A 55,265-nucleotide genomic window follows, 5' to 3' on the forward strand; every position below is an offset into this window, starting at 1 on the left:
ACCAACGACTGCTGCATGCTGATCGCCACCGGCAAGGCCGCTGTCGCCGAAGTCACCGAAGCCCGTGGCCCGCTATTCGAGACACTGAAGAAGGCGGTGTTCGAGGTGTGCATGGAAGTGGCCCAGGCCATCGTCCGTGACGGCGAGGGGGCGACCAAGTTCGTGACTGTCGAAGTCAATGGCGGTGGCAACCACCAGGAATGCCTGGATGTCGGCTACGCCGTGGCGCACTCGCCGCTGATCAAGACCGCGCTGTTTGCCTCCGATCCCAACTGGGGCCGGATCCTGGCTGCAGTCGGTCGTGCCGGTGTGCCGGACCTGGATGTCAGCCTGATCGACGTGTACCTGGGTGATGTCTGCATCGCCAGCAAGGGCGGACGCAGTGCCACCTACACCGAAGCCCAGGGCTCGGCAGTGATGGCTGAAGAGGAGATCACCATCCGCATCGAGCTTGGCCGTGGCCAATGCAGCGAAACCATCTGGACCACCGACCTGTCCCACGAGTACGTGAAAATCAACGCTGAGTACCGTACCTGACATCAACGCGGGGCAAGCCCGCTCCTACCTGTAGGAGCGGGCTTGCCCCGCGAAAAGGAGCCGAACCATGAGCTACAACCTGATCATAGGCGACAAGCTGTACTCCTCCTGGTCGCTGCGCGGCGCCCTGGCCCTGGAACTGGCCGGTGCCACCTACGAAGAAACCCTGATCAAACTCAATCAGCCCGATACCCGCGAGCGTCTGCTCAAGTATTCGCCCACTGCCAAAGTGCCACTGCTCAAGTGCGAGCACGGCATCATTGCCGACTCCCTGGCCATCGCCGAGTACCTTGCAGAGCGCCACCCCGAGGCCAATCTATGGCCGACCGATGTTGGCGCCCGAGCGCAGGCACGCTCTGCCTGTGCGCAGATGCACAGCGGCTTTTTCGCCCTGCGCGGCAATATGCCGTTCGACCTGTCGCGCGATGAAGCGCTGGAGAACATGCCGCTGGATGTACAGGTCGACATCGACCGTATCGTCGCCCTGTGGTCCGAATGCCGCCTGGCTTCCAAGCAAGCCGGCCCATTCCTGTTCGGCGCGCCAAGCCTGGCCGACGCCTTCTTCGCCCCGGTCGCCGTGCGCCTGCGCACATACCGGGTAGAGGTGCCAGCGGAAGCTGCCGCTTATATCGAGACCCTCTACAACTGGCCAGCCTTCCAGGCCTGGCAGAAAGCTGGCCTGGCGGAGCGCGAAGGGTGAAACGTGTACATGTAGCAGCTGCGGTCATTCGGGGTGTCGACGGTCGTATCCTGATTGCCCGACGCGCCGACTCCCAGCATCAAGGTGGCCTGTGGGAGTTCCCCGGGGGCAAGGTTGAAGAGGGTGAGGCAGTCGACGTCGCCTTGGCCCGGGAGCTGAATGAAGAGCTGGGTATCGTCGTGACCGCCGCCCGGCCGCTGATCAAGATCAAGCACGACTACCCGGACAAGCAGGTGTTGCTGGATGTCTGGGAAGTCAGCGGCTTTACCGGCGAGCCACACGGCGCCGAAGGGCAGCCGCTGGCCTGGGTGACCGCTCGTGATCTGCCTCATTACGACTTCCCCGAGGCCAATCAGCCGATCGTCGCGGCAGCACGACTGCCTGGTGAGTACCTGATTACCCCGGATGGCCTGGAGGTCCCGCAGATGTTGCGTGGCATCCAGAAGGCCATTGCCGGCGGGATCAAACTGGTGCAATTGCGTGCTCCGAACATGTACGACCCTAAATACCGCGACGTCGCAGTGGATGCAGTGGGCCTGTGTGCCGGCAAGGCGCAACTGATGCTCAAGGGGCCGTTGGAGTGGTTGGGCGATTTCCCGGCTGCCGGCTGGCACCTGACCTCCGAGCAGCTGCGCAAGTACGCGAGCAAGGGCCGGCCGTTTCCGAAGGAACGCTGGCTGGCAGCGTCCTGCCATAACGCCGAAGAGCTGGCACTGGCCGAACAGATGGGTGTGGACTTCGTCACCTTGTCACCGGTGCAAGCGACCCAGTCCCATCCTGATGCCCAACCGCTGGGTTGGCAGCAGGCGCAGCAGATGATCGCGGGTTTCAGCAAGCCGGTGTATTTGCTGGGTGGCGTGGGTGCTGCCGAGCGGGAAAAGGCCTGGCAGCATGGTGCCCAGGGTGTTGCGGGGATTCGGGCGTTCTGGCCTGAAACCTGATCAACCGGCTGCTTCACCGCCTCATCGCTGGAAAGCAGGTTCCCCCGGGTAGGATGCAGACCGATCCTGTGGGAACTGGCTTGCCAGCGAACGGGTCCTCAAGGCTTGGGCGCAGCAGCCCAAAGCACCTCGGCTACCCCTTGCCGGCGCCCAATCAACCGCGCCGCCACAAACAGCAGATCCGACAACCGATTGATATAGGCCAACCCTACCCCGGCCAGCGGCTCGACGCTGTTCAACTGCTGGCAACGCCGCTCGGCACTGCGCGCCAGGCTGCGGCAAACATGCGCTTGGGCAATCAACGCCGATCCACTGGGCAGAATAAAGTTTTCCAGTGGTCCCAGTTCTTCATTCCAGCGGTCGATGGCCGCCTCCAGGCGCTCCACTTCGGCCGCATTCAGCGCCTGATAGCTGGGCATCGCCAACTCGCCACCCAGGTCGAACAAGCGGTGCTGGCAAGGTGCCAATACCTCGATGACTTCCTCCAGACCCTGTCCATTCAGCCCTGCCAGTAGCAGGCCGAGCTGGCTGTTGAGGCTGTCGACCTCGCCAATGGCTTCGATCCTTGGATGATCCTTGGGCACCCGCCGGCCATCGCCCAGGCCGGTTTCGCCTTTGTCGCCGGTGCGGGTGTAGATCTTCGACAATCGAAAACCCATGTTCATGACTCCGTCTTGTGAGGCTCGGCCGCTGGGGACGGGCTGTTGGCCAACGGCAAGCGCAAGGTGAAGCAGGTGCCTTGGCCCGGTGCCGACTGCACTTCCATCTGGCCCTTGTGGTTGTTGGTAATGATGAAATACGAGACCGACAGACCGAGGCCTGTGCCCTGGCCGATTTCCTTGGTGGTAAAGAATGGCTCGAACGTGCGCTTGCGTACCGCTTCAGGCATGCCGATACCGTTGTCCTCCACCTGGATCTCCGCCCACGGCGGGTTGAGGCGAGTGCGCAGGGTGATACGCCCCGGTTCGCTGTCGTCCTCGCGCAGGTGAATAGCCTGGGCTGCGTTTTTGAGCAGGTTGAGCAGCACCTGTTCCAACTCGTTGGCGGTGCAGGGGACGGGCCCCAGGTTGGGGTCGAACTGGCGGATGATGGCCTGGCCCTTGAAGTCGAAGCCGATGGTCAGGTCGAAATCATTGCCGGCAATCTCCACGGCCTGGTCGATCAAGGCCGGCAGGTCGCAAGGCGCCAGTTGGCGGTTGCTGCGCCGGCTGAAACTGAGCATGTGGGTAACGATCTTGGCCGCGCGTGCGCCGGCCTGCTGGATACCGTCGAGTAATTGCGGAACTTCGCGGCTGTCCAGATAGCGGTTGACGGTGGGCAGGTCGATGCCGATCTCGTCGGCTTGCTCCAGGTTTTTCGGCAACTCTGGCGACAAGCGCCGGCGGATGTTCTGCACGTTGTGCAGGATAGCCCCCAGCGGGTTGTTGATTTCATGCGCCATGCCGGCAGCCAGGCCGCCGACCGAGAGCATCTTCTCCGACTGCACCATCATTTCTTCCAGGGACAGGCGCTGGGTGATGTCGTCGATACGAATCACCACGCCGCGGCCGCCGCCACCCATCAGGGGGTAGAAGGTCAGGGCGTAATGCCGGGCGTCGTCGCCTTTGGTCCAAGTGACCCGTTCGATTTTTTCCACCCGGTGCTTTTCGACACTGTCCTTGAGTTGCGGCAGATACGGCTTGAGCGGCTCGAAAGCGAGGAAGATCGGCTGGTTCAACGCTTCGTCCAGAGGGGTGCCGGACAGGGCGCTGGCTTCCTGGTTCCACTGGGTGACATAGAGCTGCTCATCCAGGGCGATCAATGCCGATGGCATGGAGTCGATGATGCTGTTGAGGTAGTTCTGAAAACCGGTGAGCTTCTTCTCGATCTTGCTGCGGACCTGGACTTCGAGCTCCAGCTTGCGGTTGGTATGGCGAGTTTCCTCGGCCAGGCCCTGGGCCTGGTCATAGGCCTGCTGGAATTCGTCGCGGGTGCGCTTGAGCTGTTGCTCACGGGCTTCGATGCGCGAAAGCATGGTGTTGAAGGCTTCGGCCAGGCTGCCGATCTCGTCGTCATTGCCACGCTTGGCACGCAGGGCGTAGTTCTCTTCGCGAGTGACCTGGCGCGACACTTCTTCAAGCTGGTAGATCGGTTGGGTGATCAGCCGCTTGATCTGCCGGGCGATAATCATCCACAGCAAGATACTGAACACCAGGATGCCCAGGCTCGCGGTGAGGGTGCCGGTATAGAAGGCCACGGGCAATTCGCTGCTGGCCACCAGCAGCAGGTAGCCCGGAGGGCCGCCGGAGCGGGGCAGCATGGTCAGCTGGGTACTGCGAAACTCGGTCAGGCGCCAGTTCTCGATGTTGCGGTAGCGCTTGGGCAAGGGCAGGACTTCACCGTGCTGCAACTGAGCGAGCAATTTGCCGTCACTGCCATAGACCGCGGCAGCGCGCAGCGGGGTATAGCTGTCGAGCTCCTTTAGCAGAGCCCTGGCCGACTCGGGTGAATCGGCCGCCTGGGTGGCCAGTTGCGGATTGGCCACCAGCCGCCCGATGGTCTGCAGGGCCTGGGGCGCCATGCTTTCCTGGGAGATCCAGTAGGCGGCGCTGATGAACGTCAGGTTGGCCACCAACAGGATGGTAATCAGCAATACCAGCAGGGCGGCCAGCAGTTTCTGGCCGACCGGCAGGTTTTCCAGGCGTTCGCGCAGCGTCATGTGTAAGCGAGGTCCCGGTGTGTAGGTGAAAGGGCAGGGTAGCGCTGCGCTCAGTCGCTGGGCAATCCGCGCGCGTTCAGGTGTTCGACCAGGCGTCGGTAGAGCCGTTCCAGATGAGGGAGCCGGCATCCGTGGCGGCTGGCGACTCGGCAGGCATGTCCCAGCAAATAGTGAATCTCGGTACGTCGACCCTGACGAACATCCTGATACATGGAAGAGTAGTTGGCTGCGGTGGCCTTGATCACCCGCTCCACTTCCTCACTCAAGCCCTCGGCAGCTTGCGGCTGTCCGCAGCACTGCAGTAATTCGGCAAGCTCCGCACACAAGGTGGCCACCTCGCAGGCGTGATCCTGCAGGCCGCCGTTGCGGCAGTCATGCAACACGGTCAGCGGATTGATCGCGCAATTGAGTGCCAGCTTGCGCCACAGGCGGGTGAGGATGTCGGGCGTCCACTGGTGGGGGATACCGGCATCGGCCAGGTCGTCGAGCCACTCGGGCGGCAGCGGATTGGCGGGGTCGCCCAGCCAGTTGAAGCCATGGCCGGCAAAGTTCACCTGCCAGTCGGCCTCGCGAAACGCCCCTTCGGTGCTGGAGGCGAGGACACAGCGGGCATGGGGAACCTGGTTGGCCACTGCGTCCTGGCTACCCAAGCCGTTTTGCAGCAGGATCAGTTCGGCCCCGTGGACCAGGCGAGGGGCCAGTTGCGCGACCGCCTGCTCGGCGTCGTAGGCCTTGCAGGCCACCAGCAGGCGATGAATGGGCGTGGCGTCGTGGGCGGTTTGCGCAGGAATCGCGCGCAGATGTGCCTGGCCCTGTTCGATCAGGGTCAGGCCGCCGGCGGCTTCATACGCCTGCACACGTGCCGCATCGCGCAGGATCAGTCGGACCGCTTTGCCGGCTCGGGCCAGTCGGCAGGCCCAGAGGCTGCCCAGGCTTCCTGCGCCGAGAATATGCCAGGTGCTGCTCATCAGCGTTTCGCAACCGTTATAATGAGCCGGCATTTTAACCGTCAAACCCGACGCGCTCCATCACGCTCTTCAATCAGGGCCGCGAGCGCGCGTTTATTTTTGGAGAATCTCTATGCCGTCGTTCGACGTGGTATCGGAACTGGACAAGCACGAAGTCACCAACGCCGTTGAGAACGCCGTGAAGGAACTGGACCGCCGCTATGACCTCAAGGGCAAGGGCAGCTTCGAGTTCAAGGAAAAGGAACTGACCGTCAACCTGACCGCTGAAGCCGAATTCCAGCTCGAAGCGATGATCGACATCCTCAAGCTGGCCCTGGTCAAGCGCAAGATCGACGTCCAGTGCCTGGACGTGAAAGACGCCTTCGCCTCGGGCAAGGTGATGAAGCAGGAAGCGGTCCTCAAGGAAGGCATCGACAAGGAGCTGGCGAAAAAGATCGTCGCGCACATCAAGGACGCCAAGCTCAAGGTCCAGGCCGCCATCCAGGGCGAGCAGGTGCGTGTCACCGGCAAGAAGCGTGATGACCTGCAGGAAGCCATCGCTGCCCTGCGTGCCAAGGAATTCGGCATGCCGCTGCAGTTCAACAACTTCCGCGACTGATCGAAGCACTTCGGAACCTTGGCGCCGTTTTGGCGTCCGAGGTTTCTGTGGCCGCTGAAACGATTGCGGCGCGATTTTTACAGCTTTTGCCCCCTCGGCATCAGGAGAACATTATGGATTTGAGTGCTGAAGTCGATCAGTTGGTTAAAACCTCGCAAAGCTGGCTCCCCTTGATCATGGAATACGGCAGCCGCCTGTTGCTGGCGCTGCTGACCCTGGCCATTGGCTGGTGGGTGATCAACAAGGTGACGTACCGGTTGGGCAAATTGCTGGCGCTGCGCAACGCGGACCTCGCGCTGCAAGGTTTTATCAGCAGCCTGGCCAACATCATTCTGAAGATTCTGCTGGTAGTCAGCGTGGCCTCGATGATCGGCATCGAGACCACCTCGTTTGTCGCGGCCATCGGTGCGGCCGGCTTGGCTATCGGCCTGGCCCTGCAAGGCAGCCTGGCGAACTTCGCCGGCGGCGTGCTGATCCTGCTGTTCCGTCCGTTCCGCCTGGGTGACTGGATCGAAGCCCAGGGTGTCGCGGGTACCGTGGACAGCATCCAGATCTTCCACACCGTGCTGCGCACTGGCGACAACAAGACCGTTATCCTGCCCAACGGCAGCTTGTCCAACGGCATCATTACCAACACCAACCGTCAGCCGACCCGCAAGGTCGTGTTCGATGTCGGTGTCGATTACGAAGCCGACCTGCAGAAGGCTCGCCAAGTACTGCTGGAACTGGCCAACGACCCACGCATTCACCAGGACCCGGCGCCACAAGCCGTGGTCTCGATGCTGGGCGACAGCTCCATCACCCTGTCGTTGCGGGTGTGGGTGAACACGGCCGATTACTGGGACGTGATGTTCATGCTCAACGAGCATGCGCGCGATCGCTTGAAGGATGAGGGCATCGACATTCCCTTTCCGCAGCGTGTGATCCGCGTGGTGCAGGAAGCAGCGGTGCAGTAATGCCGAACTGATCGCGGGGCAAGCCCGCTCCTACCGCCTGTAGGAGCGGGCTTGCCCCGCGATGCTTTCCAGGTCATTACACTTGTTCACGTCTTGACCCTACCTGATCCCTCCACTTTCTGGCATACAGGCTGGCTTACTTTCGTACGCCCGGTCTCATCATGCTTACCCCCCTGATCAACATCACGCCACTGCGTGCGTTTTGCTTCGCCATGACTCTGGCACTGTTCGAGCTCTTGACTTACCTCGCCAGCGACGTGGTGATGCCGGCCATGCCGGTGGTGGTCGGAGACCTGAATGCCAGCCCTGAATTCATCCCCCATGCCCTGAACCTCTACCTGCTTGGGGGTGTGCTGCTGCAATGGCTGATCGGGCCACTGGCCGACCGTTACGGTCGGCGGCCGCTGCTGCTGGGTGGCTGTGCGTTTTTCTGCGTGGCGTGCCTGGCCTCGTTCTGGGTACAAAGCATCGAGCTTTTCAACCTGCTGCGCCTGTTGCAAGGCATCGGCCTGGGGTTTGTGGTGACGGTCAGTTACCCGGCACTCAACGAGGCGTTCAGCGAGGCTGATGCGGTCCGCATGATGGCCTTGCTGGCCAATATCGCCCTGTTGTCGCCACTGCTCGGACCGCTGGTTGGCACCCTGTTGCTGGAGTGGGTGTCGTGGCGTTGGTTGTTCGTGCTGTTTGGTGCTGCGGCCGTGCTTGCCTGGTTCGCGTTGTACCGGTTCATGCCTGAGACCCTGGGTGTGGAGCGGCGTGATGGCTCGCGCCTGGCATTCCAGCCGATTCATCTGCTGCCGCTTTTGGCCGGTTATGGTCAATTGCTGAGCAACCGTCGTTTTGTCGCCGGCAGCGCTGCACTGGGGCTGGTCGGTTTACCGTTGATCGGCTGGATTGGCCTGTCCCCGGTGCTGTTGATTCATGATGAAGGCTTGAGCACCCTGGACTACGCCCTGTGGCAGTTGCCGGTGTTTGGCGGGCTGATCCTGGGCAACCTGGTCATCAACCGCATCGCTGATCGTTATGCGCTGACCGCTCTGGTGCGGGGTGCGCTGTGGCCTTATCTGGCGGGGCTCGTGAGCATGATGCTGGCCACCTGGCTGGTGCCCAGTGTGCCGAGCCTGGTGGCCGGGTTGTCGATCTATGCCCTGGGCCTGGGCATTGCCAACGCGGTGCTGTACCGCATGACGCTGTTTTCCAGCGAGCAGAGCAAAGGCCTGGTGTCGGCCATGTTGGGGATGATCACCATTGCGTTGCTGGGCCTGGGCGGCGCCTTGTTGGCGATGATCGGGGCGGGCGCCAGTCTGTTGAGTTTTGCCGTGGCTGCCGGGGCTGCCGGTATTGTGGCGCTGTGGCCGCTGAAAGTCGTTCTGAGCGCCTCGGGTGGTCAGCCTGAGGCGTTGCCGGAGTAACCCGGCAAACGCCTCAGCGGGCGTCAGGGACGCTGCTCGGCAACCGGATTGTCGACCGGCTCCTGCTTGCCCCGGCCCAGCTCCTGGCGCCAGTGCAGCACGATCAGGATCAGGGTCGGTACGCCAAGCAGGGCGGTGATCAGGAAGAAGTCGTGGTAGCCGAACTTTTCCACCATGACACCTGAGTAGCCGCCGATCAGGCGCGGCAACAGCAGCATGATCGAGCTGAGCAGCGCGTACTGGGTGGCGGAGAACTTGAGGTTGGTCAGGCTCGACAGGTAGGCGACGAAGGCCGAGGTGGCCAGGCCCGAACTGAAGTTGTCGAGGGAAATGGTCACCACCAGCATCTGCAGGTTGGGGCCCATGTCGGCCAGCATCAGGAACAGGATGTTGGTGCCCGCCGAGGCCGCGCCGCCGATGAACAGAATCGGCAGGATGCCGAAGCGCACGATCAGCAGGCCGCCCATGCCGGCGCCGACCAGGGTCATGATCAGGCCGAAGATCTTGCTGACACTGGCGATCTGGTCCTTGGTGAAACCCTGGTCGATGTAGAACACGTTGGCCATGACGCCCATCACCGTATCGGACATCCGGTAGGTAGCGATCAGCCCGAGCAGCAGCAAGGCCTGCCAGCGGTAGCGCAGGATGAAGTCGTTGACCGGCGTGAGCACCGGTGCCAGCCCGCGGCGGCCCAGGGACGACAGGCACATTGCGGTCAGGGTGATGTAGAGGATGGCGCGCAGGAAGGCGCGATCCTCGAGCAACAGGTCGAGCAGGCTGACGCCCTCGAACAGCACGCTGGCGAAATCGGTGTTGTACAGCTGGGTGAAAGTTGCTGGTACCGACACCAGCAGGATGATCAGCACAAACACCGAGACCAGTTGGTGGGTCAGGCCGTAGCGGGCTGCTGACAGCTGGGTGCGCAATGGCACGGGTGGTTCGCGCATCAACAGGGTAGTGATGACCGCCGGCAGCATCAGCACGCCGAACAGCACGTAGGTGCCGGTCCAGGCCTTGTGCAGGTAGCTGAAGCCCGTGGAACCGAAGCCCTCGGCGAAGAACAGCGCACCTGCCGTGGCGAGCAGGGCGGCGACCCGGTAGCCGGCCATGTAGCTGGCGGCCAACGCAGCCTGGCGCTGGTCATCGGCGATTTCCAGGCGGTAGGCGTCGACGGCGATGTCCTGGGTGGCGGAGGCAAACGCCACCAGCACCGCCAGGGCAATCAGCCAGGACAGGTGTTTTTGCGGGTCGCAAAAGCCCATGCCCACCAACCCGATCACCACCAGCACCTGTGACAACACCAGCCAGGAGCGGCGTCGGCCAAGCTTCCCGAGCAATGGCAGGCGCCATTGGTCGAGCAGCGGCGACCAGACCCACTTGAAGGCATAGGCCAGGCCGATCAGGCTGGCATAGCCGATGGTTTCGCGGGCCACCCCGGCCTCACGCAACCACACCGACAAGGTCGAGAACACCAACATATAGGGCAGGCCGGCGGCAAAGCCGAGCAGCAACAGCACCAGGGTCGACGGGCTGGCATAGGCAGCGAGCGCAGCGCGCCAGGTTTTACGGGGCATGGGCCAACATCTGCCTCAAGTTTACGAAAACAAAGCGCGCACTCTAACCGCTGTGCTCCATTGGGCGCCAGCCATGGCGCGACATATCCACACGATTATTGTGCAGAGTGATGCCTTCTGCCCGCAGCCTGGCACGCTGCTCGTCGCCTGAAGGCGTGCCCAGGGCCAGGCTCAGCCGACCGTCGGCAGCCAGGACTCGGTGCCAGGGCAACTGGGTGTCAGGCGGCAGTTGGCTCAAGGTGCGCCCGACCCAGCGCGCCGCGCGCCCCAGTCCGGCCAGTTCGGCAAGCTGCCCATAGCTGACCACCTTGCCTGCTGGCACCTGGCCGAGCACCAGGTAGAGCGCCATTCGTCGGGCCTCGGCATTTTCCGTCGGATCGCCGGGCGCTGCGCTCATCGCGGCCTCCCGGGCATCTGCGGGGAATTTGCCGCATTGGTCGGGCAAATAGGAATTGAACTCATCGGCATGAGGTGGGTCAGTCCTTGCTCTACGGTCGTGTATCTGGATAATGCCCGACTTTTTTCGCGAACCAGAGTCCGTTGCTTGCTTATGTATTCTAGAGCCCTGTTGTGCCTTGTTGCCCTTGCCGTCTGCTCCTCGGCTGTCGCTGATACCGTCTGGATGAAGAACGGCGACCGGCTCAGTGGCAAGATCACAGTCTTCGATGGCGGCAAACTGCTGCTCAAGACTGAGTACGGCGGTTCGATCGCCCTGGACTGGAAACAGGTCAAGACCCTGGAAAGCGACCAGGAACTGCTGGTCAAGCAGGATGCCTACACCGGCGAGAAAGCCAAGTCACTGCACCCGGCCGACGACGGCAAGGTGACCCTGGCCAACGGTGAGACGCCCAAGACCGTGGAGCTTGCCAGCATCCAGCAGATCATGAAGCCCAAGCCCGTGATCGAGGACCTGTCGTGGAAGGGCAATGTCGACTTGGCCATGGACTACAAACGCGCCGAATCCGACAGCGACGACTACGACGTCGACTTCAAGACCACCGCCCGCCATGGTCGCTGGCGGCACCAGGCTGAAGGCGAATACAACCGCGAGAGCAAGGACGACGTTACCACCACCAACAACTGGAGTGCCGAATACGCGCTCGACCGCTTCATGACCGAGAAGTGGTTCTGGCAGGGGCGTCTCGAGTACAAGCGTGACCACATTGAAGACCTGGCGCGCCAGCGCACTGTGGGTACCGGCCCTGGCTACCAGTTCTGGGATGACGAGCTGGGCGCCTTCTCCCTGGGCTCGCTGGTCAACCGGACCGACTATGAATACGCCGATGGTGGCAAGGACAACTTCTATGCCCTGGCCATGAAGTGGGACTACAACCGCTACCTGATCGGCAAGCGGGTCGAGTTCTTCACCAACGGCGAAGTCGGCAAACCGTTGGACGGCGTTGCCAACTACGCACTGGATGCTGAAGTCGGCCTGCGCTACAAGGTCACTGAATGGGCTTCGCTCAACCTCAAGGCCGAGAAGGATGTCATCAGCGGCACCCGCGACAGCGACCTGGACAAGACTCGCTACACCGCAGGCTTTGGTGTTACCTGGTAAGTCTTCTGGCAACCGCCGACGATAATGATTATTTTGTCCGCTGAGCATTCGGCCGCAGGGCACCTGCGGCCAGCCTTCAGCTAATCGTCGAGTCGGGAGTCACACAGTGAGCGCTAAAGTCGCACAACAGGCACGGGAGCTGCTGCTCAAGGAATACCGTGGGGTTCTGTCGACCCATTCCAAATCGATGCCGGGCTATCCCTTCGGCTCGGTGGTGCCGTATTGCCTGGATGCCGAAGGCAACCCGCTGATCCTTATCAGCCGCATCGCCCAGCATACCCACAACCTGCAAAAAGACCCCAAGTGCTCGCTGCTGGTCGGCGAGCGCGATGCCGAGGATGTGCAGGCCGTCGGTCGTCTGACCGTACTGGCCCAGGCGCACAAGCTTGAAGCGCCTGCGGCGGTCGAGGCTGCAGCGGAGCGGTACTACCGTTACTTCCCCGAATCGAGCAATTACCACAAGGCCCACGATTTCGACTTCTGGGTGCTGGCGCCTGTGCGCCACCGTTACATTGGCGGGTTTGGTGCAATTCACTGGGTCGATAATCTCTCCCTGGCCAACCCCTTTGCCGGCAAGGCTGAGCTGAGCATGATCGAGCACATGAACAGCGACCATGCCAATGCCATCCAGCACTACGTCCAGCTCAGCGGCTTGCCGCAGACGGCCGAGGCGCAGATGGTCGGTATCGACAGCGAGGGTATGCACCTGCGTATTGGCCAGGCCCTGCACTGGCTGCCATTCGCGGCACCTTGTAATACGCCGATACAAGTGCGAGAAGCCCTGGTTTTTCTGGCGCGCGCCGATCAATGGCCGGCACGTGAAGTGGCCGAGGCTTGAAATAGCGGTTGCTCGCAACCATTAAAGGTGTACTGCAAGGTTATCTTGCGCAGAGGAACCCGTTGATGCGTGCTTTTCTATTGCTGTTTCTGATTTTTCCGGTGCTGGAACTGTATGTGTTTTTCAAGGTCAGCACCGCGATCGGCTTCTTTCCGGCGCTGCTGTTGATCATCGCAGGTTCCGCCCTGGGTGTTCTGGTGGTGCGGGTAGCCGGTCTGGCGACGGCTTTGCGGGCCCGTGAAAGCCTGCAGCGTGGCGAGTTGCCCGCCGAAGACATGTTCCATGGCCTGATGCTGGCATTGGGTGGCGGCCTGTTGCTGTTGCCAGGCTTTATCAGCGACGTGATCGGCCTGGTCTGCCTGCTGCCGTTCACCCGCCGCCTGCTCGCGCGCAAGATGCGCGAGCGCGCCGAGGCGCAGGCCATGCGCCAGCGTGCGTTTGGCGACGATCCGTTCATGGGGCACCCTGGCAACCCCGGTGGCCAGTCGCGTCAGCCGAATGTGATCGAGGGTGAGTATGAACACCGCGATCCGCAAGACCCTCGCGACACCCGTAACCTGCGTGATCCACGGGATTTGTGAGCCAGGCAAGCGCCTGACCGGACGGCCCCGCAAGGGGCCGTTCTGCTTTATGGCGACGGGCCGCTAAAAATTTTCATCACCAAGCCTTGTAATTGCCCTTGGCGACCTCATGTATGGGTCACCGCAAGGTTTCTGGTGGCTTGCCCCAGACATTACATGTGTGGTTCGCCCCGCGAGCTACGAGCGGCTACGCCGCAAGCATCAACCCGCCGGTGTCGACACCGGCCGATGAAAACCACAATTAGGAGAGATCGACAATGAAGCTTCGTCCTCTGCATGACCGCGTCGTTATCCGTCGCAGCGAAGAAGAATCGAAAACCGCTGGCGGTATCGTTCTGCCAGGTTCGGCCGCTGAAAAACCTAACCGTGGCGAAATTGTCGCTGTAGGTACCGGTCGCATCCTGGACAACGGTGAAGTGCGTGCGCTGGCCGTGAAAGTGGGTGACAAGGTGGTTTTCGGCCCTTACTCGGGCAGCAACACTGTGAAAGTTGACGGCGAAGACCTGTTGGTAATGGCTGAGAACGAAATTCTCGCTGTTATCGAAGGCTGATTCCGCTGGTTTCCCGTTACTCCAAAGTATTCAAGGATTAAACGATCATGGCTGCTAAAGACGTAAAATTCGGCGATTCCGCCCGCAAGAAAATGCTCGTTGGTGTCAACGTTCTGGCTGACGCTGTAAAAGCGACCCTGGGCCCAAAAGGCCGTAACGTTGTTCTGGCCAAGAGCTTCGGCGCTCCGACCATCACCAAAGACGGTGTTTCGGTTGCCAAGGAAATCGAACTCAAAGACGCCTTCGAAAACATGGGCGCCCAGCTGCTCAAGGACGTTGCCTCCAAGGCCAACGACGAAGCAGGTGACGGCACCACCACCGCCACCGTTCTGGCTCAGGCCATTGTCAGCGAAGGCCTGAAAGCCGTTGCTGCCGGCATGAACCCGATGGACCTCAAGCGTGGTATCGACAAGGCCACCATCGCCATCGTCAAAGAGCTGAAGTCCCTGTCCAAGCCATGCGCCGATTCCAAGGCCATCGCTCAGGTCGGTACCATCTCGGCCAACTCCGACAACTCCATCGGTGACATCATTGCCGAAGCCATGGAAAAAGTCGGTAAAGAAGGCGTGATCACCGTTGAAGAAGGCTCGGGCCTGGAAAACGAACTGTCGGTTGTAGAAGGCATGCAGTTCGACCGTGGCTACCTGTCCCCTTACTTCGTCAACAAGCCAGACACCATGGTTGCCGAGCTGGATGGCCCTCTGCTGCTGCTGGTTGACAAGAAGATCTCCAACATCCGCGAACTGCTGCCAGTTCTGGAAGCCGTTGCCAAGGCCGGCCGTCCTCTGCTGATCGTGGCTGAAGACGTTGAAGGCGAAGCGCTGGCGACTCTGGTTGTCAACAACATGCGCGGCATCGTCAAGGTTGCTGCGGTCAAGGCACCAGGCTTCGGCGACCGCCGCAAGGCCATGCTGCAGGACATCGCCGTCCTGACTGGCGGTACCGTGATCTCCGAAGAAATCGGCCTGAGCCTGGAGTCCGCTACCCTGGAGCACCTGGGTAACGCCAAGCGCGTCACCCTGTCCAAGGAAAACACCATCATCGTCGACGGTGCTGGCGTGGAAGGCGACATCCAGGCGCGCATCACCCAGATCCGTGCCCAGGTTGCCGAGACTTCGTCGGACTACGACCGTGAAAAACTGCAAGAGCGCCTGGCCAAGCTGGCTGGCGGTGTTGCCGTGATCAAGGTCGGTGCAGGCACCGAAGTTGAAATGAAAGAGAAGAAAGCCCGCGTTGAAGACGCCCTGCACGCTACCCGTGCAGCCGTTGAAGAAGGCGTGGTCCCTGGCGGTGGTGTTGCCCTGGTTCGTTCGCTGCAAGCGATCTCCGAACTCAAAGGCGACAACGAAGACCAGAACGTCGGTATCCAGCTGCTGCGTCGCGCTGTTGAAGCGCCACTGCGCCAGATCGTTGCCAACGCCGGCGACGAGCCAAGCGTTGTTGTCGACAAGGTCAAGCAAGGTTCGGGTAACTTCGGTTACAACGCTGCGACCGGCGAGTACGGCGACATGATCGAAATGGGTATCCTGGACCCTGCCAAGGTAACCCGTTCGGCCCTGCAAGCCGCTGCTTCGATCGGTGGTCTGATGATCACTACCGAAGCCATGGTGGCTGATGCGCCTCAGGAAGCTGCTGCTGGCGGCATGCCTGACATGGGCGGCATGGGTGGCATGGGCGGTATGGGCGGCATGATGTAAGCCAGCCTTACCCGCTTGAGAAAAAGCCCCGCCTCGTGCGGGGCTTTTTTTTGCCTGTTTGTAGGTACGGACTTGCCCCGTGATGCGGTGTTTCAGCCAGTGGATGATGCTGTGACGGTAACGGGTTCTTCGTGGGGCAAGCCCGCGCCAACCGGTTTGCGGTACAGCAACCAGTGGTAGCAGCCCAGGCTGATCAACCAGCAGAACACCGCTGTCCACACGTTGTGGGAGAAGAAATGCGCGCCCTGCAGCATTCGTCCCACCGAAAATACCGTGCCCAGGGTGAAGGCAAACAGCAGCGCGGCGCGGGCCAGGCGTGGCCGCCGGTCACGCAACATGAAGAACAGGGCAAACAAGGTAAACCCGGTAGCCGCATGGCCGCCCGGCCAGCAGCGCCCGGGCTTGTCGGTCGCAGGCCGAGGGCTGAGCAGTTCGCTGTAGACTTCCTTGCCTCCAAACTCCTGCAGGCTCCAAGGGCACTGCACGGCAGTCACCGCCTTGACCGGAGTGACAAAGCTGGTCGACAGCGCCATGGCCACCACCAGGTAGCCCAGTTCCCGACGCCAGCCCTGCAGGCGCTGCCAGAAGAAGCTTGCGGTAAAGGCGGCAATGGCACCCAGACCCAGGACGATGACCGCTTGTTTGGCGCGATCATGCAGGATGTCTTCGAGGAAGTAGCTGTGCCGACCGATGAACTGCCCGGCAACCGGATCGAAGGCCAGTTTGGCCAGGTCCATGTCCAGCGACGTCAGTTCCAGCAGGATCAGGATGGCTGCGGTGAGCAGCGGTATACCCAGGGAAAACCACGGATTGAGCGGGCGGGAGGCGTGAGTGGCAGGCATGGCAGGTCCAGGCTGGTCGATAAGACAGTCCCGGCCGGTAGCCCGTGCCGGGAATCGGTGTGACACAACGACCGGCGATTGTGGGGTGCTTGCTAGGGTAAGTCGGTGAAGGCTGGGTGAAAAAAACGTTAACTGCCAATAAACCTCCTGCAGCCTAGCCGAGCGCTGTCGATGGCCGTAAGCTGCGCCTGCCAAGCAGGCAAAAGACCCGGACGGGAGCACCCCTATGCGAATTCTACTGGTTGAAGACAACCGCGATATCCTCGCCAACCTGGCCGACTATCTGGGCCTCAAAGGCTATACGGTTGACTGTGCCCAGGATGGTCTGTCCGGGTTGCACCTGGCCGCCACCGAACACTACGACTTGATCGTACTCGACATCATGCTCCCGGGTATCGACGGCTATACGCTGTGCAAACGCCTGCGCGAGGATGCCAGGCGCGACACGCCAGTGATCATGCTGACCGCCCGCGACCAGCTCGATGATCGCCTGCAGGGGTTTCGCTCCGGAGCCGATGATTACCTGTTGAAGCCCTTTGCCCTGTCCGAGCTGGCGGCACGCATCGAAGCGGTGCTGCGTCGGGCCCAGGGTGGTGGTCGGCGTACCTTGCAGGTCAGTGACCTGTGCTACGACCTCGACACCCTGGAAGTGACCCGCAACGGCAAGCTGCTCAAACTCAACCCGGTCGGCTTGAAGCTGCTGGCGGTACTGATGCAGAAGAGCCCCCATGTATTACGTCGCGAGGTGCTTGAAGAAGCCCTCTGGGGCGACGATTGCCCGGACAGCGATAGTCTGCGCAGTCATGTCCACCAACTGCGCCAGGTCATCGACAAGCCTTTCGACAAACCCCTGCTGCATACCGTCCATGGCGTCGGTTACCGTCTGGCCGAGGGTCGTGATGGAGTTTAAGCAAAGCCTTGCCCAGCGGATCATCATTGCCTTTGCGTTGATGAGCGCCCTGGTGGCCGGTGCATTTGCCTTCGGTATCGTCGCCACTGTTCACCTGGTCGAAGAGCGCTTGATCTCGGCCGTGCTGGGTGGCGATCTACAGCGCCTGCTACGCATGGACAGCGTCAACGACTGGAGCCACCGGCCGCGGCCCGACCAGTTGTTCTACTACAGCGGCGGGCGAGACGAATTCGAGTTGCCCAAGGACCTGCGTCACCTGTCTCCCGGATTTCATGAAGTGTTTCGCGAGCAGCTGTCCTACCACGCCATGGTCGAGATAGTGGATGGGCGGCGCTATGTTTTACTGCAGGACCAGAGCGATTTCGAGGAGCGCGAGCGGGTGCTGTTCGCGGTCGTGGTGGTGGGCTTCGTGCTCAGCCTGGCACTGGCAGTATTCCTGGGCTGGGTGCTGGCACGAAAAGTCATGGCACCGGTTATCCGCCTGGCACGCCAGGTTCGACATCGCGACCAGTTGCTTGGCCTGGCGCCACCCTTGGCGCCAGACTATGCGGCCGACGAGGTCGGGCAACTGGCCGTGGCCTTCGACGATACCCTGGGACGCCTGCGCGATGCCTTGACCCGTGAACGGCTGTTTACCAGTGACGTCAGCCATGAACTGCGCACCCCCTTGATGGTGCTGGCCAGCTCGTGCGAGCTGTTGCTGGTCAACCCGAACATCGATCTGCGCGCGCGCTCGCAGGTCGAGCGCATCGCCAGGGCCACCGAAGAGATGCAGGAACTGGTGAAAACCTTCCTGATGTTGGCCAGGGCCCAGCGTGATGAGGGCGCCGTGGCGTCCCAGGCGACGCTCAAGGAGGTGGCCGATGACTTGACCGGGGTCTGGCGCGACACCATCGAGCAGAAAGGCCTGACCCTGCTCTACGATGCCAAGGCGAGTTCGCCGACGCTCTACAACGCGACCTTCCTGCAAGCGGTGATGGGCAACCTGCTGCGCAATGCCGCGCACTATACCGACTATGGGTTCATTCGCCTGACCCTGGAACCCAAGGGATTCATGGTCGAGGACAGTGGCGTAGGCATTCCCGAGGAGCAGCGTGAAGCCATGTTTCGTCCTTTTGTTCGCGGTGATGAGCGCCGGGGCGAAGGGCTGGGCCTGGGGTTGTCGCTGGTACAGCGGATCTGCGACGACCAGGGCTGGACAGTGACGCTGACGGGTACGGTGCCCCACGGTTGTCGCTTCCATGTCGACCTGAGCCATGGCCGAGGTGGCGTACCTGCGTTCGAGTGAGGCCGTTACAAATATTCATTTCCTGTAACGTTTATTGAGGCTTCCAACGAATTTTTCACATCCGCATGACCTGGCGCCAACGCTTGCCTGCTTACTGTGGGCGAATTGGAGTCAGGAGATGCACCATGCGTAGTCCCATAAAGCTCGAGTTTTCCGAAAAGTACGACCAGCAGCATGCCCAGGAATACTTCCTCAAGCACCAGGATGGCCTGGCGCGGCGCATGTCGCACAAACGAGACGAGCAGCTGGCGCGACGCGCGTTGACCTTGGCGGGCGAACCCGGTCTGGTGCTTGATCTGCCGTGTGGCGCCGGTCGTTTCTGGCCGCTGCTGGCGGAAAAGCCCAATCGAGTGATCATCGGTGCCGACAACTCCGAGGCCATGCTGGAAACGGCAACCAAATCCCAGCCCGCGCATATCGTTGAGCGGGTACGTACTTTGCAAACGTCTGCGTTTGCAATTGACCTGCCGGACAATTCGGTCGACAGCATCTTCTGCATGCGCCTGATGCACCACATCGGTGATGCGGCGCATCGCAAGACACTTCTCTCGGAATTTCAACGAGTTACCCGCGATAGCGTGATCCTGTCACTGTGGGTGGACGGCAACGTCAAGGCTTGGCGCCGTAAGAAGCTGGAGCAGCGTCGTTACGCGGAAACCGGCCAGGGCAGTTACCAGAACCGCTTTGTGTTACCTGCGGCTACGGTCGAGGAAGAGTTTGCAGCGGCCGGCTTCCGGATTCAGGAACGATTGGACTTTTTGCCGTTCTATGCCATGTGGCGAGTGTACGTATTGCGTAAGGGGTAGTGGGGCATGGCGGTAGAGCGTTCAGGAACATTGACGGGCAATAGCCGGTTCGACCATTTCTGGCAGCAACAAGGTGAATGGGTGGAAGCGCCCAACCAGCGCCGGGGTGGTGAAAGTGGCGTGCAGCGGTTGAACGACGAAAGCGGGCAACTGCTGTATTCCAAGCGTCAGGTTGGGCACATCTACCGCAGTTTCCTGCACCCGTTCGGGCGGCCGACGGTGCTGCGCGAATACGATGCAATCAACAGCTTCGAGCAACTGGGCGTGCGGGTTCCACACATCGTGTATTGCGGTGTGGAGCGTGACGCCGATCGGCAGTGGCGGGCCCTGCTGGTCAGCAAGGCCCTGGACGGCTTCGAAGATTGCGACAGCTGGTATGAAAAGGGCGCACGCGAGCGTTATGGCGAAGCGCTGCACGACAGCATGCTGCAGGACCTGGCCGCCAATCTGGCTCGCATGCACCGTGGCCATTGGCAACATGGTTGCCTGTACGGCAAGCATGTGTTCATCAAGGTGATCGGCGAGGGTGATCAGGCCCGGGCAGAAGTGGCCCTGCTGGACCTTGAGAAGTGCCGGCGGCGTATCAGCTGCCATCGCGCCGCTGCCAACGACCTGAAGCAACTGCGCCGCCATTCGTCATTCAATGACGCGGAGTGGCAAAAGCTGCTCTACTTTTACAAAGTGGCGTTTGGCAGCGCTGTCAAAGGTTTAGAGCAATGAAACTAGAAATAGCTCGAGGTTTGTTTCTGGTGTTGGCACTGGCAGTGGCTACGGCTGCGGCGGCTGCCTGGGAAGAACCGCGCCCGCAGGTAGTGAGCAAGGTCGATCCTGCCTCCCAGTGTCCGCTACCGCGCGTGGTTAAGAGCCAGTCCACTGCACAACCCGATCAGGACCTGTTGCTGTTCCTGTTCGGTATGAGTCAGGGGTTGCGTTCCCAGTGATTCATTGAATGCTTGAGCACGAAAAAGGCCTCGTCAGTGACGAGGCCTTTTTGCATCTGCAGCTTCAGGCGGCTTGCGCCTGCGCCTGGGGTACGTCGGCCCGGGCCAGCAGGGTATAGACGCAAGGCAGCACGAACAGGGTGAACAACGTGCCCACCGACATCCCGGTGGCAATCACCGTACCGATATCGAAGCGGCTGACCGCCCCGGCACCGGTGGCCAGAATCAGCGGCACCATGCCAAACACCATGGCTGCCGTGGTCATCAATACCGGGCGCAAGCGAATCGCCGCCGCTTCTTCCACGGCTTCACGGGCGCTCAGGCCTTTTTGCTGGCGCAACAGGTTGGCGAACTCGACCACCAGAATGCCGTGCTTGCTGATCAGGCCGATCAGTGTCACCAGGCCGACCTGGGTGTAGATATTCATGCTCGAGATGCCCAGGAACAGCGGGATCAGCGCGCCGCAGATCGACAGCGGCACTGTCACCAGGATCACCAGCGGGTCGCGGAAACTCTCGAACTGAGCAGCCAGCACCAGGTAGATGATCGCCAGGGCCAGGCCGAAGGTGGTCCACAGTGCACGGCCTTCCTGCACGAACTGGCGCGCCGCCCCGGCGTAGTCGAAGGTATAACCTTCCGGTGCTTCTTCACGGGCGATGTCATGCACTGTCTCCAGGGCTTCGCCCATGCTGACCATGGGAAAACCCTGGATGATCGCCGCGTTCAGTTGCTGGAACTGGTTGAGCTGGCGCGGTCGCGCGCGGTCACTGAGGGTGATCAGGGTCGAGAGCGGCAGCATCTGCCCCTGCTGGTTCTTGACGTAGTAGTTGCTCAACCAGTCGGGGTTGTCGCGATAGGGCCGCTCGACCTGGGCAATGACCTTGTAGCTGCGCCCGTCGATGGTAAAGCGGTTGATCTCTGCCTCCCCCAGCAGGGTTGCCAGCGTCCCCCCCAGCGCATCCATCGACACCCCCATTTGCGCGGCCTTGGCCCGATCGATATCGACCACCACCTCGGGCTTGTCGAAGGCCAGGTCGATGTCGAGGAAGGCGAACTTGCCCGACGCCTGGGCGCGTTCCTTGACCCGTTCAGCCACCTCCAGCAGCGATTCGTAGTCATTGGCCGTATTGATCACGAACTGGAAGGGCAGGCCTTCGCCCGTGCCCGGCAGCGAAGGCAGGTTGAAACCGAAGATCTGCAGACCGGCAATGCCTTCGAGTTTGCTTTGTACCAATGGCAGCAATTCCATCTGGGTACGGTCGCGCTCGTTCCAGGGCTTGAGCAGGAAGCCGCCGATACCCGATTGCACTCCGTTGAAGCCGTTGATCTGGAACGAGGAGTAGTACTCCGGGAACGCCTTGAATATGTCGATGAACTCGTCGGTGTAGGTACTGAGGTAATCCAGATTGGTCGGCTGTGGCGCCGTGGCCATCATGAAGATGACGCCCTGGTCTTCATCCGGTGCCAGCTCGTTCTTGGTGAACATCAAGAACACCGGAATCAGGCACAGCACGATCACCGCGAACACCAGCACCACCGGCCGGGTGTTCAGGGTGGCATGCAAGAGCTTCTGGTAACGCACCTTGAGACCTTCGAACAGGTTGTCCAGGCGGTGGGCCAGACCGCTGGGGTTGTGCTCATGACGCAGGAGCATCGCGCACATCATTGGCGACAGGGTCAGGGCAACGATGCCGGAAATAATCACCGCGCCGGCCAGGGTGAGGGCGAACTCCTTGAACAATGCCCCCGTGAGGCCCTCCAGGAAGCCGATAGGGGCGTAGACCGCTGCCAGGGTGATGGTCATCGACACCACCGGCATGGCAATCTCCCGCGCACCCTCAAGGGCCGCCTCGAAGGGCGTCTTGCCCTCTTCGATGTGGCGGTGGATGTTTTCCACTACAACGATGGCATCGTCCACCACCAGGCCGATGGCCAGCACCATCGCCAGCAAGGTCAGCAGGTTGAGCGAGTAGCCCATCAGTTGCATGAAGAACAGTACGCCAATCATCGACAACGGAATGGTGACCACCGGGATCAGTACGGAACGCAAGGCGCCGAGGAACAGGAACACCACGACGATAACGATCAGCACCGCCTCGACCAGGGTCTTGACCACCTCGTCGATGGACGCCTGGATGAACAGGGTGGCGTCGTAGGCGATGGAGGCTTTCAGATTGGGCGGCAGCTGGCTTTCCAGCTCGGGCATCAGCTTGCGCACTTCCTTGATCACGTCCAGCGGGTTGGCGCCGGGCGTGGCCTTGATGCCGATGTACACCGAAGGGGTGCCGTCGAACGAGCTCACGGTGTCGTAGTTTTCCGCGCCCATCTCCACCCGCGCCACATCACCGAGCAGCACCCTGCTGTCGCCGCTGGTCTTGAGCGGAATGTTGGCAAAGGCTTCGGCCGTCTTCAGCTCGGTGGTGGCATTGATGCTGGTGACGATGTACTCACCCTTGATCTCGCCGGCGGCCGAGAGGAAGTTGTAGCGGCGCACTGCGTCGGTCACTTCGTTGGCGCTCAGGCCGTAGCCGGCCAGCTTCACCGGGTCGATCCACAGGCGCATGGCAAACAACTGGTTACCGAGAATCTCCGCTTCGGCCATGCCGGGCAGGGTGGCCAGCTTGGGCTGGATAACCCGCGACAAATAGTCGGTGATCTGCGGGTTGCTCATTTCGCCGCTGTAGAAGCTGATGTACATCAGCGCCGACGCATCGGCGGCTTCCTTGCTCAGTACGGGGTCCTCGGCGTCCTGGGGCAGCTTGTTCTTCACCTCGTTGGCCTTGGCCAGCAGCTCGGTGAACAGCCGGTCGCTGTCGGCACCGATGCGCGCGTAGACCGAAATCACCGAGAAGTTCTGCCGGCTTACCGAGGTCATATAGTCGATGCCCTCGGCGCTGGCCAGGCTCTGCTGCATGGGTTGGGTGATGTACCCCTGGATGGTTTCGGCGTTGGCGCCAGGGTAGGCGGTGGTCACGGTGATCAGGGCGTTTTCCATCTGCGGGTACTGGCGGATGGGCAGCTTGCTCCAGGCCTGGAAGCCCAGCAGCACGATCAACAGGCTGACAACGCTGGCCAGCACCGGCCGGCGGATGAACGGATCGGTAAAGGCCATGACGCATCCTCGATCAGTTGGCGTGCGCCGAGTTGTTGGGCGGTGGTTTCAGGGTCTTGTCCGGGCTGATGGTGATCGACGCGCCCTGGGTCAGTTTCAACTGGCCGGCGGTCACCACCTGCTCACCGGCTTTGAGGCCCTTGCTGATGACCACCAGACCATCGCGGCGCTCGCCGGTATCGACGAAGCGTCGCTCGGCGATCAGTTCGGGCTGGCCATCGGCGTTTTTTTGCGGCTGGCCGTCTTCGTTCTTTTTCGGCATGGCCACATACACCGAGTTGCCGTACAGGGTGTAGGTCACGGCGCTTTCGGGTACCACAATCTGTGGCCCAGGGTCGGGCAGCAGCACCTGCAGGCTGCTGAACATGCCGGGCAGCAGCTTGCCCTCGGGGTTGGCCAGGGTCGCGCGTACCTGCACGTTGCGGGTGCTGTCTTCGACCTTGGGGTTAATGGCGCTGATGGTGCCGGGGAAGGTCTGGTGCGGGTAGGCCGCGACGCTGACCAGCACCTGTTGGCCGATGCTCAACGTGGGAACTGCCTGTTCGGCCACGAAGAAGTCCACATACAGGCTGCTCAGGTCTTGCAGGGTAGCGATCACCGTACCGCTGGCCAGGTAGTCGCCGACGTCCACCTGGCGGATGCCGATGGTGCCGCTGAAGGGGGCGTTGATGCTTTTTTTGGCCAGGGACGCCTTGAGCTGGTCGACCACCGCCTTGCTGCGCTTGTACTGGGCATTGAGACGGTCGTACTCGCCGCGGGAAATCGCCTGGCTGCCCACCAGTTGGCTACCGCGGTTGAAGTCCACCTGGGCCAGGCCAAGGTCTGCCAGGGCGGTGCCAAGCAGGGCTGTTTCGACGTCGCTGTCCAGTTGCAGCAAGGGCTGGCCCTTGCGCACCTGTTGCCCGGACTCGAACTGCAGGGTCTTGACCGTGCCGGCGATCTCCAGGCTCAGGTCGACCCCTTGCAGGGCGGTAAGGCTGCCCACCGCAGGCAGGCGATTTTGCCACATGCGCTCGCTGGACTCGGCCGCCGCCACGCTGATGGGAGGCTTGGGGGCCGAGAACATCTGGATCTGCTGATAAATGGAGAACGCCTTGTAGCCCCCCAGGACCAGCACGAGCAGCAGAACAATACCCAACATGATCAGCATGCGGCGGCGCAGCATAGTCCAGTTCCTTGGATACGATTTATTGTTCGACGGCACGACTGCGGGCGTTCCTGCCCACGTGCGATGTAGCGAATATTACGCGTTTGACCGGCTTTGGGAACTCTCTGTTCCCGGGTTGTTTCAGGCCAGGTGCAGGTGGTTGTCCCACAGTCCGGAGGGCAGTTGCAGGGGTTGGCCGATCAGTTCGGCCTTGCGGCAGTCATACAGTCGGCAGCGACCTTGGCCCGACGTGACGACAAAACCGTCGGCTACCGCGCCGACGCCGGCGCAGTCGGGCATTGGTGCATCGAGGCGCACCTGTGCGGTGTCCAGGTCCCAGATGAACAGGCGGTTGGCCCGTGGCGCGGTCAGGGCGACCAGGCGCAGTTCGCTGTGAATGGCGACGCTGGCGGTGTAATTGGCCATCGACTGCAACTGCTGTTCGGGCACATCAAAGGCCTGGAATGCTTGCCCCGGACGCTTGATCGCCAACAGCTCGGCGGTTTCATCGCCGCTGCCCATGAACTGCTGCCCGGCGACGATGGTGCCGTCGCTGGCAATGGCCAGGTGACGCACGCTGTTCATCTGCTGGGGCAGTATTTCCTTGCTCAGCAGGGTGCCATCGCGCTGCATCAGCACCAGGCTCGGTTCCATGGCGTCGAGATTCATCTCTACCCGGCTTTCGGCCTCGGTACGAATGCCGCCGTTGGCCACTACGAGGGTTTCGCCATCGGGCATCCACGACACCTGGTGCGGGCCGATGCCGTGGGTCGAGATCTCGCCGCTATAGGCCAGGCGCTCGCCGTCAAAACGGTAGACACCGAGCACGCCACGACCAGGGTCGGTCGTGTCGTTCTCGGTGGCGTACAGCCATTCGCCGCTCTTGTGGATGACCGCATGCCCGTAGAAGTGCCGGTTCGGCTGCGAGGTGATGGTCTGCAACAGGCGACCATCGCGCAGGTCGACCAGGTAGCTTTCGGTGCCGGGACGTCGGGCCACGAACAGGGCAATGGGCAACCCGGGGTGGTTGATGATGTCGTGGCAACGCTGGCCAACCTCGGTGGCGAACACCTGGGTGCCGTCCAGGCGATAGCCGACGGCGTAGTGCTTGCCATCGCCGTCATCGCGGGCCGAGAGCAGCAGCGGGCCGCTGTCCTTGCCGCGAAACAGGGTCCAGCCGCCCAGGGTGAGGGCGCTGAGGAGAACGCTACCGAGTTTGAGAGCCTGGCGTCGCAACATGATCAGTCACCGTCGTTGGCATTGAAGCCCAGCTGGATGCCCAGCGCCTTGGCCAGCTCGCCTTCATGCAGGCGGTGGACAACGTTGAGGCTGTCGTAGATCGCATTGAGCTGCTGGCGACCGGCTTCGTCCGCGAGCAGTTCGCCCAATGGCTTTTGGTTGTCGGCCAGCAACTTCAGGGCGCTGGCGTAGGCGGCGTCGATCTTGTCGGCCAGGGCCTTCTGGTCTTTGCCCAGCAGGCCACGCAGGCCCTGGTTGTCGACACCGACCCAGACGGTCTGTGCTGCTTTCAGGCTGGCTTCCAGGCTCTTGAGCGAGGAGTGGCTGCGCCAGGCTTCGGCCTGCAGCGGCTGCGGGATGCCTTTGCTCAGGCGGCCCATGGGGGCGCCGAGTTTTTTCTTCAGGGTATCCAGGGCGGTGACCTGGGCACGCAGCAGGTCGGCGATGGCTTCGTGTGAGTCGGCATAGCGCTGGTTGGGGAACTTGGTCATCTGCGCGAGCATGCCGTCGGTGTTGTTCCAGCCTTTGAGGATCTCTTCGGCCAGGGCCTTCTGGTGCTCGCCAATGGCGACCAGCAGCGGGCAGTAGCGGGCTTTCTGCTCGGCATTGGCAGCGTCGGGCTTGCTGTCGAAGAGGATGTATTCGTAGGCGGAGAGACCGCGCACCACGACACTGGACTTGGCCAGGGAGGCGGCATCGACCGGCTTGTCGCCATTGACCAGTTGCTCGACCTGACGGCCGACCAGGTTCTTCTTGTCTGGCCAGAACTGTACCTGCCAGGCGCGGTTGCCTTCAGCCAGCGGGCCGATCAACAACGGTTGCAGTTCTGCCCAGGCTTTTTGCGCGTGGAGGAAGTCGGCACGGGCGGTGGCAAGGTCAGCCTTGCCTTCACAGAATGCCAGGGCGCTGACGGCCAACTGGCGGTCGGCTTCGACCCAGCGGCTGTAGGTTGGCAGGATCACCTGCTTGGCGATGGCGGCCGAGGTCACAGCTTGCGGGTCTTGCGGCGAGCAGGCGCCCAGGGCAAGGGCGGCGAGGCTTGTGAACAACAGTTTGGGTCGGAACATGCCCGGCTCCTTTGACTTAAAGTGAATTCAGGAACGCCAGCAACGCGGCGCGTTGCTCGGCATTGAAGGTCAAGACATGCTGCTTGGCCGCTTCGGCTTCGCCGCCGTGCCAGAGCACGGCTTCGAGCAGGTTGCGGGCGCGGCCATCGTGAAGTAACTGGGTGTGACCGCTGACGGTCTGGGTCAGGCCGATACCCCACAAGGGGGGCGTACGCCAGTCCTGGCCGCCGGCCTTGAACTCGGTGCGGTTATCGGCAAGGCCTGGGCCCATGTCGTGCAACAGCAGGTCGCTGTAGGGACGAATCAACTGATTGGCCAGCTCCGGTTCGGCGACATCGGCAGCGGTGGTGAAGCGTGGCGTGTGGCAGCTTTGGCAACCGGCCTGGTGGAACAGGTTCTTGCCGGCCAGCACCTGGGGCGAGTCGACGTCCTGGCGGATCGGCACCGCCAGGTTGCGGGTGTAGAACAGCACCAGGCGCAGGATGTTTTCGCTGACTTCCTGATCGCCATTGGCTCCGTTGCCGCTGGGCGCATTGAGGCAGTCGAGCTGGGCCGGGGTGCAGTCGTCCATCGGCCGCAGGCGGGTGGTCAGGCCCATGTCGCCGGAGAACGCATGCACGTTCTGCTGGTTGACGTTGGGTTGCCCGGCCTTCCAGCCAAAGCGGCCCATGACGGTCTTGCCCTGGGCATCGTCCCATACCTGGTTGGGCCGGCCACGGATGCCATCGCCGTTGCGGTCATCGGGGTCGGCATTGGCCAACAGTGCAGCCTCGGGGATGGCTTCGAGCAGGCCCAGGCCGATCATCGGCGGGGCGACGCGGGCGGACAAACGCGTGTCGGGGTGCATGGGCCCATAACCCAGTTGGGTGATCTTCAGCGTGGGCTGGCGCAGTTCCACGGTGGTGCCGTCCTTGAAGGTGACCGGCACCGGGGAATACTCGACCCGCACCTTGCCTTCGGGGGCTACGCCGGGCACGGCCATGTCCTGGAACTGGCCGCCGTAGACCGGTTCGGGAACGATGCCCAGTTGTTCGATGACCTTGGCGTATTGGGGCTGGTCGGGAATCGACAGGCGCACCAGCATCGACACGGCGTGCTTGGCGTTGGGGCCAGGTGGGTGGCCGCGGCCGTCTTTGATGTGGCAGTTCTGGCAGGCGTTGGTGTTGAACAGTGGCCCCAGGCCGTCACGGGCGGTGGTGGTGGCGGGGGCGATGACCCAGGGGTTGCGAAAGAAGCTGTTGCCGACGCTGAAGTCCAGGCGCCGGCTGGGCGCGAGGTTGGCGGAAGGCATGGAATAAGCATTCTGGTCGCGTTTGTTGACCGTCGTCTTGCCGCCGCCCAGGGCTTCGCCGGGCTCGGCCTGGGTGAAACGCGGGGCGTCGTCGCAGCCTGCCAGGCTGATGGCCAGCAGCAGGGGACTTAGGCGGTGAAGCAACGAGGACATCGACAATCCTGGGGCTTGGGGTAAAAACCGGCGTGCAAGCTTAGCAGGCTAAGGGACATCGAATAAGAGGGATTTGCGTTTGGCAGATGAAATCGGTGTTATCTGGGGGCGTGCTGAAGGAGCGGGCTTGCCCCGCGATGAGCAATTCAGGCGATAGCGAATGTGTTGGCTTTACTGGCCATCGCGGGGCAAGCCCGCGCCTTCAGTTTGTTCTGCGCAGAAAAAAGGCGACCTGAAGGTCGCCTTTTTTGCCCAGCCGCAGTATCAGAACTCGTGATCAGCAGTATCCGGGTTCAGGTTGGCAATGCCCAGCTTGCCTGCAGCCTGCTCGATGGCACCGGTCTGCTTGACCAGCGAGGCGATGGCGTCGCGCACGATCTGGTTGCCGGCGGTGTTGTCGGCAGCGATCAGCTGGTCGTAGTGCTCACCCTTGTTGGCGTGATCGACGATGACCTGGATCTTCGCTTCAGTGGCTTCGAGGTCGGCCTTGAGGGTGGCGTCGGTGGCCGGGTCGATCTTGGCGACCAGTGACGACAGGCTCGGGCCGGTCATCTTGGTGCCGTCGGCGCGCAGGTACTCGCCCAGGTAGACGTTGCGGATGCCCTTGGCGTCGTAGAAGTGCGAGTAGTGGGTGTTGTCGCTGAAGCAGTCGTGTTCGTCTTCAGGGGAGTTGGCTTCCAGGGAAACCTTCATGCGCTCGCCCGCCAGTTCGCCCAGCGACAGGCTGCCCATGCCGAACAGCATTTTGCGCAGGCCGTCGGTGACAGGCTCGGCTTCGAGGGTGGCGCGGTAGTTGGTGGCGACGTTCGGCGCCCAGTTGCCGACCATTTCTTCAAGGTCGCTGACCAGCAGTTGGGTCACGGCCTTGAGGTAGGCGCGGCGGCGCTCGTTGTGGCCGCCAGTGGCGCCTTGGCCTTCCAGGTAGTCGGAGGCAGGACGGGCGCCGGCGCCTGGGCCGGTGCCGTTCAGGTCCTGGCCCCAGAGCAGGAATTCGATGGCGTGGTAGCCGGTGGCAACGTTGGCTTCGGAACCGCCCAGCTCGTTGAGGCTGGCGAGTTTCTCCGGGGTGATTTCCTTGACGTCGATCTTGTCTTCGCCAACCTGGATTTCTGTGTTGGCGATGATGTTGGCCGAAGCACCCGGGTTACCCAGGGCGTGCTCGTAGCTGGCGTCGACGTAGTCGATCAGGCCTTCGTCCAGCGGCCAGGCGTTCACTTGGCCTTCCCAGTCGTCGACGATGGTGTTGCCGAAGCGGAACACTTCGCTCTGCAGGTATGGAACGCGCGCAGCTACCCAGGCGGCCTTGGCGGCTTTCAGGGTTTCGTCGTTGGGTTTGGCGAGGAAGGCATCGATGGCGGTCTGCAGGGTTTTCGCGGTGCTCAACGAGTCGCTGTACACGGCGTGGACCATGTCGGCGTAGTGCTTGACCACGGCCTTGGCGGCGGCCTCGTCGACGGCACCAGCAGCCGGTGCCGCTGCGCTGGCGGCAGGCGCTTGGGCTTGCGGTGCGGCGGCCTTGTCCTTGTCGTCGCCGCAACCGGCGAGAGAGATGGCAATGGCCAACAGACTGGCGGTGGCCAGAGGCATACGAATCATGGTGAATTCCTGCGTCGAGAGGTTGGACACGCGTACCGGGGTACGCAAAGCTGCAACATAATGCGAAAGATTTGCATTTTGTGTAAAGGGGCAGTCACGTAAATATTCAAATGCGTGGTTATGCCCGTTTGCTCAATGCCGGTGGGGGTTACAGAATTGAAAGCTGGTTGCGTTGCGCCTGCTTGAGGAAGGCTGTCAGCTCCCGTGCGGGCAAGGGCTTGCTGTAGTGGTAGCCCTGACCTTCGTGGCAGCCCTGGGCAATGATGTAGGCTTCCTGCTCTGCGGTTTCCACGCCCTCGGCGATGACCTGCATGCCCAGGCTCTTGCCCAGCTGGATGATGGCGCGAACGATGGTGGCATCGTCGTCGTCATCGAGCAGGTCCTGGACGAAGCTCTTGTCGATCTTGATCTTGTCCAGCGGCAGCGATTTCAAATAGCTGAGCGAGGAGTAGCCGGTACCGAAGTCGTCGATGGCAATCAGGGCGCCGGAACGACGCAGGCTCAGCAGGTGCTGGGCGGCGGTGCTGATGTCTTCCATCAGGCCGGTCTCGGTGACTTCCAGCTCCAGGCTGCGCGGCGGCAGGCGGTAGATCTGCAGCAGGTTGTTGACCACCCGCGGTAGTTCATTGTGGTGCAGTTGCACTGTCGACAGATTGACCGCCATGCGCAATTCGCTGAAGCCCTGGTCGTGCCATTCGCGCAATTGCCGGCACGCCTGGTCGAGCACCCACTCACCAATGCTGATGATGTTGCCGTTCTGCTCGGCCAGGGGAATGAACTGGTCAGGCGGGACCATGCCCAATTCCGGATGTTGCCAGCGCAACAGGGCTTCGACGCCGACCACACGCTGGTCGCGGTAGCTTATTTGCGGTTGATACACCAGGTACAACTGGTTGCGTGGCAGGGCTTCGCGCAGGTCTTTTTCCAGTTCGCGACGGCGGCGCATCTCGCTGTCGACGCTGGCGATATAAAACTGGTAGCGATTGCGCGAGCGAGTCTTGGCCAGGGTCATGGTCTGTTCGGCTTTTTGCAGCAGCTTCTCGGTGCTGTCGCCGTCTTCGGGGAACAGGGTGATGCCGATGGTGGCGCGCAGGCGGATTTCCTGGTGGTCGAGGGCGAAGGGCGCCTCCAGGTCATCGAGGATGCTCTGGGCCAGTTCCGCCGCCTCGTAGGGTTGTTCGATATCGGCCTGCACCAGTGCAAACTGATCGCCACCCAGGCGCGCCAGGGCGCCGAGCCTGCCACTGTGGGCACGCAGGCGATCGGCCAGGGCCAGCAGCAATTGGTCACCGGTCTGATAGCTGAATTGCTCGTTGATGCCCTTGAAGTCGTCAAGGCCGACACACAGTACGGCCACCCGGCGCTGCAGGCGGCCGGCATCGACCAGGATCTTGTCCAGTTGCTGTTGCAGTTGCTGGCGATTGGGCAGGCCGGTGAGAAAGTCGTACTGGGCCATGCGCAGCAGACTGTTCTCGGCCTCATGGCGCAGATGGGTGTTGCGCTCGATGGAGGCCAGCAACTGGTTGGCCGTGTTGACCCATAGCCCCAGTTCGTTGCGTTCGTGGCCCTTGATCAGCGGAATCTGGTGCTGGCTGGGGCGGTCGGGGTTGATCTGGGTGAGGTGCTCGATGATCTTCGACAGCGGTTTGGTCAGCATCCAGTGGTAGACCAGGTACAGCACCAGGCCCATGGCCAAGGCGCGCAGTACCCCGGAAATGAAGATGATCACCGAGTTGACCAGAAACCCTTTGCCGTAGCTGGCAGTGTCCAGGGTGATGCTCAGGTCGCCGTAGTATTCGCTATAGGGGCCGCGGCCCACCAGTTGCGTGGTAAAGGTGCGTTCCTGGCCCAGGATCAGGTCGGTCAGCCAGCGAGTCGGGGATTCCTGCAGCGGACGGTTTTTCTCCGCCAGCATGGTTTCATTGGGATGGCCGATGGAGGCCATGCGCACCGACTCATCCTGAAACAACCCTTCCATGACCTGCATGCCCATTTCCTTGTCCAGGCTGTAGACGGCCTGGGTGGAGGGGTCGCGGAACATGTCGAGGATTCGCTGGGCGTCGTTGGCCACTGCCTGACGAGTCTTGTAGGCATCGAAGACGATCTGCGCACAACTGAGGACGACACCGACCACCAGTGCCGAGAGCAGTACAACCCTGAGCAACTTGACCGATAAGCTGTTCTTGAGTTCCAGCTTCAATGGGGTTTCCTTAATCCATGCGCGCGGCATCATTTTGCCATCAATCTTGGCAATCCACTATCAGCCGTTGGCAGAGCCCGACCCCCTTCCGGCGTCGATGTCCTGTCACCTCTGTATCGGTTCCCGACCTTGCGACTTTAATTGCGGGAATTATCCTTCCCAACGTTTGATGTTAGCGCGGTATCCGCCTGGAGCAAGAACCTCAGGGGTTGGGGCAGGCGAAAAAAAACCCGGACTGGCCGGGTTTTTTATCACTGGTTTCGCTTAGGCAGTGAAGGTCTTGCCTTCGAACTGCTCAGCGACGAACGTCCAGTTGACCAGGTTCCAGAATGCCTCGACATACTTTGGACGCAGGTTGCGGTAGTCGATGTAGTAGGCGTGCTCCCAGACGTCGCAGGTCAGCAGTGGGGTGTCGCCGCTGGTCAGCGGGCAACCGGCACCGATGGTGCTGGCCAGGGCCAGGGAACCGTCAGCCTTCTTCACCAGCCAGCCCCAGCCGGAACCGAAGGTGCCGACGGAAGTCTTGGTGAACTCTTCCTTGAACTTGTCGAAAGAACCGAACGCAGCGTTGATGGCTTCAGCCAGGGCGCCGGTTGGTTGGCCGCCGGCGTTAGGGGCCAGGCAGTTCCAGTAGAAGGTGTGGTTCCAGACTTGAGCGGCGTTGTTGAAGATACCGCCCGAGGAGGTCTTGACGATCTCTTCCAGGGTCTTGCCTTCGAACTCGGTGCCTGGCACCAGGTTGTTCAGGTTCACGACATAGGTGTTGTGGTGCTTGTCGTGGTGGTATTCCAGGGTTTCCTTGGAAATATGCGGCTGCAGGGCGTCGTGTGCGTAAGGCAGCGGCGGCAATTCAAAAGCCATGGTGATTCTCCTAATCAGGTCTGTTGCGGTGAGCGCAAGGCCGATCACGGGCGGCCGGAGTGCGTCGGGGAGTTTTTACTCTTTGCGACGCAAGGGCAGGATCATAGCACCGGGCCCTGGGCATAACCACGCAACAAGTGTACGGGAAAGAGGTTCCAGAGCCTTCGCCACCGCCAGACGAGTGGTGTTCAGGTGAGGATCAACTGGGCCGCCACGGCGAACATCATCACCGCCACCATCAGGTCGAGCAGGCGCCAGGTGCCGGGACGTGCCAACCAGGGGGCCAGCCAGGCCGCGCCCAGCGCCAGGGTGAAGAACCACAGCAGCGAGGCACTGGCAGCGCCGGCCACATAGGCACCCGGCACAGCCTGCTGGGCACCCAGCGAGCCGATCAGCAGGACGGTGTCGAGGTATACGTGCGGGTTGAGCAAGGTAACCGCCAGAGCGCTGAGCAGCACGGCCCGGCGCGAGCGCAGGCCCTGGCCTTCCGTCTGTTGCAGGCTCTGGGTCGAGCAGGCGCGCAGCAGCGCCTTGCTGCCGTACCAGATCAGGAACACAGCGCCCCCCCAACGGGCCACGGCCAGCAAGGTCGGGTTCTGGGCCAGTACCGTGGCCAGGCCGAACACCCCGGCAGCGACCAGAAGGGCGTCACAGAACACGCACAGGGCGGCCACCGGCAGGTGATGTTCACGGCGCAGGCTCTGGGCCAGGACGAAAGCGTTCTGGGTGCCGATTGCCATGATCAGGCCGAAGGCGACCAGCAGGCCGTTCAGGTAGCTTTGCCACATAGGGGACACTCCGCAGGCGCCAGCAGGACGCGGCGCTTAAAACCAAAGAAGATGCTGGCCATTCTGGGGGCTGGATCTGTATAAGAAAAACAAATAAAGCTGATCCGGCATTAGGAAAAATAATGTTCGATTACAAACTGCTTTCAGCGCTCGCCGCCGTCATCGAACAGGCGGGATTCGAGCGTGCCGCCCAGGTGTTGGGGCTGTCGCAGTCGGCGATTTCCCAGCGCATCAAATTGCTCGAAGCGCGGGTTGGGCAACCGGTGCTGATACGGGCCAACCCGCCCAGCCCTACTGATGTCGGGCGTCAGTTGCTAAACCATGTGCAGCAAGTGCGCCTGCTCGAGCGCGACCTGCAAAGCCAGGTGCCGGCGCTGAACGAGGAGGGCATGCCCGAACGCCTGCGCATCGCCCTGAACGCCGACAGTCTGGCGACCTGGTGGGCCGGCGCGGTGGGTGCCTTTTGTGCCGAGCAACAGGTGCTGCTGGACTTGGTGGTAGAGGACCAGGAAGTAGGACTCAAGCGCATGCGTGCCGGTGAAGTGGCGGCGTGCCTGTGTGGCAGTGAACGGCCGGTGGCGGGGGCACGCAGCTTGCCGTTGGGGGCAATGCGTTACCGGGCTCTGGCCAGCCCGGCGTTCATGGCCCGCTACTTCCCGCAGGGGTTTGATGCTGCACGACTGCCGCGCGCGCCGGCGCTGGTGTTCGGCCCGGATGATTTCCTGCAGCACCGCTACCTGGCGACCCTGGGCATCCAGGATGGCTTCCTGCACCACCTGTGCCCGTCGTCCGAGGGGTTCTTGCGCATGACCGAAGCGGGTCTTGGCTGGGGGCTGGTGCCGGAGTTGCAGGTGCGGGAGCAACTGACCAGTGGCCGCCTGGTAGAAATTTCGGCGGATAAACCCATCGATGTGCCGTTGTACTGGCATCATTGGCGCAATGGCGGGCAACTGCTCGCGCAACTGACCGAACATCTGCGCCACACGGCGCGGCAATGGCTGGTGCCCTTGTAGGCGTTGGCGGCGTCAGCAGCATCTGAAATCTGGTAAGGCGGAGTGGTACATGCGAATTCTGGTCACCGGCGCAAGCGGCTTCATTGGCGGGCGCTTTGCGCGTTTTGCCCTGGAGCAGGGCCTTGAGGTTCGGGTCAATGGCCGGCGTGCCGAAGGCGTCGAGCACCTGGTGCGGCGCGGGGCACAGTTTACTCCGGGGGACCTGGGCGATCCGGAACTGGCCCGGCGTGTGTGCCAGGGCGTCGATGCGGTAGTGCATTGCGCGGGCGCGGTGGGCAACTGGGGGCGCTACCAGGATTTTTACCAAGGCAATGTAGTGGTCACCGAGAACGTGGTCGAGGCCTGCCTGAAAGAGCATGTGCGCCGCCTGGTCCACCTGTCGTCGCCTTCGATCTACTTCAACGGTCGCTCGCAACGGGACATTCGCGAAGATCAGGTGCCACGACGCTTTCATGATCACTACGGGTCCACCAAGTACCTGGCCGAGCAGAAAGTTTTCGGCGCCCAGGAGTTCGGCCTTGAAGTGCTGGCCTTGCGCCCGCGCTTTGTTACCGGCGCCGGGGATGTGAGCATCTTCCCGCGCTTGCTGCAGATGCAGCGCAAGCGTCGCCTGTCCATCATCGGCAACGGCCTGAACAAGGTCGATTTCACCAGCGTGCAGAACCTCAACGAAGCGCTGCTCAGCGCACTGTTCGCCGACGAAGAAGCCTTGGGTCAGGCCTACAACATCAGCAACGGTCATCCGCTGCCGGTGTGGGATGTTGTCAACTATGTGATGCGCCAGATGCAGTTGCCACAGGTCACGCGCTACCGCTCCTATGGCCTGGCCTACAGCCTGGCGGCCCTGAACGAAGGCGCCTGCATGCTCTGGCCCGGGCGCCCGCAGCCGACCTTGTCGCGCCTGGGCATGCAGGTCATGAGCAAGGACTTCACCCTCGATATCAGCCGCGCCCGGCATCTGTTGAACTATCGACCGACGGTCAGCCTGTGGTCGGCGCTGGACGAGTTCTGTGGCTGGTGGAAGGCCCAGGATTCGCAGCACTGAACCCAGGCGTTGGTTTGCGGTCGATCAGAGCGCCGCATAAGCGGTTTATACTAGTGCCCATTTGCTACTACGGCGGTTGAAGGCTCTCATGCGTAACGATCTTCAAGACGATTTCGACAATGTCCCGAGCCTGCGGGCCGGTACGCGGGATGACGATGATTTTGAGCCGCTGCCGATGGACCGAGGTGTCGTTGCAGGCGCTGGGCGAAAAACGGCCCGGGCGCCCAGCACCGGGCCGTTGTGGGCGTTGCTTGGCGCGTCGTTCATCGCCCTGGCGGGCCTTGGCTGGTGGAGTTTCCAGCAGGTCTCGCTGATGGAGCAGCAATTGGTCGCTACTCAGGAAAGTTTTGCCCGTATCAGCGAAGAGGCAGCCGGTCGCTTGCAGGCGATCAGCGGCAAGGTCGAGGCCAGTGAGACCAGCGTCAACAGCGGCAGTGAAGCCCTGAAGCTGCAGATCAAGCAGCTGCAGGCCAGCCTTGCCGAGCAAGGCAAGCAGCAGCAGGGCGTGGCCGGGCAGGCAGGGGATCTGGGCAAGCGCCTGGAGCAGGTGTTGGCCCAGGCCAGTGAGCAGCAGGCGGCCAATGCCAAGTTGCAGAATGAATTGCAAGCTCAGTTGAAGTCGGTGAATGCGGAGCTGGCGGCGTTGAAGGCGGCCCAGGTTGACGGCGGCAAACTCGATGGCCAGCTCAAGAGCCTGAGCGCCGATGTGGCGAATCTGAAGAAGCAGGGCAATCCGAGTGCGGCCATCGAGCGCCTGGAGCAGGATCTGCTGGTGCTCAAGAGCGAGCAGGAGAATCGCCCGGCGCCGACGGCAAGTGGTGCGTCGGTGGCCGAGTTCGATGCGTTTCGGGCGCAGATGACGCGGACCATCAATACGCTGCAGAGCCAGGTGCAGAACCTGCAGCGGCAGATCAATGCCCGTCCTTGACGCGTAAGCGCAACTGACTTGATCCACGAGCGCTGCGCGGTCGATCGCAGGCTACCGCCAGCGGCTACACGCAGCCGAGGAACGAGGCTGCGATCGGCCGCAAAGCGGCCGTAGGCGATACCTTGCCTTGTCCCGCGGGGCGGTTTTACATCCGCGGATAGTCGATGTAACCGACCGGCCCCTTGGCGTAGAAGGTCTCTGGGTGCGCTTCGTTCAGTGGTGCATCCGCCGCCAATCGGGCCGGCAGGTCGGGGTTGGCGATAAACGGCACGCCGAAAGCCACCGCATCGGCCCGGCCGCTGGCCAACGAGGCATTGGCACTGGCCTTGGTGAAGCGCTCGTTGACGATGTAGGGGCCGCCGAAGGCTTCCTTGATCAATGGGCCGATGCTGTCATCGGCTTCCTTCTCTCGTGAGCAGATGAAGGCAATGCCGCGCTTGCCCAGTTCACGGGCCACATAGGTGAAGGTTTCGGCACGGTTGGCATCGCCCATGTCATGGGAGTCGGCTCGAGGCGCCAGGTGTACACCGACACGCTGTGCGCCCCACACGTCGATCACCGCGTCCGTCACTTCCAACAGCAGCCGGGCGCGGTTTTCCAGCGAGCCACCGTACAGGTCCGTGCGCTGATTGGTGCTGCTCTGCAGGAACTGGTCAAGCAGGTAGCCGTTGGCAGCATGCACTTCGACTCCGTCGAAACCGGCGGCCTTGGCGTTCTCGGCACCGGTGCGGTAGGCCTCGACGATGTCGGCGATCTCTGCGGTTTCCAGCGCGCGTGGCGTCGGGTAGTCGGCCAGCGGACGCACCAGGCTGACATGTCCCTTGGGCTGGATGGCACTGGGGGCAACCGGGGTTTCGCCGTCGAGGTAGATCGGGTGGGAAATGCGCCCCACATGCCACAACTGCAGGAAGATCCGTCCGCCAGCGCCATGCACCGACTTGGTCACGTTGGTCCAGCCGCGCACCTGGTCGTTGGACCAGATGCCGGGGGTGTCGGGGTAGCCAACGCCCATGGGAGTCACCGAGGTGGCTTCGCTGAGGATCAGGCCGGCACTGGCGCGCTGTACGTAGTACTCGGCCATAAGGGCGTTGGGCACGCGGCCTTCGTCTGCGCGGCAACGGGTCAGCGGCGCCATGATGATGCGGTTCGGCAGTTCGAGGTCGCCGAGGGTGATCGGATCGAAAATAGTCGTCATATATACCTCTGGGCTTGTCAGTGAGAAGCAGGGGCCAGTTCGGCGTTTTTGCCGCCCTGGCTGAAGGTGATCAGGGTGACGATCAGGGCCAGTACGGCCAGTGCTGCGGCGGCCAGGGGCACGCGGGTCAGGCCCAGGCCCTGGGCGATGACGGTGCCGCCGACCCACGCACCCAGGGCGTTGCCCAGGTTGAAGGCGCCAATGTTCAGGGTCGATACCAGGTTGGGTGCCGCCTTGCCGAAGGTCACCACGTTGACTTGTAGCGCCGGTACGGCGGCGAAGGCAGCGGTGGCCCAGAGGAACAGGGTTATTTCGGCCGGGATCAGGGCTGCGCTGGTCCAGCTCAGCGCGGTAGACACCACGGCCATGCTGATGAACACACCGATCAGGGTCGCACTCAGGCGCCGGTCTGCCAGCTTGCCGCCGACGATGTTGCCCAGGGTCAGGCCCAGGCCGATCAGCAGCAGGGTCCAGGTCACGCCCTGGGGCGATACGCCGGTGACGTCGCCCAGCAGCGGTGCCACGTAGGTGAACAGGGCAAACATCGAGGCCGAGAACAGCACGGTCATCGACAGCGACAGCCAGATGCCCGCGCCCTTGAGGGCGGCCAGCTCTGCGCGCATGTCGAGTTTTTCCTCGTCATGGCGAAACGGCAGGAAGCGGATCAGGCCGATCAAGGCAATCACGCCGATCACGGTGACTGCCCAGAAGGTCGAGCGCCAGCCGTACAGCTGGCCCAGGGCGGTCCCCAGCGGTACACCCAGTACGTTGGCCAGGGTCAGGCCGGTGAACATCAGGGCTACGGCCGAGGCACGGCGATTGGCCGGCACCAGGCTGGCGGCAACCACCGAGCCGATGCCGAAGAAGGCGCCGTGGCACAAGGCCGTGACCACCCGGGCGAACATCAGCAGGTTGTAGTCGGCGGCCACCGCGCACAGCAGGTTGCCGACGATGAACACCCCCATCAGAGCGATCAGGGCCGCCTTGCGGGGCAGGCGCGAAGTCGCCAGGGCCATGAACGGTGCGCCAATGGCCACGCCCAGGGCGTAGCCTGTGACCAGCCAGCCGGCGCCCGGGATCGACACACCAAGGTCCGCCGCCACATCGGGCAGCAGGCCCATGATGACGAATTCGGTGGTGCCGATGGCGAAGGCGCTGAGCGCCAGGATCAGTAGTGAAAGGGGCATTGCAAGGTCCTTGTCAGAGCTCTTGGCTCATCTGCTTGAGGAAGGCCTGGATGGTTTCCTCGTTGCGTTTGAAAAAGTGCCACTGTCCGATCTTCTGGCTACTGATCAGCCCCGCACGCTGCAAGGTCGCCAGGTGGGCCGAGACCGTCGACTGCGACAGGCCGCAGCGTTGGTCGATCTGCCCGGCACACACACCGTGTTCGGTACTGTGGTGCTGGTCGGGGAACTGTGCGTCAGGGTCTTTCAGCCAGTTGAGGATTTCTCGCCGTACTGGGTGGGCCAGGGCTTTTATTATTTCGTCGAGATCGAGAGGCATGGTTGGGCTCATGGTTGTGTAGCGGTATATCGCGATGGAGCGAAATATAAATCGGTATTTCGCGATATACAAATATGAAGAGGTTCTGAGCTCAGCGTAAATCGCTATATCGGGTTATAACGATATGAAATGGACAAGTGCTAGACTGCGCCCATGAACTACCTCGCACACCTTCATCTGGGCGGCCAACAACCCGAGCAATTGCTCGGCAGCCTCTATGGCGACTTCGTCAAAGGGCCCCTGGACGGTCGCTTCCCCCTGCCGCTGGAGGCCGCGATTCGCCTGCACCGGCAAATCGACGTCTTTACCGACAGCCACCCCCTGGTGCTCGGCGCGCTGGCGCGATTTCCGCGCGAGCGGCGGCGCTTTGCCGGGATCATGCTCGATGTGTTCTTTGATCACTGCCTGGCCCTGCACTGGCCGGACTATGCCGAACAGCCCCTGGAGCAGTTCACCGGGCGGGTGTACCAGGTACTGGCGGCGCAACCGGAGCTGCCGGGGCGGCTGGCACAGATAGCGCCTTACATGGCGGCTGATGACTGGCTGGGCTCGTACCGTGAGTTCGCGGTGCTGGAGCAGGTATTTCGCGGTATCGCCCGCCGGTTGTCGAAACCTGAGGGGATGGACGGAGCAATGGAGTTGGTCGACGCGCTTTATGAACCGCTGAGCGACGATTTCCGGGCGTTCTACCCCGAGCTGCAGACCTTCGCCGGGAAGGCCCTGGCTCGCGTCTAGGTTCAGGCGGCCTTCGCCCGGCGCTGTGTCTGGAAGGCAGGCTCTTGAACACCGAACAGCGCCACCTGGATCGCCTGCTGGGCCTTGAATGCCAGGGCAGCGCGCTCTTCGCCAGCGCTCTGGATAGGCCTCAGTAGCTGGATTTCCACCTCCCCGCAGTCGTTGGCAAACAGGCGCATCAGGTGCGAGAGCAAATCGTCGTCGCCAATGAACGGGGCAATCGGGTCGGCCTGGCCATTACGCAGGTAACGCAGGGCCACCGGTTGCAGGGCTACTTCGGTGTCGATGGCGCTGGCCAGCAGGCGACCGTGGAAGGTGCGCAGGCTGCGGCCATCGGTGGTGGTGCCCTCGGGGAAGATCAGCAAGGCGCAGGCCTGTTGCAGGTGCTGGCTGATCTGTTTGCGCAGCAGTTGGCTGTCGTTGCCGCCGCGGCGGATGAACAGGGTGCCGGCCTTGTGCGCGAGCCAGCCGGCAACCGGCCAGTTGCGCACTTCGGCCTTGGACAGGAACGACAGCGGGGCAAGCATGCCCAGCAGCGGAATGTCGGTCCAGGACACATGGTTGCTGACCCACAGCATCGGCTGTTGTGGCAGGGGGCCGATCACCCGGACCTTGAAGGGCAGGGCATTGCTCAGCCTGGTCATGAACAGCTGCGACCAGCGCTGGCGCCGCTCGGTCGAGGCCGGGATGCGCAGGCGTTCATAGAGGGTGAACAGCGCGGCCATGCCCAGCCCGAACAGCACTACCAGCAAGACCCGGAGCACGCGCGCCATGACGCGCAGGCGCGGCATCAGACTGCCGCCTTGAAGTGGCGGGCATAGCGCGGGCAGAGCTCGTCCCGTTTGAGCAGAATGAACACATCGGCGACCTGGAAGTCCTCGTCCCAGCACGGCTCGCCGCAGATCTTCGCGCCCAGGCGCATGTAGGCCTTGAGCAGCGGCGGCATTTCGGCGATGACGTTGCCGGGCAGGGCCAGGCTGGGTAGCGGATTGCGGGGTTCGGCGCGCAGGTGCTCGGTACACAGGTAGCGTTCGCGCAGGCGTTGCATGATCGCATGGGCTTGTATACCGCCGTCCTGCATGGGGATGCTGGCGCAGCCCATCAGGTAGCTGTAGCGGCCTTCATTGAGCACTTCGGCAAGTTCGGCCCAGAGCACGGCGATGGTGCCACCATTGCGGTAGGCCGGGTCGACACAGGTGCGGCCCAGCTCCAGTATCGGGCCTTGCAGGTGGCCGAGGCCGTGCAGGCTGAACTCTTCTTCGCTGTAGAAGCGGCCCAGGCTGCTGGCAGCCTGGTGGTCGAGCAGGCGCGTGGTGGCCACCAGGCGGCCGTTGTTGAGGTCACGCACACCGATGTGACGGCAATGAATGTCGTAGTCATCCATGTCCAGGCCCTGTTCGGCACCCTTGAGTTTGGCCTTGAATTCACTGCTGAATACACTGAAGCGCAGGGCTTGTGCTTCCTGCAGGGCTGCAGGGCCTACCAGGCGTTCGGCTTGCAGACGGCGTTCAGTGCTGTTGTCGCCAGAGCGAGCGATCTGAGTCATTGCGAGTCTCCATAAGCCAGCCATGGGGTTGCGGCCGGTCGACTTTGTTGTGCAAGCTCAGCCTAGGTAGACGCGGTGTCACCCCCATGAACCTTTGGTGATGCTTGTATGACACCCCCAAGGAGCGCTTCGATGGCCTGGCTGCAACGACTCAACGACCCACAGCGACATTCCCTGGCGGCCAACCTGGCCGACACCTACGCCAGCCTGCTGGCGCGCCTGGGCACGGTCAGCCCGTTCGAGCTGGCGGTGCTCGGGGCCCGCGCCATGCCGACGCCGGGGCTAGCCTTCCTGATCGGCTACCAGGCGGCCCTGCGTGTGCTCTGGCCCAGTGCCCCGGCGAGCCTGGGCGCCTTGTGTGCCAGTGAACGACGCAGCGTACGCCCCGCCGACATGCAGGTACGCCTGGATGACCTGCGCCTGACCGGCAGCAAGGATTTTGTCACCGCCGGGCTGGATGCCGACTGGTTGCTGGTGGCGGCGCGCAGCGAGCCTGCGGGCGACTCACCGCAATTGAGCCTGGCGGTGGTCTATCCCGGTGAGCCAGGAGTACGGCTGGAACCGTTGCCGGCCCTGCCACTGATGCCGGAAGTGGGCCACGCCCGTCTGCACCTGGACCAGGCCTTGTGCGAGCGTCTGGCCGGTGATGGCTGGGATGCTTACGTCAAGCCTTTCCGCTCCCTCGAAGACCTTTATGTGCTCAGTGCCCTGTGCGCCTGGCTGTATGGTGTCGGCCAGGACAGCGGGTGGCCGCAAGGGCTGCAGTTGCGCCTGATCGGCCTGCTGGGGGGCTGCGCCGAGGGCAGTCGGCAGTGCGCCGATTCCAGCGCCTGCCATTTGCTGCTGGGTGGTCTGTTTGCCCAGTTTGCAGCCCTCAAGGATGAGATCAACCAGGCGCTGGGCAGCAGTGGCGGTGAGTGGGCGGCGCTGTGGCAGCGCGACCAGGGCTTGCTGGAAATCGCCAGTGCGGCGCGAGCCAAGCGCCTGGCCAAGGCCTGGGCCAACGCCGGTCTGTCATGATGGGGCGCTAGGCTGGACGGATCCTGGCCTTGAGTGACGCTCCATGAACGCCACACTGCTGGGCATGTTGCTCGGCTTTTCGATCACTAGCACCGTAGCTTTGGGGCAAGAGCGCTGGCCGGTTCCGGACTGGCAACTGGCGCCGGACAGCAACAGTGCTGCCTGGGGCGAGGTGCAGGCCTACGCATTTGCCCCCCGCAACGATCACACCCGGGCAGGCGTACGCACCGATGCCCTGCTGGTGATCAGGGACGGACGCATTGTCTATGAGCACTATGTGCCACCGTCCTCTGCTGCGACCCCTCACCTGACCTGGTCGATCAGCAAGAGCGTGCTGGCTACCGTGCTGGGTGTTGCTCGGCGAGAGGGGCGGTTTGCCCTTGACGACCCGGTCGCCCGCTATTACCCGGTGATGCAAACCCATCCCGACGTTCGTATTGAGGATCTGCTGCACTGGGCCAGCGGTCTGGCTTGGCAGGAAGACTATGAGTACGCCCCGCTCAAGTCTTCGGTGGTGGCCATGCTCTACACCCGTGGGCGAGGTGACATGGCTGGCTACACCGCAGCCCGGCGCGGCGCCATTGAGCCGGGCCAGCGCTTCCTCTATTCCAGTGGTGACAGCAACGTGCTGGCGGCAGCCTTGCGTGGAATCGTCGGCGAGCAAGGCTACGGCGATTATCCCTGGCAAGCGCTGTTCATCCCGCTGGGTATCGAGTCGGCGGTCTGGGAACGGGATACCAGCGGCACCCTGGTCGGTTCGTCGTACCTGTATATGAGTGCCCGTGATCTGGCACGCATCGGTTTGTTGATGCTGCGGGATGGGCGCTGGCAATCGCATCAGGTGCTGCATCGCGACTGGGTGGCGTTCAATCGCAGGTTGTTTACCCATGCCAAGGCCTTGCCTGGTGAAGCCAGCCCGGGTGGCCATTGGTGGCTCAATCAACCCTTGGCCGGCAGCGGGCGGCCCTGGCCGGACGCCCCGGCCGATACCTTTGCAGCGCTGGGGCATTGGGGGCAGGGCTTGTACGTGGTGCCGCAGGAGCAGTTGGTGATCGTGCGCTACGCCGATGACCGTGACGCACAGTTCCAGCACAATGAACTGCTCAAGCGCGTGCTGGCCGTGCGCGCCGAGGACCGACAATGAAGCGCTTCCTGCTGGTACTGGGACTACTGGCGGGTGCCTGGGGCTGGTACGAGCGCCAGGCGCTGGCGGACTTTCCCGGCATCCTCAGCGCCTACTCGGCCAAGGAGTACTGCTCGTGCCGCTTTGTCATGGGCTTCGATGCGCCGTATTGCCGAGGGTATGTAAGTCAGTACCTGCCCTTGAGCCGCCTTGATGAAGATACCCCGGCCCGTGTTGTGACGGCTGTCGGGCTGGGGGTTGCAAATACAGCCAGGTGGCGCGGTGTACGTGAGGGCTGTGGCTTGCTGCCGTGAAGGCAGCCGGGTAAGGTTGACGGCCTCTGTGTTTCAGGATTTCTCATGTTCTCTCTGCCCCGTCTTCTGTTGGCCGCGCTCGCCTTTGTGAGCCTCTCGGCCCAGGCCAACTGGCACCTGGATGGCGAATCGTCCCGCCTGTCGTTCATCTCCAGCAAAAATGGCGATACCGCCGAAGTTCACCGCTTCCTGGTATTGCACGGCAAGGTCGACCGCAAAGGCGCGGCCGAGCTGATGATCGAAATGGACTCCAACAGCAGCGGTGTGCCGCTGCGCGACGAGCGCATGCGCAAGGACCTGTTCGAGTTCGCGCGCTTCCCGGAGGCCAATGTCTATGCGCAGATCGACCTGCGCCCGATCAACGACCTGGCCAATGGTGCCCAGGTTGAGCTGCGCCTGCCGGTGACCGTCAAGCTGCACGGCAAGGAGCACAGCTACAACGCCTTGCTGCTGGCTACGCGCCTGGATGAGCGGCGCTTCCAGGTGGTGACCCTGGAACCGCTGATGGTGCGCGCCGAAGACTTCGATCTGGTGCCGGGCCTTGAAGCGCTGCGCAAGATGGCCGGACTCAAATCCATCAGCCCCTCGGTGCCGGTGTCTGCGGTGCTGATCTTCACGGCGCGCTGATATGGCCGGACCGGTCTTCCCCTGGCGAGACGGCAACCGGTTCGAGTTATTGATCGACGGCCCCGAGTTTTTCCCCCGCATGCTCACCGCTATTGTGCGGGCCGAGCAGCAGGTCGATCTGGAGTTGTACCTGGTAGAGGCGGGCGCCTGTGCCGAGGCCATGGTGCAAGTATTGGTGAATGCCGCCGAACGCGGCGTACAGGTGCGTTGCCTGTTCGATGACTACGGCGCCCTGGCCTTCACCCTCAGCCTTCGCCAGCGCCTGATCGCGGCTGGCGTGGAGCTGCGCTGGTACAACCGTCTGCGCTGGCGCCGCGGCTTTCGCAACCTCTATCGTGATCACCGCAAGTTGCTTCTGGTTGATCAGTCCTGGGCGGTGGTGGGCGGTACCGGTGTCACTGACCAGTTCTGGGTACCGGACGAGGACGTCAGCGAATGGCACGAAGTGATGGTGCAGATGGAAGGGCCGCTGGTAGCCGACTGGCAGATGCTCTTCGATCGCCAGTGGCGCGCCAACCTGCGTCGCACCGCCTGGCGCCCACCCACTCATTTCGGCTTGCCGCGCTTGCCCCATGTGCCCGACAGCGGCCAGGGCATGGGCCGAGTGGCCTATGCAGATGCCCGTCAGCATCGGGATATCCTGCAGTCACTGGTGCGGGCGTTGAACAGCGGTCAACGACGGATCTGGTTGGCCACTCCGTATTTCCTGCCGACCTGGAAAGTGCGTCGGTCCCTGCGTCGTGCAGCGGCCAGGGGGGTGGATGTGCGCCTGTTGCTGACCGGTCCGCGCACCGATCACCCTTCGGTACGCTATGCAGGGCATCGCTATTACCCGCGGCTGCTGCGTGCCGGGGTGACCATCTATGAGTACCAGCCGTGCTTCCTGCACCTGAAAATGGTACTGGTGGACGACTGGGTCAGCATTGGCTCATGCAACTTCGACCACTGGAACCTGCGCTTCAACCTTGAGGCCAACGTCGAGGCATTGGACCCGCCGTTGACGGCAGCGGTGGCGGCGAGCTTCGAGCGCGACTTTGCCCAGAGCCTGTGTATCGACCTTGAACACTGGCATGCGCGGCCGTTGTGGAAACGAGCGCAGCAGCGCTTGTGGGGGTGGCTGGATCGCTTGGTGGTCAACCTGCTGGATCGGCGGGATTGATGTAGGCGCGGGCAAAAAAAACGGCAGGGGTATGGCCCCTGCCGTTTTTTTATCTTCGCAAACCTTGAGGTTTACTTCACTTCCACCGCCAGGCTCTGGGCGATCTTGTTTTGCCAGATCGCAGGACCAGTGATGTGTACCGACTCACCATTGCTGTCGACAGCAACGGTCACCGGCATGTCCTTGACCTCGAACTCGTAGATCGCTTCCATGCCCAGTTCGGCAAAGGCCAGGACCTTGGACTTCTTGATCGCCTGGGCGACCAGGTAGGCAGCGCCACCGACGGCCATCAGGTACACGGCCTTGTTGTCCTTGATCGCTTCGATGGCGGTCGGGCCACGCTCGGACTTGCCAATCATGCCCAGCAGGCCGGTCTGTTCAAGGATCTGGCGGGTGAACTTGTCCATCCGCGTAGCGGTGGTCGGACCGGCCGGGCCCACTACTTCGTCGCCTACCGGATCAACCGGGCCAACGTAGTAGATGAAGCGACCCTTGAGGTCGACCGGCAGTTCCTCGCCCTTGTTGAGCATCTCGACCATGCGCTTGTGCGCAGCGTCGCGACCGGTGAGCATCTTGCCGTTGAGCAGGATGGTCTCGCCCGGCTTCCAGCTCTGTACGTCTTCCGGGGTCAGGGTGTCGAGGTTGACGCGGCGAGCCGATGGACCCGCTTCCCAGACGATTTCCGGGTAAGCGTCCAGCGACGGCGCTTCCAGGTCGGCCGGGCCCGAGCCGTCGAGCACGAAGTGGGCGTGACGGGTGGCGGCACAGTTGGGGATCATGCACACCGGCAACGAGGCGGCGTGAGTCGGGTAGTCCATGATCTTGACGTCGAGCACGGTGGTCAGGCCGCCCAGGCCCTGGGCACCGATGCCCAGCTGGTTGACCTTCTCGAACAGCTCCAGGCGGATCTCTTCGATTCGGTTCTGCGGGCCACGGGCCTTGAGCTCGTGAATGTCGATGGATTCCATCAACACTTCCTTGGCCATGACCGCGGCTTTCTCGGCGGTACCGCCGATGCCGATGCCGAGCATGCCTGGTGGGCACCAGCCAGCACCCATGGTCGGAACGGTCTTCAGTACCCAGTCGACGATCGAGTCGGACGGGTTGAGCATGGCCATTTTCGACTTGTTCTCGGAACCGCCGCCCTTGGCCGCCACGTCCACTTCCACGGTATTGCCCGGGACGATGGAGTAGTGGATGACCGCCGGGGTGTTGTCCTTGGTGTTCTTGCGCGCACCTGCCGGGTCGGCAAGGATGGACGCACGCAGGACGTTCTCTGGCAGGTTGTAGGCGCGGCGCACGCCTTCGTTGATCATGTCGTCCAGGCTCATGGTCGCGCCATCCCAGCGCACGTCCATGCCCACGCGCACGAACACGGTGACGATACCGGTGTCCTGGCAGATCGGGCGGTGGCCGGTGGCGCACATGCGCGAGTTGATCAGGATCTGGGCGATGGAGTCGCGCGCGGCAGGCGACTCTTCACGCAGGTAGGCCTCATGCATGGCCTGGATGAAGTCAACGGGGTGGTAGTACGAAATGAACTGCAGGGCGTCGGCAACGCTCTGAATCAGGTCGTCTTGCTTGATCACGGTCATGCAGCGCGCTCCTCTTAAAGACGGGAACATTCAATAAGGTATTCCGACGCGGACAGGCCGAGGTGTCGAAACGACCTTTCACGGCGCGACGACGGACAGGCCGGCGGCGCAAAAAGGCGCGGCAGTATAGCGCGCATCCGTGCCCGGCACACCTGCGAGTGGTCTGGACGAAGGTCGGCTGCCGGTGGGCACCCTTTTTGCGTGCCAGCGCGGGGCTTTGCCCCTAAAGTGGCGGTTGGCCATGGTGATTGCGAGCGGGAGACGATCAATGCCTGAACTCTGTGTGGGCGAGCGCTGCTGGACGGTGCCGGCGGGCAGCAACCTGCTCGACGCGCTGAACGGCGGTGGATGCTTGGTGCCCTACAGTTGTCGGGCCGGTAGCTGCCACGCCTGCCTGGTGCGCTGCCTTGACGGCGAGCCGGGCGATGCGTTGCCCGGTGCCTTGGGTGCGGACAAGCGCGAGCAGGGCTGGCGCCTGGCCTGCCAGTGCCAGGTTGTAGATGACCTGCGGGTGGCGGTGTTCGATCCGCAGCACGACGGGTTGCCGGCTCGTGTAAGTGAGGTGCAGTGGCTGAGCGCCGGGGTATTGCGCCTGCGTCTGCAGCCTGAGCGCCCCTTGCGCTACCGGGCCGGGCAGCACCTGGTGCTGTGGAGTGCGCAGGGTGTGGCCCGGCCGTACTCGTTGGCCAGCATGCCCGGCGAAGAGCCATTTCTGGAGTTTCACCTCGATTGTCGCCATCCCGGTGCCTTCTGTGACGAGGCGCGTCAGTTGCAGGCCGGTGACGCAGTGCGGCTGGGCGAGCTGCGAGGCGGGGCGCTGCACTACGATGCCGACTGGCAGGAGCGCCCGCTGTGGTTGCTGGCAGCGGGCACGGGGTTGGCGCCGCTCTGGGGCATTGCGCGCGAGGCCTTGCGCCAGGAGCACCACGGGCCGATGCGGTTGTTGCACCTGGCCCACGACAATCAGGCGCACTACCTGGCTGGCGAGCTTGCAGCGCTGGCTGGGCGCCATCCGCAACTTCAGGTCGAACTGTTGACCCCGCAGACGCTGCCCCAGGCGCTGGCAGCCTTGCGGTTGCAATCCAGGCAGACCATTGCGCTGGCGTGTGGCTCGCCCGCCAGCGTCGAGCAATTTGCCCGCCGATTGTTCCTGGCCGGCTTGCCGCGCAACCAGCTGTTCGCCGATACGTTCACAGGCCGCGCCTGAACGGCAGGCATAAAAAAACCGCAGCACAGGCTGCGGTTTTCAGGCTGCGAAGGCCTGATCAGACCAGCGAATCACCGACATGCAGGATCTTCATGCCGTTGGTGCCACCGATGGTGTGGTAGCTGTCGCCTTTGGTCAGGATCACCCAGTCACCTGGCTCGACCAGGCCGCGCTTGAGCAGCTCGTCCACCGCCGCCTGGCTGACTTTTTCCGCCGGCAGGGCCGCCGGGTCGAAGGCAATCGGGTAGACGCCGCGGAACATCGAGGCGCGTGCCTGGGTGGCGCGGTGCGGGGACAGGGCGAAGATCGGCACGTGCGAACGCAGGCGCGACATGATCAGCGGGGTGTAGCCACTTTCGGTGAGGGCGATGATCGCCTTGACGCCTGGGAAGTGGTTGGCCGTGTACATGGCTGCCAGGGCGATGCTTTCGTCGCAACGCTCGAAGCGGGTGTGCAGGCGGTGGCTGGACTTCTGGTTGGTCGGGTGCTTTTCAGCGCCCTGGCAGATGCGGGCCATGGCCTGTACGGCTTCGATCGGGTAGGCGCCGGCGGCGCTTTCGGCCGAGAGCATGACCGCATCGGTGTTATCCAGCACGGCGTTGGCGACGTCCGACACTTCGGCGCGGGTCGGCATCGGGTTCTGGATCATCGACTCCATCATCTGGGTGGCGACGATCACGGCCTTGTTGTTGCGGCGGGCGTGCTGAATGATCTTTTTCTGGATCGCGATCAGCTCGGCGTCGCCGATCTCTACGCCCAGGTCACCACGGGCAACCATTACTGCGTCACTGGCGGCGATCAGGCCGTCGAGGGTTTCATCGTCGGCGACCGCTTCGGCGCGCTCGATCTTGGCCACCAGCCAGGCGCTGCCACCGGCTTCGTCACGCAGGCGACGGGCGTATTCCATGTCGCTTGCGTCACGCGGGAAGGAAACGGCCAGGTAGTCCAGGTCCATTTCTGCAGCCAGCTTGATGTCGGCCTTGTCTTTTTCAGTCAGGGCAGGAGCGGTCAAGCCGCCACCTTTACGGTTGATGCCTTTGTGGTCGGATAGCGGACCGCCGATCAATACCGAGCAGTGCAGGGAGTCGGCAGTGGCGGTTTCAACACGCATCACCACGCGGCCGTCGTCGAGCAGCAACTCGTCGCCGACGCCGCAATCCTTGACCAGGTCCGGATAGTCGATACCGACGATTTCCTGGGTACCTGCGGTCAGCGGGTGAGCGGTGGAGAAGGTGAAGCGATCACCGACTTTGAGTTCGATGCGCTTGTTGGCGAATTTGGCAATACGAATCTTCGGACCTTGCAGGTCGCCCAGCAGCGCCACGTGGCGACCCAGGCGCGCAGCGATCTCTCGGATCAGGCGGGCGCGGGCTTTATGCTCATCGGGGGTGCCGTGAGAGAAGTTCAGGCGGGCGACATCCAGGCCGGCAAGGATCAGTTGCTCGATAACTTCCGGCGAGTTGCTGGCGGGGCCAAGGGTGGCGACGATTTTGGTACGGCGGATGGTCATGCACAGACTCCTATAGTGAAGCGCAGCGAAAGGCTACTCTGGAATTTCGCTGTAGTCATTGTTCCTTTGCACTACCTGCCCGCAGGCCAGGGGGGCGTTTGAACGGTGCCAGGCTTTGGCAGCGACTTCAAATGCAAGTGGAGACGATGTAGCCGCTGGCGATTGCCTGCGATCGACCGCGCAGCGGTCGTGGTTCACGACAGTTGCGCCTACAGAATTTCAGGGTTGGGCCGATACACTGTCCATTGAAGGAGATTCCCCCATGCGAGCCTTGATTGTTCTAGCCCTGGCCACCAGTGTCGTTGGCTGCACCCGCTGGTCGATGGACCATCACCTGAACAATGCCTACCGCGCCTATGATCGCGGCGATTGCGAGAAGGTGATGCTTGAACTGTCCCAGGTCGACCGTACCAGCCGCGCCCGGCCGTTCATTCATCCGGAAGTGTCGATGCTGCGAGGCCAGTGCCTGGAGCGTCAGAAGCTTTATGTCGATGCGGCGCAGACCTACCTGTACCTCATCCAGCGCTACCCGCAGAACGAATACGCCTACCGTGCCCGGGCTCGTTTGCAGACCCTGGAGCAGTTGGGCCACTTCCGCAGTGGCGAGACGGCCATTGCCCGTCCCACCACGACTACGCCTTGGCGTTAATACCAATGTGTGTCCTCGCGGCTGTGACGCAGGGGTAGGATTGGACTAAGCTTGAAGGTGACGTATCCGCGTTCCAGCCGCACTAGCGCGGCCCTGCTATAAGGGTCTTCGACAGCGATTCCGACCATGCTTCACGAGCGCCACATCGAGCGTCATCAGCTCCCTTACTACCTCAAGGTCTTCAACCGCTTTACCGACCAGCCCATTGGCTACCTGGGGAACGTGTCCGAAGACGGCCTGATGCTGATCAGCCAGCTACGGATGCTGATCGGCCCGGATTTCGAGTTGCAACTCAAAGTGCCTGGCCATGATGGTGAGCTGCACCTGATCGACCTCACCGCCAGTTGCCTGTGGAGCCATGAAGACCAGACGCCGGGTCACTATGATTCCGGGTTCATGTTGTTGCAGGCCCCGCGTGAATACGCGCAGTTAGTCAAAGCCTTGCATCATTACTTCAGCTTTCTGCCGTTGAACGCTTCGGCCTGAGACTGGCCGTGACGGGCCAGTGGCCCTAGACTCTGGACGATCTTCTGTTCAGGAACGCCCCGTGAGCTCCAGCATCTTCTGGCACGACTACGAAACCACTGGCATCAACCCGCGTTGCGATCGCCCCTTGCAAGTGGCCGGTGTGCGCACCGACCTCGAGCTGAACGAGATCGAGGCGCCAATCAACCTTTATTGCCAACCCAGCGACGATATCCTGCCGCATCCGGCGGCATGCCTGGTCACTGGTATTACCCCGGCACAACTGGCAAGCCAAGGCTTGAGCGAAGCCGAGTTCATGACCCGTGTGCATGCCGAACTGGCGCGTCCAGGCACGTGCGGGGCGGGTTACAACAGTCTGCGCTTCGATGACGAAGTCACGCGCTACAGCCTGTACCGCAACTTTTTCGACCCCTACGCCCGCGAATGGCAGGGCGGCAACAGCCGCTGGGACCTGATCGATGTGGTGCGCACCGCCTATGCGCTGCGCCCTGACGGCATTGTCTGGCCTGAGCAGGAGGGGCGTACCAGTTTGCGCCTGGAACTTCTGACCGCTGCCAACGGTATTGACCATGGTCAGGCCCATGAGGCCCTCAGCGATGTAAGGGCAACCATTGCACTGGCAAAACTGATCCGCCAGAAACAGCCCAAGCTGTATGAGTGGCTGTTTCAATTACGCAGTAAACAGAAAGTCCTCGATCAGGTTCGTCTACTCCAACCCCTGGTACATATTTCCGGACGTTTCTCTGCGGCGCGACATTATTTGGGTGTTGTCTTGCCGTTGGCCTGGCATCCACGCAACCGCAATGCCTTGATCGTCTGCGATCTGCAAATGGACCCGCAACCCTTGTTGCAGGAGGAAGGCGATGCATTGCGTCAGCGCTTATACACCCGGCGGGAAGAAATGCCTGAAGGGCAATTACCGGTTCCTCTGAAGTTGGTGCATATCAATCGCTGTCCGGTGGTGGCGCCGTTGAATGTATTGCGCCCTGAGGATCAACAGCGCCTGGGGCTGGATATGTCCTTGTTTGAAGTGCGGGCATCCGGCCTGGTGGCGGCGCAGGCAAATTGGCAGGACAAGTTGCAGACTATCTACAGCGAGGAGGCGTTTGCCCCGTGTGAAGATCCCGAGCAGCAGTTGTATGACGGATTTATTGGAGACCGTGATCGTCGCTTGTGCGAGCAAGTGCGTACGGTGGACCCGCATCAATTGGGGCAGGGGCACTGGATGTTCGATGACGAGCGATTGCCCGAATTACTGTTTCGTTACCGCGCCCGTAATTTTATCGAGACCTTGAATGAACAGGAGCGTCAACGTTGGCAACTGTTTTGCCAGCAGCGCCTGACCAACCCTCAGATGGGCGCGCCCAACACGCTGGGCGATTTCGAGCAAGCCTTGCAGGGCTGCTGGGATCAGGCCGATGCCTCCCAGCGTGAGTTGCTCGGCCACTGGCGCACTCACGCCCAGGCGCTGAAGTTGCAGTTCGGTATTTAAGCGATATTGAGCGGCCTGGTCAGACCCAATGAAATAAAAAACGCCAGCATGCTGGCGTTTTTTAGTGGCGTAACATTTGGTCACGCGGTCGGGCAATTAGCCCAACAGGGTTGCCCAGCTTTCAACCTCATCGCCACCCCACTTGGCTTTCCACTCTTTCAGGGTTTTGTGGTTGCCGCCTTTGGTTTCGATGACTTCACCGTTGTGCGGGTTTTTGTATTGCTTGACCTTGCGCGCGCGCTTGGTGCCGGTGGTTTTAACTGCGCCACGTGGGGCTTTGTTCAGTTTGGCTTCCGGGTCCAGCAGGGCAATGATGTCACGCAGCGACTTCGAATATTCGCCCATCAGTGCGCGCAGTTTGCCTTCAAATTCCAGTTCGGTTTTCAGCTTGTCGTCTTGCGACAGGTTCTGCAAACGGGCCTGCAGTTCTTTGATGGCTTCTTCGGTGGCGCGATATTCGTTGATCAGGGACATGTGGCGTTCCTTGGGAATTGAGGTATCAGGTCGACAGTGGGCCAATAATAGTCAGAGCGTACTGCCAAGTAAACATTAAACTTGGCAATTAGCCGGTGCCGCGTTAAATCGACACGATAGATTTCATTAAGAAAAATTTACAAACTAAGACATTCGGATAATGCCTAACTTAACCGCCATGCAGCATGTAACGGGGGCTCGGGCCTGATGCGCTGCTGGCGGGCCGGGCGACAGGGCGCGTGCATTGCCTACTGCAGTTTTTCCGGGCACTCGCTAGAATGTGCGCCTTTGCGAAGTTTCTGGAGTCTCATTCATGCGCACCTACCGGCTGGTGATTGCTTGCCCCGACCGCGTTGGCATCGTCGCCAAAGTCAGTAATTTTCTGGCGTCCTATAACGGCTGGATCAACGAAGCGAGCCATCACTCCGATGAGCAGAGCGGTTGGTTCTTCATGCGCCACGAAATCCGCGCACAGACCCTGCCATTTGGTATCGAGGCGTTTCGCGAGGCGTTTGCGCCGATTGCCGAAGAGTTCTCCATGGTCTGGCGTATTACCGACACCGATCAGAAAAAGCGCGTGGTGCTGATGGCCAGCCGTGAGTCTCACTGCCTGGCCGACCTGTTGCACCGCTGGCACGCCAAGGAGCTGGACTGCGATATCCCGTGCGTCATTTCCAACCACAACGATCTGCGCAGCATGGTCGAGTGGCACGGTATTCCGTTTTTCCACGTCCCGGTCGATCCGCAAGACAAACAGCCGGCCTTCGCCGAGGTCTCGCGCCTGGTCAAGGAACACGGCGCCGATGTCGTGGTGCTGGCCCGCTACATGCAGATCCTGCCACCACAGCTGTGCCAGGAGTATGCCCAGCAGGTCATCAACATTCACCACAGCTTCTTGCCGTCGTTCGTCGGTGCCAAGCCGTACCACCAGGCGTCGCTGCGTGGGGTGAAGCTGATTGGCGCTACCTGCCACTATGTGACCGAAGAGCTGGACGCCGGCCCGATCATCGAGCAGGACGTGGTGCGCGTCAGCCACAGCGACAGTATCGAGGACATGGTGCGTTTCGGCCGTGACGTCGAGAAAATGGTCCTGGCCCGGGGCCTGCGCTATCACCTGGAAGACCGCGTGCTGGTTCATGGCAACAAGACGGTGGTCTTCAACTAAGACCGCCGCATGGAGGTTGCAACATGGCCGATCCCCTCGACAAGGCAACCTCCAAGGCCCCGCCGACCCTTGGCGAGGGCTGCCTCAGCCGCTACGACCCGGATGCACTCGACAGCGAGGACGGCACCGACTTTCCCGGTGCCGCCGAGCTTTGGGAGCAGGTCAAGCCTTCTCGCGACGAACCCGTGTCTGGTTGAAGCGCAAGCGCTCCAGTAGCGGGCGTCCCAGCAGGTAGAGAAACACCGGGCCGCCCGCGATCAAATAGAAGTAATAGGTCACCGCGCGCCAGATCAGAATCGCCGCCGCTGCAGTCGATTTGCCCACGAGGGGCGTCAGCAAGGTAGCCGATGTCAGTTCGGCGGCGCCGGCACCGCCTGGCAACAGGCTGAACTGCCCAGCGCTGAGCGAGAGCATCTGCACCAGAAAGCTCAGTACCCATTGCACGTCTACGCCCAGCCCGCGCAGGGCCAGGTACAGCACGCTATAGCGCAACCCCCAATGCACGCAGGTCAGGGCGAATACCAGCGTGAGCGTACGTTTGGGCAGGCGCCAGGTGTCGGCCAGGGCGCGGAAGAAGTGCAGCACTTTGCGCGTCCAGCGCCGACGTCGCGGCGCCGATATCTTCAGCC

55 protein-coding genes (2 of these 55 running past the window's edge) are annotated in these 55,265 nt (G+C 62.2%); 31 read left to right on the forward strand and 24 right to left on the reverse strand.

Annotated elements, in window-relative coordinates; translation table 11 throughout:
• The 3 genes from argJ to H621_RS0110220 form a co-directional block, all read left to right on the forward strand.
• A protein-coding gene (gene argJ / locus H621_RS0110210) for a bifunctional glutamate N-acetyltransferase/amino-acid acetyltransferase ArgJ (RefSeq protein ID WP_028943300.1) crosses the window boundary here: on the forward strand, positions 1-537 show its final stretch. It extends 681 nt beyond the left edge of the window; 537 of the gene's 1,218 nt are visible here — the last part of the coding sequence; its start codon lies off the left edge, out of view; its stop codon occupies positions 535-537.
• A gap of 67 nt (positions 538-604) precedes the next feature.
• On the forward strand, positions 605-1,237 hold the full coding sequence (locus H621_RS0110215) for a glutathione S-transferase family protein (RefSeq protein ID WP_028943301.1): 633 nt from the start codon (positions 605-607) through the stop codon (positions 1,235-1,237).
• The gene (locus H621_RS0110220; protein ID WP_028943302.1) at positions 1,234-2,178 is read left to right on the forward strand and encodes a Nudix family hydrolase; all 945 of its coding nucleotides are present in this window, start codon (positions 1,234-1,236) and stop codon (positions 2,176-2,178) included. Before H621_RS0110215 ends, H621_RS0110220 begins: the two co-directional genes overlap by 4 nt.
• Before the next feature lie 98 nt (positions 2,179-2,276).
• On the opposite strand, the gene H621_RS0110225 is transcribed toward H621_RS0110220, so the two are convergent.
• The 3 genes from H621_RS0110225 to H621_RS0110235 are packed head-to-tail and all read right to left on the reverse strand — an operon-like array spanning position 2,277 to position 5,844.
• Entirely contained in the window at positions 2,277-2,837 is a 561-nt protein-coding gene (locus tag H621_RS0110225) for a cob(I)yrinic acid a,c-diamide adenosyltransferase (RefSeq protein ID WP_028943303.1), read from the reverse strand.
• A 2-nt stretch (positions 2,838-2,839) separates the two neighbouring features.
• The gene (locus H621_RS0110230) at positions 2,840-4,876 is read right to left on the reverse strand and encodes an ATP-binding protein (RefSeq protein ID WP_028943304.1); all 2,037 of its coding nucleotides are present in this window, start codon (positions 4,874-4,876) and stop codon (positions 2,840-2,842) included.
• 50 nt (positions 4,877-4,926) lie between these two features.
• Positions 4,927-5,844 (reverse strand): putative 2-dehydropantoate 2-reductase, encoded by a 918-nt coding sequence (locus tag H621_RS0110235; RefSeq protein WP_028943305.1) that lies wholly within the window; start codon positions 5,842-5,844, stop codon positions 4,927-4,929.
• A gap of 112 nt (positions 5,845-5,956) precedes the next feature.
• Between H621_RS0110235 and H621_RS0110240 the strand changes: the two genes are divergently transcribed.
• From H621_RS0110240 to H621_RS0110250, 3 genes are all read left to right on the forward strand, one after another.
• On the forward strand, positions 5,957-6,442 hold the full coding sequence (locus H621_RS0110240; protein ID WP_028943306.1) for a YajQ family cyclic di-GMP-binding protein: 486 nt from the start codon (positions 5,957-5,959) through the stop codon (positions 6,440-6,442).
• Positions 6,443-6,555: 113 nt separating this feature from the next.
• A complete protein-coding gene (locus tag H621_RS0110245; RefSeq protein ID WP_028943307.1) occupies positions 6,556-7,398 on the forward strand; it encodes a mechanosensitive ion channel family protein in 843 nt (280 codons plus the stop codon).
• 161 nt (positions 7,399-7,559) lie between these two features.
• A complete protein-coding gene (locus H621_RS0110250) occupies positions 7,560-8,810 on the forward strand; it encodes an MFS transporter (RefSeq protein WP_028943308.1) in 1,251 nt (416 codons plus the stop codon).
• A 23-nt stretch (positions 8,811-8,833) separates the two neighbouring features.
• Here the strand turns inward: H621_RS0110250 and H621_RS0110255 are convergent, their stop codons facing one another.
• Together H621_RS0110255 and H621_RS0110260 are read right to left on the reverse strand one after the other, a co-directional pair.
• Positions 8,834-10,384, reverse strand: coding sequence for an AmpG family muropeptide MFS transporter (locus H621_RS0110255; protein ID WP_028943309.1), 1,551 nt, complete (start codon positions 10,382-10,384; stop codon positions 8,834-8,836).
• A gap of 43 nt (positions 10,385-10,427) precedes the next feature.
• The gene (locus H621_RS0110260) at positions 10,428-10,781 is read right to left on the reverse strand and encodes an MGMT family protein (protein WP_028943310.1); all 354 of its coding nucleotides are present in this window, start codon (positions 10,779-10,781) and stop codon (positions 10,428-10,430) included.
• A 153-nt stretch (positions 10,782-10,934) separates the two neighbouring features.
• Between H621_RS0110260 and H621_RS0110265 the strand changes: the two genes are divergently transcribed.
• The 5 genes from H621_RS0110265 (at position 10,935) to groL (ending at position 15,609) form a co-directional block, all read left to right on the forward strand.
• A complete protein-coding gene (locus H621_RS0110265; protein WP_028943311.1) occupies positions 10,935-11,942 on the forward strand; it encodes a DUF481 domain-containing protein in 1,008 nt (335 codons plus the stop codon).
• Between the two features lie 106 nt (positions 11,943-12,048).
• A complete protein-coding gene (locus tag H621_RS0110270; RefSeq protein WP_028943312.1) occupies positions 12,049-12,780 on the forward strand; it encodes a HugZ family pyridoxamine 5'-phosphate oxidase in 732 nt (243 codons plus the stop codon).
• Between the two features lie 65 nt (positions 12,781-12,845).
• Positions 12,846-13,361 (forward strand): FxsA family protein, encoded by a 516-nt coding sequence (locus tag H621_RS0110275; RefSeq protein ID WP_028943313.1) that lies wholly within the window; start codon positions 12,846-12,848, stop codon positions 13,359-13,361.
• A gap of 257 nt (positions 13,362-13,618) precedes the next feature.
• Positions 13,619-13,912 carry a co-chaperone GroES gene (locus tag H621_RS0110280; protein WP_009050540.1) on the forward strand — a complete coding sequence of 98 codons (294 nt, stop codon included), beginning with the start codon at positions 13,619-13,621 and terminating at the stop codon, positions 13,910-13,912.
• A 47-nt stretch (positions 13,913-13,959) separates the two neighbouring features.
• Entirely contained in the window at positions 13,960-15,609 is a 1,650-nt protein-coding gene (gene groL / locus H621_RS0110285) for a chaperonin GroEL (RefSeq protein WP_028943314.1), read from the forward strand.
• Positions 15,610-15,701: 92 nt separating this feature from the next.
• Here the strand turns inward: groL and H621_RS0110290 are convergent, their stop codons facing one another.
• Complete coding sequence (locus H621_RS0110290; RefSeq protein ID WP_028943315.1) at positions 15,702-16,451, reverse strand: phosphatase PAP2 family protein; 750 nt, start codon at positions 16,449-16,451, stop codon at positions 15,702-15,704.
• Between the two features lie 226 nt (positions 16,452-16,677).
• Between H621_RS0110290 and colR the strand changes: the two genes are divergently transcribed.
• The 5 genes from colR to H621_RS0110315 all read left to right on the forward strand — a co-directional run bounded on the left by colR (position 16,678) and on the right by H621_RS0110315 (position 20,396).
• Positions 16,678-17,361: a two-component system response regulator ColR gene (colR, locus tag H621_RS0110295; protein WP_028943316.1), complete on the forward strand. Its 684-nt coding sequence runs from the start codon at positions 16,678-16,680 to the stop codon at positions 17,359-17,361.
• Positions 17,351-18,649: a sensor histidine kinase gene (locus H621_RS0110300; RefSeq protein ID WP_028943317.1), complete on the forward strand. Its 1,299-nt coding sequence runs from the start codon at positions 17,351-17,353 to the stop codon at positions 18,647-18,649. Before colR ends, H621_RS0110300 begins: the two co-directional genes overlap by 11 nt.
• A 125-nt stretch (positions 18,650-18,774) precedes the next feature.
• A complete protein-coding gene (locus tag H621_RS0110305) occupies positions 18,775-19,455 on the forward strand; it encodes a class I SAM-dependent methyltransferase (protein ID WP_028943318.1) in 681 nt (226 codons plus the stop codon).
• A gap of 6 nt (positions 19,456-19,461) precedes the next feature.
• A complete protein-coding gene (locus H621_RS0110310; protein ID WP_028943319.1) occupies positions 19,462-20,175 on the forward strand; it encodes a lipopolysaccharide kinase InaA family protein in 714 nt (237 codons plus the stop codon).
• On the forward strand, positions 20,172-20,396 hold the full coding sequence (locus tag H621_RS0110315) for a hypothetical protein (protein ID WP_028943320.1): 225 nt from the start codon (positions 20,172-20,174) through the stop codon (positions 20,394-20,396). The genes H621_RS0110310 and H621_RS0110315 overlap by 4 nt, the downstream gene beginning before the upstream one ends.
• A 64-nt stretch (positions 20,397-20,460) precedes the next feature.
• Here the strand turns inward: H621_RS0110315 and H621_RS0110320 are convergent, their stop codons facing one another.
• From H621_RS0110320 to H621_RS0110360, 9 genes are all read right to left on the reverse strand, one after another.
• Positions 20,461-23,508: a multidrug efflux RND transporter permease subunit gene (locus H621_RS0110320; RefSeq protein ID WP_028943321.1), complete on the reverse strand. Its 3,048-nt coding sequence runs from the start codon at positions 23,506-23,508 to the stop codon at positions 20,461-20,463.
• A gap of 13 nt (positions 23,509-23,521) precedes the next feature.
• The gene (locus tag H621_RS0110325; protein WP_028943322.1) at positions 23,522-24,673 is read right to left on the reverse strand and encodes an efflux RND transporter periplasmic adaptor subunit; all 1,152 of its coding nucleotides are present in this window, start codon (positions 24,671-24,673) and stop codon (positions 23,522-23,524) included.
• A gap of 123 nt (positions 24,674-24,796) precedes the next feature.
• Positions 24,797-25,894 carry a DUF1513 domain-containing protein gene (locus H621_RS0110330; RefSeq protein ID WP_028943323.1) on the reverse strand — a complete coding sequence of 366 codons (1,098 nt, stop codon included), beginning with the start codon at positions 25,892-25,894 and terminating at the stop codon, positions 24,797-24,799.
• 2 nt (positions 25,895-25,896) lie between these two features.
• Entirely contained in the window at positions 25,897-26,961 is a 1,065-nt protein-coding gene (locus H621_RS0110335; protein WP_028943324.1) for an imelysin family protein, read from the reverse strand.
• 16 nt (positions 26,962-26,977) lie between these two features.
• Entirely contained in the window at positions 26,978-28,405 is a 1,428-nt protein-coding gene (locus H621_RS0110340; protein ID WP_028943325.1) for a di-heme oxidoreductase family protein, read from the reverse strand.
• Between the two features lie 264 nt (positions 28,406-28,669).
• Positions 28,670-30,001 carry an imelysin family protein gene (locus tag H621_RS0110345; protein WP_028943326.1) on the reverse strand — a complete coding sequence of 444 codons (1,332 nt, stop codon included), beginning with the start codon at positions 29,999-30,001 and terminating at the stop codon, positions 28,670-28,672.
• A 148-nt stretch (positions 30,002-30,149) separates the two neighbouring features.
• Positions 30,150-32,201 carry a putative bifunctional diguanylate cyclase/phosphodiesterase gene (locus H621_RS0110350; RefSeq protein ID WP_028943327.1) on the reverse strand — a complete coding sequence of 684 codons (2,052 nt, stop codon included), beginning with the start codon at positions 32,199-32,201 and terminating at the stop codon, positions 30,150-30,152.
• A gap of 264 nt (positions 32,202-32,465) precedes the next feature.
• Positions 32,466-33,062, reverse strand: coding sequence for a superoxide dismutase (locus H621_RS0110355; protein ID WP_028943328.1), 597 nt, complete (start codon positions 33,060-33,062; stop codon positions 32,466-32,468).
• Positions 33,063-33,250: 188 nt separating this feature from the next.
• Positions 33,251-33,850: a LysE/ArgO family amino acid transporter gene (locus tag H621_RS0110360; RefSeq protein WP_028943329.1), complete on the reverse strand. Its 600-nt coding sequence runs from the start codon at positions 33,848-33,850 to the stop codon at positions 33,251-33,253.
• A 122-nt stretch (positions 33,851-33,972) separates the two neighbouring features.
• Here H621_RS0110360 and H621_RS0110365 point away from each other — a divergent pair, with 122 nt between their 5' ends.
• The 3 genes from H621_RS0110365 (at position 33,973) to H621_RS0110375 (ending at position 36,836) form a co-directional block, all read left to right on the forward strand.
• A complete protein-coding gene (locus H621_RS0110365) occupies positions 33,973-34,863 on the forward strand; it encodes a LysR family transcriptional regulator ArgP (RefSeq protein WP_028943330.1) in 891 nt (296 codons plus the stop codon).
• A gap of 49 nt (positions 34,864-34,912) precedes the next feature.
• Positions 34,913-35,908, forward strand: coding sequence for an NAD-dependent epimerase/dehydratase family protein (locus H621_RS0110370; RefSeq protein ID WP_028943331.1), 996 nt, complete (start codon positions 34,913-34,915; stop codon positions 35,906-35,908).
• Positions 35,909-35,996: 88 nt separating this feature from the next.
• Positions 35,997-36,836 (forward strand): ATPase, encoded by an 840-nt coding sequence (locus tag H621_RS0110375; RefSeq protein WP_028943332.1) that lies wholly within the window; start codon positions 35,997-35,999, stop codon positions 36,834-36,836.
• Positions 36,837-36,981: 145 nt separating this feature from the next.
• Here the strand turns inward: H621_RS0110375 and H621_RS0110380 are convergent, their stop codons facing one another.
• Genes H621_RS0110380 through H621_RS0110390 form a run of 3 tightly spaced genes read right to left on the reverse strand, consistent with a single transcriptional unit; the run spans position 36,982 to position 39,534 of the window.
• Positions 36,982-38,031, reverse strand: a complete 1,050-nt coding sequence (locus H621_RS0110380) for an alkene reductase (protein WP_028943333.1) — start codon at positions 38,029-38,031, stop codon at positions 36,982-36,984.
• A 17-nt stretch (positions 38,032-38,048) separates the two neighbouring features.
• Complete coding sequence (locus tag H621_RS0110385) at positions 38,049-39,218, reverse strand: MFS transporter (RefSeq protein WP_028943334.1); 1,170 nt, start codon at positions 39,216-39,218, stop codon at positions 38,049-38,051.
• 13 nt (positions 39,219-39,231) lie between these two features.
• On the reverse strand, positions 39,232-39,534 hold the full coding sequence (locus tag H621_RS0110390) for an ArsR/SmtB family transcription factor (RefSeq protein WP_028943335.1): 303 nt from the start codon (positions 39,532-39,534) through the stop codon (positions 39,232-39,234).
• Between the two features lie 153 nt (positions 39,535-39,687).
• Between H621_RS0110390 and H621_RS0110395 the strand changes: the two genes are divergently transcribed.
• Positions 39,688-40,269 carry an acyl carrier protein phosphodiesterase gene (locus H621_RS0110395; protein ID WP_028943336.1) on the forward strand — a complete coding sequence of 194 codons (582 nt, stop codon included), beginning with the start codon at positions 39,688-39,690 and terminating at the stop codon, positions 40,267-40,269.
• 2 nt (positions 40,270-40,271) lie between these two features.
• On the opposite strand, the gene H621_RS0110400 is transcribed toward H621_RS0110395, so the two are convergent.
• Complete coding sequence (locus tag H621_RS0110400; protein ID WP_028943337.1) at positions 40,272-41,060, reverse strand: lysophospholipid acyltransferase family protein; 789 nt, start codon at positions 41,058-41,060, stop codon at positions 40,272-40,274.
• Positions 41,060-41,815: an L-ornithine N(alpha)-acyltransferase gene (gene olsB / locus H621_RS0110405; RefSeq protein WP_028943338.1), complete on the reverse strand. Its 756-nt coding sequence runs from the start codon at positions 41,813-41,815 to the stop codon at positions 41,060-41,062. The genes H621_RS0110400 and olsB overlap by 1 nt, the downstream gene beginning before the upstream one ends.
• A gap of 132 nt (positions 41,816-41,947) precedes the next feature.
• Here olsB and H621_RS0110410 point away from each other — a divergent pair, with 132 nt between their 5' ends.
• From H621_RS0110410 to H621_RS0110430, 5 genes are all read left to right on the forward strand, one after another.
• Positions 41,948-42,835: an acyl-CoA dehydrogenase middle domain-containing protein gene (locus H621_RS0110410; protein WP_028943339.1), complete on the forward strand. Its 888-nt coding sequence runs from the start codon at positions 41,948-41,950 to the stop codon at positions 42,833-42,835.
• 64 nt (positions 42,836-42,899) lie between these two features.
• Positions 42,900-43,979 carry a serine hydrolase domain-containing protein gene (locus H621_RS0110415; RefSeq protein WP_051270514.1) on the forward strand — a complete coding sequence of 360 codons (1,080 nt, stop codon included), beginning with the start codon at positions 42,900-42,902 and terminating at the stop codon, positions 43,977-43,979.
• Positions 43,976-44,272, forward strand: coding sequence for a hypothetical protein (locus H621_RS0110420; protein WP_028943341.1), 297 nt, complete (start codon positions 43,976-43,978; stop codon positions 44,270-44,272). Before H621_RS0110415 ends, H621_RS0110420 begins: the two co-directional genes overlap by 4 nt.
• A 45-nt stretch (positions 44,273-44,317) precedes the next feature.
• On the forward strand, positions 44,318-44,899 hold the full coding sequence (locus H621_RS0110425; RefSeq protein WP_028943342.1) for a YceI family protein: 582 nt from the start codon (positions 44,318-44,320) through the stop codon (positions 44,897-44,899).
• 1 nt (position 44,900) lies between these two features.
• Positions 44,901-46,058, forward strand: a complete 1,158-nt coding sequence (locus H621_RS0110430) for a phospholipase D-like domain-containing protein (RefSeq protein WP_028943343.1) — start codon at positions 44,901-44,903, stop codon at positions 46,056-46,058.
• A 71-nt stretch (positions 46,059-46,129) separates the two neighbouring features.
• Here H621_RS0110430 and H621_RS0110435 read toward each other — a convergent pair whose 3' ends face one another.
• Positions 46,130-47,653, reverse strand: a complete 1,524-nt coding sequence (locus tag H621_RS0110435; RefSeq protein ID WP_028943344.1) for a fumarate hydratase — start codon at positions 47,651-47,653, stop codon at positions 46,130-46,132.
• Between the two features lie 268 nt (positions 47,654-47,921).
• Here H621_RS0110435 and H621_RS0110440 point away from each other — a divergent pair, with 268 nt between their 5' ends.
• Positions 47,922-48,860, forward strand: a complete 939-nt coding sequence (locus H621_RS0110440; RefSeq protein WP_028943345.1) for an iron-sulfur-binding ferredoxin reductase — start codon at positions 47,922-47,924, stop codon at positions 48,858-48,860.
• A 58-nt stretch (positions 48,861-48,918) separates the two neighbouring features.
• Here H621_RS0110440 and pyk read toward each other — a convergent pair whose 3' ends face one another.
• A complete protein-coding gene (pyk, locus tag H621_RS0110445; RefSeq protein WP_028943346.1) occupies positions 48,919-50,370 on the reverse strand; it encodes a pyruvate kinase in 1,452 nt (483 codons plus the stop codon).
• A 262-nt stretch (positions 50,371-50,632) separates the two neighbouring features.
• On the opposite strand from pyk, the gene H621_RS0110450 reads away from it, so the two are divergent.
• The 3 genes from H621_RS0110450 (at position 50,633) to sbcB (ending at position 52,997) form a co-directional block, all read left to right on the forward strand.
• On the forward strand, positions 50,633-51,019 hold the full coding sequence (locus H621_RS0110450) for a tetratricopeptide repeat protein (protein WP_028943347.1): 387 nt from the start codon (positions 50,633-50,635) through the stop codon (positions 51,017-51,019).
• 126 nt (positions 51,020-51,145) lie between these two features.
• The gene (locus H621_RS0110455) at positions 51,146-51,505 is read left to right on the forward strand and encodes a PilZ domain-containing protein (protein ID WP_028943348.1); all 360 of its coding nucleotides are present in this window, start codon (positions 51,146-51,148) and stop codon (positions 51,503-51,505) included.
• 61 nt (positions 51,506-51,566) lie between these two features.
• Positions 51,567-52,997, forward strand: coding sequence for an exodeoxyribonuclease I (gene sbcB / locus H621_RS0110460; RefSeq protein WP_028943349.1), 1,431 nt, complete (start codon positions 51,567-51,569; stop codon positions 52,995-52,997).
• A 96-nt stretch (positions 52,998-53,093) separates the two neighbouring features.
• Here the strand turns inward: sbcB and mvaT are convergent, their stop codons facing one another.
• Complete coding sequence (gene mvaT, locus H621_RS0110465) at positions 53,094-53,471, reverse strand: histone-like nucleoid-structuring protein MvaT (protein WP_028943350.1); 378 nt, start codon at positions 53,469-53,471, stop codon at positions 53,094-53,096.
• Between the two features lie 313 nt (positions 53,472-53,784).
• On the opposite strand from mvaT, the gene purU reads away from it, so the two are divergent.
• Both purU and H621_RS28715 read left to right on the forward strand, forming a co-directional pair.
• Positions 53,785-54,636: a formyltetrahydrofolate deformylase gene (gene purU / locus H621_RS0110470; RefSeq protein ID WP_028943351.1), complete on the forward strand. Its 852-nt coding sequence runs from the start codon at positions 53,785-53,787 to the stop codon at positions 54,634-54,636.
• A gap of 23 nt (positions 54,637-54,659) precedes the next feature.
• On the forward strand, positions 54,660-54,833 hold the full coding sequence (locus tag H621_RS28715) for a hypothetical protein (RefSeq protein ID WP_167332101.1): 174 nt from the start codon (positions 54,660-54,662) through the stop codon (positions 54,831-54,833).
• Here the strand turns inward: H621_RS28715 and gpgF are convergent.
• Positions 54,799-55,265, reverse strand: partial view of a glucosaminyl phosphatidylglycerol flippase gene (gene gpgF, locus H621_RS0110480; protein WP_028943352.1) — the 3' portion only. It continues 547 nt past the right edge of the window; only the last 467 of its 1,014 coding nucleotides appear in the window; its start codon lies beyond the right edge, outside the window; the stop codon is at positions 54,799-54,801. The two genes, H621_RS28715 and gpgF, sit on opposite strands and share 35 nt — an antisense overlap.

Origin of the sequence: Pseudomonas vranovensis DSM 16006 (genome assembly GCF_000425805.1) — a bacterium.
GTDB lineage: Bacteria > Pseudomonadota > Gammaproteobacteria > Pseudomonadales > Pseudomonadaceae > Aquipseudomonas > Aquipseudomonas vranovensis.

What these genes read in the sequence shown, in the direction of transcription:
- H621_RS0110215 (WP_028943301.1), top strand. Translation starts at nt 605, where the DNA reads ATGAGCTACAACCTGATCATAGGCGACAAGCTGTACTCCTCCTGGTCG.
- H621_RS0110225 (WP_028943303.1), bottom strand. Translation starts at nt 2,837, where the DNA reads ATGGGTTTTCGATTGTCGAAGATCTACACCCGCACCGGCGACAAAGGC.
- H621_RS0110230 (WP_028943304.1), bottom strand. Translation starts at nt 4,876, where the DNA reads ATGACGCTGCGCGAACGCCTGGAAAACCTGCCGGTCGGCCAGAAACTG.
- H621_RS0110235 (WP_028943305.1), bottom strand. Translation starts at nt 5,844, where the DNA reads ATGAGCAGCACCTGGCATATTCTCGGCGCAGGAAGCCTGGGCAGCCTC.
- H621_RS0110240 (WP_028943306.1), top strand. Translation starts at nt 5,957, where the DNA reads ATGCCGTCGTTCGACGTGGTATCGGAACTGGACAAGCACGAAGTCACC.
- H621_RS0110245 (WP_028943307.1), top strand. Translation starts at nt 6,556, where the DNA reads ATGGATTTGAGTGCTGAAGTCGATCAGTTGGTTAAAACCTCGCAAAGC.
- H621_RS0110250 (WP_028943308.1), top strand. Translation starts at nt 7,560, where the DNA reads ATGCTTACCCCCCTGATCAACATCACGCCACTGCGTGCGTTTTGCTTC.
- H621_RS0110255 (WP_028943309.1), bottom strand. Translation starts at nt 10,384, where the DNA reads ATGCCCCGTAAAACCTGGCGCGCTGCGCTCGCTGCCTATGCCAGCCCG.
- H621_RS0110260 (WP_028943310.1), bottom strand. Translation starts at nt 10,781, where the DNA reads ATGAGCGCAGCGCCCGGCGATCCGACGGAAAATGCCGAGGCCCGACGA.
- H621_RS0110265 (WP_028943311.1), top strand. Translation starts at nt 10,935, where the DNA reads ATGTATTCTAGAGCCCTGTTGTGCCTTGTTGCCCTTGCCGTCTGCTCC.
- H621_RS0110275 (WP_028943313.1), top strand. Translation starts at nt 12,846, where the DNA reads ATGCGTGCTTTTCTATTGCTGTTTCTGATTTTTCCGGTGCTGGAACTG.
- H621_RS0110280 (WP_009050540.1), top strand. Translation starts at nt 13,619, where the DNA reads ATGAAGCTTCGTCCTCTGCATGACCGCGTCGTTATCCGTCGCAGCGAA.
- groL (WP_028943314.1), top strand. Translation starts at nt 13,960, where the DNA reads ATGGCTGCTAAAGACGTAAAATTCGGCGATTCCGCCCGCAAGAAAATG.
- H621_RS0110290 (WP_028943315.1), bottom strand. Translation starts at nt 16,451, where the DNA reads ATGCCTGCCACTCACGCCTCCCGCCCGCTCAATCCGTGGTTTTCCCTG.
- colR (WP_028943316.1), top strand. Translation starts at nt 16,678, where the DNA reads ATGCGAATTCTACTGGTTGAAGACAACCGCGATATCCTCGCCAACCTG.
- H621_RS0110300 (WP_028943317.1), top strand. Translation starts at nt 17,351, where the DNA reads ATGGAGTTTAAGCAAAGCCTTGCCCAGCGGATCATCATTGCCTTTGCG.
- H621_RS0110305 (WP_028943318.1), top strand. Translation starts at nt 18,775, where the DNA reads ATGCGTAGTCCCATAAAGCTCGAGTTTTCCGAAAAGTACGACCAGCAG.
- H621_RS0110310 (WP_028943319.1), top strand. Translation starts at nt 19,462, where the DNA reads ATGGCGGTAGAGCGTTCAGGAACATTGACGGGCAATAGCCGGTTCGAC.
- H621_RS0110315 (WP_028943320.1), top strand. Translation starts at nt 20,172, where the DNA reads ATGAAACTAGAAATAGCTCGAGGTTTGTTTCTGGTGTTGGCACTGGCA.
- H621_RS0110320 (WP_028943321.1), bottom strand. Translation starts at nt 23,508, where the DNA reads ATGGCCTTTACCGATCCGTTCATCCGCCGGCCGGTGCTGGCCAGCGTT.
- H621_RS0110325 (WP_028943322.1), bottom strand. Translation starts at nt 24,673, where the DNA reads ATGCTGCGCCGCCGCATGCTGATCATGTTGGGTATTGTTCTGCTGCTC.
- H621_RS0110330 (WP_028943323.1), bottom strand. Translation starts at nt 25,894, where the DNA reads ATGTTGCGACGCCAGGCTCTCAAACTCGGTAGCGTTCTCCTCAGCGCC.
- H621_RS0110335 (WP_028943324.1), bottom strand. Translation starts at nt 26,961, where the DNA reads ATGTTCCGACCCAAACTGTTGTTCACAAGCCTCGCCGCCCTTGCCCTG.
- H621_RS0110340 (WP_028943325.1), bottom strand. Translation starts at nt 28,405, where the DNA reads ATGTCCTCGTTGCTTCACCGCCTAAGTCCCCTGCTGCTGGCCATCAGC.
- H621_RS0110345 (WP_028943326.1), bottom strand. Translation starts at nt 30,001, where the DNA reads ATGATTCGTATGCCTCTGGCCACCGCCAGTCTGTTGGCCATTGCCATC.
- H621_RS0110355 (WP_028943328.1), bottom strand. Translation starts at nt 33,062, where the DNA reads ATGGCTTTTGAATTGCCGCCGCTGCCTTACGCACACGACGCCCTGCAG.
- H621_RS0110360 (WP_028943329.1), bottom strand. Translation starts at nt 33,850, where the DNA reads ATGTGGCAAAGCTACCTGAACGGCCTGCTGGTCGCCTTCGGCCTGATC.
- H621_RS0110365 (WP_028943330.1), top strand. Translation starts at nt 33,973, where the DNA reads ATGTTCGATTACAAACTGCTTTCAGCGCTCGCCGCCGTCATCGAACAG.
- H621_RS0110370 (WP_028943331.1), top strand. Translation starts at nt 34,913, where the DNA reads ATGCGAATTCTGGTCACCGGCGCAAGCGGCTTCATTGGCGGGCGCTTT.
- H621_RS0110375 (WP_028943332.1), top strand. Translation starts at nt 35,997, where the DNA reads ATGCGTAACGATCTTCAAGACGATTTCGACAATGTCCCGAGCCTGCGG.
- H621_RS0110380 (WP_028943333.1), bottom strand. Translation starts at nt 38,031, where the DNA reads ATGACGACTATTTTCGATCCGATCACCCTCGGCGACCTCGAACTGCCG.
- H621_RS0110385 (WP_028943334.1), bottom strand. Translation starts at nt 39,218, where the DNA reads ATGCCCCTTTCACTACTGATCCTGGCGCTCAGCGCCTTCGCCATCGGC.
- H621_RS0110390 (WP_028943335.1), bottom strand. Translation starts at nt 39,534, where the DNA reads ATGCCTCTCGATCTCGACGAAATAATAAAAGCCCTGGCCCACCCAGTA.
- H621_RS0110395 (WP_028943336.1), top strand. Translation starts at nt 39,688, where the DNA reads ATGAACTACCTCGCACACCTTCATCTGGGCGGCCAACAACCCGAGCAA.
- H621_RS0110400 (WP_028943337.1), bottom strand. Translation starts at nt 41,060, where the DNA reads ATGCCGCGCCTGCGCGTCATGGCGCGCGTGCTCCGGGTCTTGCTGGTA.
- olsB (WP_028943338.1), bottom strand. Translation starts at nt 41,815, where the DNA reads ATGACTCAGATCGCTCGCTCTGGCGACAACAGCACTGAACGCCGTCTG.
- H621_RS0110410 (WP_028943339.1), top strand. Translation starts at nt 41,948, where the DNA reads ATGGCCTGGCTGCAACGACTCAACGACCCACAGCGACATTCCCTGGCG.
- H621_RS0110415 (WP_051270514.1), top strand. Translation starts at nt 42,900, where the DNA reads ATGTTGCTCGGCTTTTCGATCACTAGCACCGTAGCTTTGGGGCAAGAG.
- H621_RS0110420 (WP_028943341.1), top strand. Translation starts at nt 43,976, where the DNA reads ATGAAGCGCTTCCTGCTGGTACTGGGACTACTGGCGGGTGCCTGGGGC.
- H621_RS0110425 (WP_028943342.1), top strand. Translation starts at nt 44,318, where the DNA reads ATGTTCTCTCTGCCCCGTCTTCTGTTGGCCGCGCTCGCCTTTGTGAGC.
- H621_RS0110430 (WP_028943343.1), top strand. Translation starts at nt 44,901, where the DNA reads ATGGCCGGACCGGTCTTCCCCTGGCGAGACGGCAACCGGTTCGAGTTA.
- H621_RS0110435 (WP_028943344.1), bottom strand. Translation starts at nt 47,653, where the DNA reads ATGACCGTGATCAAGCAAGACGACCTGATTCAGAGCGTTGCCGACGCC.
- H621_RS0110440 (WP_028943345.1), top strand. Translation starts at nt 47,922, where the DNA reads ATGCCTGAACTCTGTGTGGGCGAGCGCTGCTGGACGGTGCCGGCGGGC.
- pyk (WP_028943346.1), bottom strand. Translation starts at nt 50,370, where the DNA reads ATGACCATCCGCCGTACCAAAATCGTCGCCACCCTTGGCCCCGCCAGC.
- H621_RS0110450 (WP_028943347.1), top strand. Translation starts at nt 50,633, where the DNA reads ATGCGAGCCTTGATTGTTCTAGCCCTGGCCACCAGTGTCGTTGGCTGC.
- H621_RS0110455 (WP_028943348.1), top strand. Translation starts at nt 51,146, where the DNA reads ATGCTTCACGAGCGCCACATCGAGCGTCATCAGCTCCCTTACTACCTC.
- mvaT (WP_028943350.1), bottom strand. Translation starts at nt 53,471, where the DNA reads ATGTCCCTGATCAACGAATATCGCGCCACCGAAGAAGCCATCAAAGAA.
- purU (WP_028943351.1), top strand. Translation starts at nt 53,785, where the DNA reads ATGCGCACCTACCGGCTGGTGATTGCTTGCCCCGACCGCGTTGGCATC.
- H621_RS28715 (WP_167332101.1), top strand. Translation starts at nt 54,660, where the DNA reads ATGGCCGATCCCCTCGACAAGGCAACCTCCAAGGCCCCGCCGACCCTT.